41 protein-coding genes, 5 tRNA genes, 6 rRNA genes and 1 riboswitch (2 of these 53 cut by a window edge) are annotated in these 57671 nt (G+C 50.6%); of the genes, 14 read left to right on the top strand and 38 right to left on the bottom strand.

Annotated elements, in window-relative coordinates:
• On the bottom strand, positions 1-1416 hold the beginning of the coding sequence (metH, locus tag OH773_RS20210; protein ID WP_270141365.1) for a methionine synthase. It extends 2268 nt beyond the left edge of the window; only the first 1416 of its 3684 coding nucleotides appear in the window; its start codon is at positions 1414-1416; the stop codon falls past the left edge of the window.
• A gap of 185 nt (positions 1417-1601) precedes the next feature.
• On the opposite strand from metH, the gene iclR reads away from it, so the two are divergent.
• Positions 1602-2435, top strand: a complete 834-nt coding sequence (gene iclR, locus OH773_RS20215; protein ID WP_151994243.1) for a glyoxylate bypass operon transcriptional repressor IclR — start codon at positions 1602-1604, stop codon at positions 2433-2435.
• Here the strand turns inward: iclR and aceK are convergent.
• From aceK to OH773_RS20250, 7 genes are all read right to left on the bottom strand, one after another.
• Entirely contained in the window at positions 2432-4174 is a 1743-nt protein-coding gene (gene aceK / locus OH773_RS20220; protein ID WP_270141369.1) for a bifunctional isocitrate dehydrogenase kinase/phosphatase, read from the bottom strand. The genes iclR and aceK overlap by 4 nt on opposite strands.
• Positions 4175-4283: 109 nt before the next feature.
• Entirely contained in the window at positions 4284-5594 is a 1311-nt protein-coding gene (aceA, locus tag OH773_RS20225; RefSeq protein WP_270141371.1) for an isocitrate lyase, read from the bottom strand.
• 35 nt (positions 5595-5629) lie between these two features.
• Entirely contained in the window at positions 5630-7228 is a 1599-nt protein-coding gene (gene aceB / locus OH773_RS20230) for a malate synthase A (protein WP_270141372.1), read from the bottom strand.
• A 258-nt stretch (positions 7229-7486) separates the two neighbouring features.
• The gene (gene metA, locus OH773_RS20235; protein WP_270141373.1) at positions 7487-8416 is read right to left on the bottom strand and encodes a homoserine O-acetyltransferase MetA; all 930 of its coding nucleotides are present in this window, start codon (positions 8414-8416) and stop codon (positions 7487-7489) included.
• 257 nt (positions 8417-8673) lie between these two features.
• A 5S ribosomal RNA gene (gene rrf / locus OH773_RS20240) occupies positions 8674-8789 on the bottom strand.
• A 110-nt stretch (positions 8790-8899) separates the two neighbouring features.
• Positions 8900-11807 (bottom strand): 23S ribosomal RNA (locus tag OH773_RS20245).
• A gap of 246 nt (positions 11808-12053) precedes the next feature.
• Positions 12054-13593 (bottom strand): 16S ribosomal RNA (locus tag OH773_RS20250).
• Together the 16S, 23S and 5S rRNA genes form the textbook arrangement of a ribosomal RNA operon.
• A 610-nt stretch (positions 13594-14203) precedes the next feature.
• Here OH773_RS20250 and purH point away from each other — a divergent pair.
• Both purH and purD read left to right on the top strand, forming a co-directional pair.
• Positions 14204-15793, top strand: coding sequence for a bifunctional phosphoribosylaminoimidazolecarboxamide formyltransferase/IMP cyclohydrolase (gene purH / locus OH773_RS20255; RefSeq protein WP_270141375.1), 1590 nt, complete (start codon positions 14204-14206; stop codon positions 15791-15793).
• A gap of 17 nt (positions 15794-15810) precedes the next feature.
• Positions 15811-17103 (top strand): phosphoribosylamine--glycine ligase, encoded by a 1293-nt coding sequence (purD, locus tag OH773_RS20260; protein ID WP_270141376.1) that lies wholly within the window; start codon positions 15811-15813, stop codon positions 17101-17103.
• Positions 17104-17148: 45 nt separating this feature from the next.
• Here the strand turns inward: purD and OH773_RS20265 are convergent, their stop codons facing one another.
• From OH773_RS20265 to nudC, 6 genes are all read right to left on the bottom strand, one after another.
• Positions 17149-17847, bottom strand: a complete 699-nt coding sequence (locus OH773_RS20265) for a DUF1481 domain-containing protein (RefSeq protein ID WP_270141377.1) — start codon at positions 17845-17847, stop codon at positions 17149-17151.
• Between the two features lie 14 nt (positions 17848-17861).
• Positions 17862-18134 (bottom strand): nucleoid-associated protein HU-alpha, encoded by a 273-nt coding sequence (hupA, locus tag OH773_RS20270; protein WP_032615913.1) that lies wholly within the window; start codon positions 18132-18134, stop codon positions 17862-17864.
• Between the two features lie 186 nt (positions 18135-18320).
• The gene (locus OH773_RS20275; RefSeq protein ID WP_270141381.1) at positions 18321-18911 is read right to left on the bottom strand and encodes a YjaG family protein; all 591 of its coding nucleotides are present in this window, start codon (positions 18909-18911) and stop codon (positions 18321-18323) included.
• Between the two features lie 43 nt (positions 18912-18954).
• Complete coding sequence (gene nfi / locus OH773_RS20280) at positions 18955-19626, bottom strand: deoxyribonuclease V (RefSeq protein WP_270141386.1); 672 nt, start codon at positions 19624-19626, stop codon at positions 18955-18957.
• A 15-nt stretch (positions 19627-19641) separates the two neighbouring features.
• Entirely contained in the window at positions 19642-20706 is a 1065-nt protein-coding gene (gene hemE, locus OH773_RS20285; protein ID WP_270141388.1) for a uroporphyrinogen decarboxylase, read from the bottom strand.
• A 34-nt stretch (positions 20707-20740) separates the two neighbouring features.
• On the bottom strand, positions 20741-21514 hold the full coding sequence (gene nudC / locus OH773_RS20290; protein WP_270141390.1) for an NAD(+) diphosphatase: 774 nt from the start codon (positions 21512-21514) through the stop codon (positions 20741-20743).
• A gap of 221 nt (positions 21515-21735) precedes the next feature.
• Here nudC and rsd point away from each other — a divergent pair, with 221 nt between their 5' ends.
• From rsd to thiH, 7 genes are all read left to right on the top strand, one after another.
• On the top strand, positions 21736-22239 hold the full coding sequence (gene rsd, locus OH773_RS20295) for a sigma D regulator (protein ID WP_270141392.1): 504 nt from the start codon (positions 21736-21738) through the stop codon (positions 22237-22239).
• A 51-nt stretch (positions 22240-22290) separates the two neighbouring features.
• A riboswitch (TPP riboswitch) is annotated at positions 22291-22412 on the top strand.
• Positions 22413-22500: 88 nt separating this feature from the next.
• Complete coding sequence (thiC, locus tag OH773_RS20300) at positions 22501-24402, top strand: phosphomethylpyrimidine synthase ThiC (RefSeq protein ID WP_270141394.1); 1902 nt, start codon at positions 22501-22503, stop codon at positions 24400-24402.
• A complete protein-coding gene (thiE, locus tag OH773_RS20305) occupies positions 24402-25037 on the top strand; it encodes a thiamine phosphate synthase (protein WP_270145986.1) in 636 nt (211 codons plus the stop codon). The genes thiC and thiE overlap by 1 nt, the downstream gene beginning before the upstream one ends.
• Positions 25030-25785: a HesA/MoeB/ThiF family protein gene (locus tag OH773_RS20310; RefSeq protein ID WP_270141397.1), complete on the top strand. Its 756-nt coding sequence runs from the start codon at positions 25030-25032 to the stop codon at positions 25783-25785. Before thiE ends, OH773_RS20310 begins: the two co-directional genes overlap by 8 nt.
• Complete coding sequence (gene thiS / locus OH773_RS20315; RefSeq protein ID WP_270141399.1) at positions 25769-25969, top strand: sulfur carrier protein ThiS; 201 nt, start codon at positions 25769-25771, stop codon at positions 25967-25969. Before OH773_RS20310 ends, thiS begins: the two co-directional genes overlap by 17 nt.
• Before the next feature lies 1 nt (position 25970).
• A complete protein-coding gene (thiG, locus tag OH773_RS20320; RefSeq protein WP_270141401.1) occupies positions 25971-26750 on the top strand; it encodes a thiazole synthase in 780 nt (259 codons plus the stop codon).
• Positions 26750-27871 carry a 2-iminoacetate synthase ThiH gene (gene thiH, locus OH773_RS20325; RefSeq protein ID WP_270141403.1) on the top strand — a complete coding sequence of 374 codons (1122 nt, stop codon included), beginning with the start codon at positions 26750-26752 and terminating at the stop codon, positions 27869-27871. The genes thiG and thiH overlap by 1 nt, the downstream gene beginning before the upstream one ends.
• Positions 27872-27947: 76 nt before the next feature.
• Here the strand turns inward: thiH and OH773_RS20330 are convergent, their stop codons facing one another.
• Positions 27948-29096 carry an SIS domain-containing protein gene (locus OH773_RS20330; RefSeq protein WP_270141405.1) on the bottom strand — a complete coding sequence of 383 codons (1149 nt, stop codon included), beginning with the start codon at positions 29094-29096 and terminating at the stop codon, positions 27948-27950.
• Between the two features lie 103 nt (positions 29097-29199).
• On the opposite strand from OH773_RS20330, the gene OH773_RS20335 reads away from it, so the two are divergent.
• Positions 29200-29931, top strand: coding sequence for a GntR family transcriptional regulator (locus OH773_RS20335; RefSeq protein ID WP_270141407.1), 732 nt, complete (start codon positions 29200-29202; stop codon positions 29929-29931).
• Here the strand turns inward: OH773_RS20335 and OH773_RS20340 are convergent.
• Together OH773_RS20340 and OH773_RS20345 are read right to left on the bottom strand one after the other, a co-directional pair.
• A complete protein-coding gene (locus OH773_RS20340; RefSeq protein ID WP_270141409.1) occupies positions 29921-31234 on the bottom strand; it encodes a 6-phospho-beta-glucosidase in 1314 nt (437 codons plus the stop codon). The genes OH773_RS20335 and OH773_RS20340 overlap by 11 nt on opposite strands.
• Complete coding sequence (locus OH773_RS20345; protein ID WP_270141412.1) at positions 31224-32579, bottom strand: PTS sugar transporter subunit IIC; 1356 nt, start codon at positions 32577-32579, stop codon at positions 31224-31226. The genes OH773_RS20340 and OH773_RS20345 overlap by 11 nt, the downstream gene beginning before the upstream one ends.
• 311 nt (positions 32580-32890) lie before the next feature.
• Between OH773_RS20345 and OH773_RS20350 the strand changes: the two genes are divergently transcribed.
• The gene (locus OH773_RS20350; RefSeq protein WP_034492306.1) at positions 32891-33199 is read left to right on the top strand and encodes a PTS sugar transporter subunit IIB; all 309 of its coding nucleotides are present in this window, start codon (positions 32891-32893) and stop codon (positions 33197-33199) included.
• Positions 33200-33202: 3 nt separating this feature from the next.
• Positions 33203-33520: a PTS lactose/cellobiose transporter subunit IIA gene (locus OH773_RS20355; RefSeq protein ID WP_270141415.1), complete on the top strand. Its 318-nt coding sequence runs from the start codon at positions 33203-33205 to the stop codon at positions 33518-33520.
• A 72-nt stretch (positions 33521-33592) separates the two neighbouring features.
• On the opposite strand, the gene rpoC is transcribed toward OH773_RS20355, so the two are convergent.
• From rpoC to OH773_RS20420, 13 genes are all read right to left on the bottom strand, one after another.
• Positions 33593-37816 (bottom strand): DNA-directed RNA polymerase subunit beta', encoded by a 4224-nt coding sequence (gene rpoC, locus OH773_RS20360; protein WP_270141417.1) that lies wholly within the window; start codon positions 37814-37816, stop codon positions 33593-33595.
• 85 nt (positions 37817-37901) lie between these two features.
• The gene (gene rpoB, locus OH773_RS20365) at positions 37902-41930 is read right to left on the bottom strand and encodes a DNA-directed RNA polymerase subunit beta (protein ID WP_270141419.1); all 4029 of its coding nucleotides are present in this window, start codon (positions 41928-41930) and stop codon (positions 37902-37904) included.
• A 324-nt stretch (positions 41931-42254) separates the two neighbouring features.
• On the bottom strand, positions 42255-42620 hold the full coding sequence (rplL, locus tag OH773_RS20370; protein WP_183273243.1) for a 50S ribosomal protein L7/L12: 366 nt from the start codon (positions 42618-42620) through the stop codon (positions 42255-42257).
• A gap of 66 nt (positions 42621-42686) precedes the next feature.
• The gene (gene rplJ, locus OH773_RS20375) at positions 42687-43184 is read right to left on the bottom strand and encodes a 50S ribosomal protein L10 (RefSeq protein WP_270141422.1); all 498 of its coding nucleotides are present in this window, start codon (positions 43182-43184) and stop codon (positions 42687-42689) included.
• 297 nt (positions 43185-43481) lie between these two features.
• Positions 43482-44186, bottom strand: coding sequence for a 50S ribosomal protein L1 (gene rplA / locus OH773_RS20380; protein WP_064541398.1), 705 nt, complete (start codon positions 44184-44186; stop codon positions 43482-43484).
• Positions 44187-44189: 3 nt separating this feature from the next.
• Positions 44190-44618, bottom strand: coding sequence for a 50S ribosomal protein L11 (gene rplK, locus OH773_RS20385; protein WP_064541401.1), 429 nt, complete (start codon positions 44616-44618; stop codon positions 44190-44192).
• Between the two features lie 159 nt (positions 44619-44777).
• Entirely contained in the window at positions 44778-45323 is a 546-nt protein-coding gene (gene nusG / locus OH773_RS20390) for a transcription termination/antitermination protein NusG (RefSeq protein WP_034461806.1), read from the bottom strand.
• A 1-nt stretch (position 45324) separates the two neighbouring features.
• The gene (gene secE / locus OH773_RS20395) at positions 45325-45708 is read right to left on the bottom strand and encodes a preprotein translocase subunit SecE (RefSeq protein WP_034461807.1); all 384 of its coding nucleotides are present in this window, start codon (positions 45706-45708) and stop codon (positions 45325-45327) included.
• 235 nt (positions 45709-45943) lie between these two features.
• Positions 45944-47128: an elongation factor Tu gene (tuf, locus tag OH773_RS20400; RefSeq protein ID WP_270141429.1), complete on the bottom strand. Its 1185-nt coding sequence runs from the start codon at positions 47126-47128 to the stop codon at positions 45944-45946.
• 111 nt (positions 47129-47239) lie between these two features.
• A tRNA-Thr gene (locus OH773_RS20405) sits at positions 47240-47315 on the bottom strand.
• Positions 47316-47320: 5 nt separating this feature from the next.
• Positions 47321-47395 (bottom strand) — tRNA-Gly (locus tag OH773_RS20410).
• 116 nt (positions 47396-47511) lie between these two features.
• Positions 47512-47596, bottom strand: a tRNA-Tyr gene (locus OH773_RS20415).
• Positions 47597-47606: 10 nt separating this feature from the next.
• Positions 47607-47682, bottom strand: a tRNA-Thr gene (locus OH773_RS20420).
• Between the two features lie 612 nt (positions 47683-48294).
• On the opposite strand from OH773_RS20420, the gene coaA reads away from it, so the two are divergent.
• Complete coding sequence (gene coaA, locus OH773_RS20425; RefSeq protein ID WP_221200580.1) at positions 48295-49245, top strand: type I pantothenate kinase; 951 nt, start codon at positions 48295-48297, stop codon at positions 49243-49245.
• Between the two features lie 29 nt (positions 49246-49274).
• Here the strand turns inward: coaA and birA are convergent, their stop codons facing one another.
• From birA to trkH, 8 genes are all read right to left on the bottom strand, one after another.
• Entirely contained in the window at positions 49275-50237 is a 963-nt protein-coding gene (gene birA / locus OH773_RS20430) for a bifunctional biotin--[acetyl-CoA-carboxylase] ligase/biotin operon repressor BirA (protein ID WP_270141432.1), read from the bottom strand.
• Entirely contained in the window at positions 50234-51262 is a 1029-nt protein-coding gene (gene murB, locus OH773_RS20435) for a UDP-N-acetylmuramate dehydrogenase (RefSeq protein ID WP_270141434.1), read from the bottom strand. Before murB ends, birA begins: the two co-directional genes overlap by 4 nt.
• 263 nt (positions 51263-51525) lie before the next feature.
• Positions 51526-51641, bottom strand: a 5S ribosomal RNA gene (rrf, locus tag OH773_RS20440).
• 110 nt (positions 51642-51751) lie between these two features.
• Positions 51752-54660: ribosomal RNA gene (locus OH773_RS20445) — 23S ribosomal RNA — on the bottom strand.
• 219 nt (positions 54661-54879) lie between these two features.
• A tRNA-Glu gene (locus OH773_RS20450) sits at positions 54880-54955 on the bottom strand.
• 86 nt (positions 54956-55041) lie between these two features.
• Positions 55042-56581 (bottom strand): 16S ribosomal RNA (locus OH773_RS20455).
• A gap of 409 nt (positions 56582-56990) precedes the next feature.
• Positions 56991-57524 carry a menaquinone-dependent protoporphyrinogen IX dehydrogenase gene (gene hemG / locus OH773_RS20460; RefSeq protein ID WP_270141436.1) on the bottom strand — a complete coding sequence of 178 codons (534 nt, stop codon included), beginning with the start codon at positions 57522-57524 and terminating at the stop codon, positions 56991-56993.
• Between the two features lie 12 nt (positions 57525-57536).
• Positions 57537-57671 carry the 3' end of a Trk system potassium transporter TrkH gene (trkH, locus tag OH773_RS20465; protein WP_183273147.1) on the bottom strand. The gene runs 1317 nt beyond the window's last position, so the window shows 135 of its 1452 coding nt (coding positions 1318-1452); the start codon falls outside the window, past its right edge; the stop codon is at positions 57537-57539.

The following is a 57671-nucleotide window of genomic DNA, read 5'->3' on the forward strand; positions in this document are numbered from 1 at the left end:
TAATTTGGCGTGGTGGATAAACGGCTCGATCCCCTCTTTCATGGAAATCGAGTTAACGATGCCTTTACCCTGAATACACTTCAGGCCTTTTTCGATGACGTCCCATTTCGAGGAGTCAATCATGATCGGCACGCGGGCGATATCCGGTTCACCGGCAATCAGATTCAGGAAACGTACCATCGCCGCTTCGGCGTCGAGCATCCCTTCATCCATGTTGATATCGATGATTTGCGCACCGCTTTCAACCTGTTGAAGTGCCACTTCCAGCGCTTCGTTGTATTTTTCTTCTTTGATCAGGCGCTTAAATTTGGCGGAACCGGTGACGTTAGTACGTTCACCGACGTTAACAAACAGGCTATCCGCACCAATGTTCAGCGGCTCAAGGCCCGCTAAACGACAGGCAACCGGCAGATCTGGCAGTTTACGCGGCGCAACGCCTTCAACCGCTTTGCTCATTGCAGCTATGTGGGCTGGAGTTGTGCCACAACAGCCGCCGATGATGTTCAGGAAACCGGCCTGCGCCCATTCGCCAATCTGACGCGCCATTTCATCCGCGTCGAGATCGTATTCCCCAAACGCATTGGGCAGCCCGGCGTTCGGGTGCGCGGTGACATAGCATTCTGCAATACGCGAAAGTTCTGCGACGTACTGGCGCAGCTCGTCTGGCCCCAGCGCGCAGTTCAGGCCAAAGGTCAGCGCATCCGCATGGCGTAGTGAGTTGTAGAAGGCTTCGGTGGTTTGTCCGGACAGCGTGCGGCCTGATGCGTCGGTAATGGTGCCAGAGATCATGATCGGCAGATCCACACCCAACGCTTCAAATTCAGTTTTAACGGCAAAAATAGCCGCTTTGGCGTTCAACGTATCGAACACCGTTTCAATCATTATCAGGTCTGCCCCGCCTTCCACCAGCGCACGAGTGGATTCACGGTAAGCATCCACCAGCTGATCAAAGGTGACGTTACGAAACGCGGGATCGTTGACGTCCGGAGAAATAGACGCTGTACGGTTGGTTGGGCCGAGAACACCGGCCACATAGCGTGGTTTTTCAGGCGTGCGAGCTGTCCATTCGTCGGCGCAGGCGCGGGCAAGTTTGGCAGCTTCGTAGTTAATTTCTGCCGACAGGGATTCCATTTGGTAATCCGCCATCGCGATGGTCGTTGAGTTGAAGGTGTTGGTTTCGACGATGTCGGCACCCGCTTCAAAATAGGCATAGTGAATAGCGGCAATGATTTCCGGTTTGCTTAGCACCAGCAAGTCATTGTTCCCTTTCAGGTCACACGGCCAGTCCGCAAAGCGTTCACCTCGGAAATCACTCTCCTCAAGACGATAGCTCTGGATCATGGTTCCCATACCACCATCCAGTACCAAAATGCGTTGTTGCAACTGCTGATGCAGTTTTTCTAAATTATTGTTCACTCTAACTCCCACCTGTTTACCCAAGCCTGTCAGCCTAACAAGTCATACTGTCATAAGTTGTAATAGTCGCAAAGGAATGGAACATGAGACATGTTCACCTGACTGCTCCGATGAGTCCGATGCAGGTTGCATTATCATCAAATAAAACGAAAATGATTTCCACAATACGAAAATAGGAGTCAGTCATGGTCGCTGCCGTTCCCGCCAAACGTGGAAAAAAACCGCGCGCTGCTACAGTGGCCGCACCACAGCCCACCGGGCAGGTTCAGTCGCTTACTCGCGGCCTGAAACTACTTGAATGGATTGCAGAATCGCATGGTAGCGTTGCGCTCACGGAGCTTGCACAGCAGGCTGGCTTACCTAACTCCACAACGCATCGTCTGTTGACCACCATGCAGCAGCTTGGCTTTGTTCGCCAGATTGGTGATTTAGGGCACTGGACGATTGGGGCGCACGCGTTCGTCGTTGGCAGTAGCTTCCTGCAAAGCCGTAATCTACTGGCGATTGTGCATCCGATGCTGCGCAAGCTGATGGAAGATTCCGGCGAAACGGTGAATCTGGCGGTGCTGGATCATAGCGATCACCAGGCGATTATTATCGACCAGGTACAGTGTGCCCAACTGATGCGTATGTCCGCCCCGATTGGTGGCAAACTGCCCATGCATGCGTCGGGCGCAGGAAAGGTATTTCTCGCCAATCTGAGTGACGATCAAGTTGCGACTTTGCTGCATCGCAAAGGGCTGCACAGTTACACCCCAGCGACACTCACTTCTCCGCTGCATCTGAAAGAAGATTTAGCGCAAACCCGCAAACGTGGTTATTCATTTGATGATGAAGAACATGCGCTGGGCCTGCGTTGTGTGGCGGCGTGTATTTACGACGAGCATCATGAAGCCTTTGCCGCGATTTCGATTTCCGGGCCGATCTCGCGCGTGACCGATGACCGCGTCACCGAGCTGGGCGCGTTAGTGATTAAAGCGGCGAAAGAGATAACTCAGGCGTACGGTGGCGGGCGTTAACCCGCCTGCTTTGCATCGCCGAAGCGAACAATGAATCGTTGCCGCTTACGGTAGGCAAACACATCTTCTACGTGTCCGTTACGGATACGCTCCTGCAACGCACGCCAGTAATCTGCGCGAAACAGATCGCTGTGCATCTCATCAAAAAGCTGACGAATTCGTGGGTCGGCGCATAAATAGTGACGAAACTCTTCAGGGAAAACATCGCCCGTCGCCACGCTATACCACGGCTCGGCGGAGAGTTCGTCTTCCGGGTAACGCGGTGGCGGTACGTTACGGAAGTTCACCTCAGTCATGTAGCAAATTTCATCATAATCATAGAACACGACTCGCCCATGCCGTGTGACGCCAAAGTTTTTAAACAGCATGTCGCCGGGGAATATGTTCGCCGCCGCAAGCTGGCGAATGGCATTGCCATATTCTTCCACGGCATCGCGCAGTTGCTGGCCCTCGACCTGTTCCAGCCACAAATTCAAAGGCACCATTCTGCGCTCGATATACAGATGGCTGATGGCAATACGGTCGCCCAGGTCGGTGAGTTTTTCCGGGACTTCCTGGTACAACAGTTCCATTAGCGGTTGGCTAATTTGATGTTTTGACAGCACAAAATTTTCAAACTCTTGTGTATCGGCCATGCGACCCACACGATCGTGCTCCTTAACCAGTTGGTAGCATTCTCGCACGCGTTCGGCCGTCACCTCTTTTTGTGGCGCAAACTTGTCTTTAATGACCTTAAAGACTCGATCAAAACCCGGCAGAGTAAATACCAGCATGACCATTCCACGGATGCCCGGCGCTTCAATAAACTGTTCGTCAGTGGCCGAAATATAGGTCAGATATTCACGATAGCTTTCGGTCTTACCGTGTTTCTGGCAGCCAATCGCCATGTACAGTTCGGCGGTCGTTTTTCCTGGCAATAACTCTCGTAGCCATTCAACCAAAGCGGCGGGCTGCGGGGCATAAACCATGAAATACGAACGCGCAAAGCCGAAGACAATACTCGCCTCGGAGGTGCTGGTCAGGCAGGTATCAATCACCAAAAGCCCATCATCTGTGCGATGAATCGGAAGCAAGAACGGCACTTTACCAGTCGGTAAGACCAGCTTGCCTACCATCCAGGCAGCTTTATTGCGATAAAAGAGTTCGTTGGCGATGTCGAGGGAAGCATGCTGTAAAACATCCTTGCCAAAGGTTTCTGTCAGATGGGCAATGATGTAACCCGCATCCCGCGCTAAATCTTGCCATGGCAGGCGTAAGGGCAAGTCTCTGAGCAACGTGCGTAAAAGAGGTTGCCACCCTAAAGCTGGGGTAAATGTTTTTGACAGTGGACGAGGGATCTCACGAAAGCGTTTTTCATCCTGGGAACTGAAGATAAAAAGCCGCTCGGGAGATAACGAGCGGTGATCGAAGAGGCGACAATAAACGGAATTGAAAAAGCTTTCTGCGATTTCAAAACGGGGGTAGTCGGGCAACAACTGCGTGTACTGGGCTTTGACGCGCAATAAAAACTCGTCGTCAGTATTCTGGCCGCCCGTGATACAGCGCAATTGCTCAACCACCAAACCAACGTGGTGATCATAAAGATGGATGCGGCTTTTCATCGCTCGCTGAACCGCATGCCAGTCTGCTTGCTCAAAGCGCTGCTGCGCCCCAGCAGTTATCTCCAGAAAGCGGCCGTACTGCGCATCAAAGCCTTGCAATATGGTGTGTGCAATTAACCACTCAAGCCTGGGTGTCATGGGCTTCTCCGTCATGATTTCCCCTCACCCTAACCCTCTCCCTGAGGGAGAGGGAACTGGACTGGTTTTCTCCTTCTCCCTCAGGAAGAAGGTCGTGATGAGGGTGGTTTTAAAACTGCTCTTCTTCCGTTGAGCCGGTCAGTGCGGTAACGGAAGAAGCTCCGCCCTGAATAATCGTCGTCACACGGTCGAAATAGCCAGTCCCCACTTCCTGCTGATGGGAAACGAAGGTGTAACCTTCTGGTGCGGCAGCAAATTCAGGCTGTTGCACTTTCTCAACGTAATGCCTCATTCCCTCACCTTGTGCGTAGGCATGAGCCAAGTCGAACATGTTGAACCACATGCTATGGATGCCCGCCAGCGTAATAAACTGGTACTTGTAGCCCATCGCTGACAGCTCCTCCTGGAACGAAGCAATGGTTTTATCATCCAGGTTTTTCTTCCAGTTAAACGATGGCGAACAGTTGTAAGCCAGCAGTTTTCCAGGGAAGCGAGCGTGAATGGCATCAGCAAAGCGACGAGCCTGCTCAAGGTCAGGTTTCGACGTCTCACACCACACCAAATCGGCGTATGGTGCGTAAGCAAGACCACGACTGATAGCTTGTTCAATACCTGCACGAGTGCGGTAGAACCCTTCTTGCGTGCGCTCACCAGTAACAAACTCACGGTCGTATTCATCGCAATCAGAAGTAATTAAATCTGCAGCGTCTGCATCAGTACGGGCAATCACCAATGTTGGCACGCCCATAACATCAGCGGCAAGACGAGCAGCGACTAATTTCTGAATGGCTTCCTGAGTCGGCACCAGTACTTTGCCACCCATGTGCCCACACTTTTTCACCGAGGCCAGTTGGTCTTCAAAGTGAACGGCAGCCGCTCCAGCCTGAATCATCGATTTCATCAGCTCGAATGCGTTCAGTACGCCACCAAAACCCGCTTCAGCATCGGCAACGATCGGCAGGTAATAATCGACATAACGCGGATCGCCTTGCTCGATGTTTGATGCCCACTGGATCTGATCGGCGCGGCGGAAGGTGTTGTTGATCCGATCAACCACAGCAGGAACCGAGTTAGCGGGATACAGCGATTGATCCGGGTACATGCTGGAGGCCAGGTTGGCATCTGCCGCAACCTGCCATCCTGAAAGATAAATGGCTTCGATGCCCGCTTTCGCCTGCTGTAGTGCCTGCCCGCCGGTTAACGCGCCAAGGCTATTGATGTAGCCTTTTTTCGATTCACCGTGCAGCAAACGCCACATTCTGGCCGCGCCGTTTTGCGCCAGGGTACATTCTGGATTTACCGATCCGCGCAGCTTGATGACTTCTTCTGCGGTGTACGGGCGTTTGATACCTTCCCAACGTGGTTGCGTCCAGTCTTGTTGTAATTGTTGGATCTGTTGGGTGCGAGTCGTTTTGGTCATGGCAGATGCTCCGTTTATTTTTATTTAGGTAAGGTTCAGGCAAGCAGGCGGTAGCCAGGCAGCGTCAGGAAGTCGATTAACGTATCGGAAGTGGTGATTTGCTCCATCAGCCGAGCCGCTTCATCAAAGCGTCCCTGGCTGAAACGCTTGTCCCCTAACTCCTCTTGAATAACAAACATCTCTTCGGCCAGCATTTGGCGGAACAGCGCCTTAGTGACCGTCTCGCCGTTACTCAACGTTTTTTCATGGTGGATCCACTGCCAGATTGAGGTGCGCGAGATTTCTGCGGTGGCGGCATCTTCCATCAAGCCATAAATCGGCACGCAACCATTGCCAGAAATCCAGGCTTCGATGTATTGCACCGCAACGCGGATATTGGCGCGCATCCCTGTTTCTGTACGCTCGCCAGGACAAGGTTCCAGCAGTTGTGCTGCGGTGATCGGCGCATCTTCTTCTCGCAAAATCTGCAATTGGTTTTTATCGTCACCCAACACTTTGCTAAAGACCTCCATCACTGTGTCGGCGAGACCTGGGTGCGCAATCCATGTGCCATCGTGGCCATTAGTAGCTTCCATTTGCTTATCGGCTTTCACTTTATTGAGTACCCAGTCGTTACGCTGGCTATCTTTGCTAGGAATGAACGCCGCCATGCCTCCCATCGCGAAAGCACCACGGCGATGACAGGTTTTAATCAGCAAACGCGAATAGGCGTTCAGGAATGGTTTGTCCATGGTGACAGATTGACGATCTGGCAGGACGCGATCCGGATGATTTTTCAGAGTCTTGATGTAGCTAAAGATGTAATCCCAGCGCCCGCAATTCAGGCCGACAATGTGATCGCGCAGCGCATGCAGGATCTCATCCATCTGGAATACCGCAGGGAGCGTTTCAATCAGCAGCGTCGCTTTAATGGTGCCACGTGGTAAGGAGAAATGATCTTCGGTAAAGCTGAACACTTCGCTCCACCAGGCTGCTTCCTGCCAGGATTGTGTTTTTGGCAGGTAGAAATACGGGCCACTCCCTTTTGCCAGCAGAGCATCCACATTGTGGAAAAAGTAGAGCGCGAAATCGAACAGGCTGCCAGGAATAGGTTCATCACGCCAGATGACGTGCTTTTCCGGTAAATGCAGCCCGCGCACGCGGCAGACTAATACAGCCGGATCAGGCTTCAACTGGTAGATTTTCCCAGCTTCGTTGGTCCAGCTGATCGTCCCACGTATAGCATCGCGCAGGTTGATTTGCCCGTCGATAACCTTGTTCCAGCTCGGCGCCAGGGAATCTTCAAAGTCTGCCATGAACACTTTGACGTTAGCATTCAGCGCGTTAATCACCATTTTTCGCTCGACTGGCCCGGTAATCTCAACACGGCGGTCGAGTAGATCGGCAGGAATTCCGCGAATTGACCATTCAGATTCACGAATGGAACTTGTTTCCGAAATGAAATCTGGAAGCTTACCTGCATCAATCTCAGCCTGCTGAACGGTGCGTGCCGCCAGCAGCTTATTACGCTGCGGTGCAAAGCGGGTGACGAGCTCACTGAGAAACGCTACTGCATCAGGCGTCAGGATCTGCCGCTCTGCTTCACCAAACGGCTGGCTAAAGGCCAGCTCTTCGCTAACTGTCTGTTGTGTCATTGGATATTCCCCTCGTCTTATCCCGTCGGTAATGCCAAATATAACTGGTCCGTCCAGCGTCCTGTTTTCACTCAACAGGATTAAGACTACTTCATGATTTTTTAAAATCAAAAACAATTTCCATTTTTGAAATGAAAATCATTTATCACATTGATATGTATGAGATTAAAATTTATTCAGGTAGGGAATGCGTTTTTAGAAAATAAAAAAGGCACCCGTAGGTGCCTTGATCTTAGAGGTGGCGGGATGCTGAAACGCTTAATCGAGCGTTGGATTCATATGGCGCAGATCGAACGGTGTGATCTGATAGACGTAGTAGTTCAGCCAATTGGTAAAGAGTAAATTTCCGTGGCTGCGCCATGTCGCATGGGGTTTTTTCTGCGGATCGTTGTTAGGGAAATAGTTATACGGTACATCAGGGTTCAGCCCCGCTTCAACGTCACGGAAATACTCGCCTGAAAGAGTATGCGCATCATATTCCGGATGGCCCGTAACAAAGGCAATACGTTTGTCTTTGCTGCCAAATAAGTACGCGTCCCCTTCCTCTGATTCAGCCAGAATTTCGAGATCGGTGTAATCCCGAATCAATGAGGCAGGGAAATCGGCATAGCGTGAGTGCGGTGCCAGGAAGGTGTCATCGAAACCACGAGTTAACAGGGCGTGCGGGTAAGTGAGGTTATGCGCATAAACACCAGACAGCTTCTCTTTACGCGTTTGTTTAGGGATACCATAGAGAATATTGAGCGCAGCCTGCACAGCCCAACAGACAAAGAGTGTTGAGGTAACGTGATCTTTTGCCCAGTGAAGCACTTGTTCGATCTGCGGCCAGTACGCGACATCGTTAAATTCAACCAGCCCAAGTGGAGCACCGGTGACGATCAGCCCATCGAAATTTTCATCCTGAATATCTTCGAAATTACAGTAGAAATTATTGAGGTGCTCTGTCGGTGTATTACGGGATTCACGGGAATCGATGCGCAATAGCTGGACGTCAACTTGCAGAGGAGAGTTAGATAGCAGACGCAAAAACTGGTTTTCGGTCTCAATCTTTTTCGGCATCAGATTAAGTATGAGCACCTTTAGCGGACGGATCTCCTGGTTGCTGGCACGTGACGAAGTCATGACAAAGACATTCTCATCACGCAGGAAATTGACGGCTGGTAACTCATCCTGTACCCGAATTGGCATAAGCTTACTTCCTCACAGCATACGTTTAAACGTTTAGACATCCAGATAGCTGAAGATAACGCGACCTTTGTCAAATGTCGAGTATTCATAAGATAGTTGAAAATGTTTCACTTAAGAACGAATTTTTGATTCAGTGAATTACGCTGGGTAATAGCATAATTTATAGAGGATTATCATGAGGATGCAGAGTTGAATATCTTAAATCGCAGACAGCAAAAAGCCCTGTACGTCAGTACAGGGCTTTCCACTTATTTTGAGCCTGGCAGTTCCCTACTCTCGCATGGGGAGACCCCACACTACCATCGGCGCTACGGCGTTTCACTTCTGAGTTCGGCATGGGGTCAGGTGGGACCACCGCGCTACTGCCGCCAGGCATATTCTGTTTTCATCAACCGTCACAGTTTCACCTGTAACCATTAACTTAAAATCTTGGAATTAAGCTGAAAATTGTCTGTCTCTCAACCAAAACACCTTCGGTGTTGTAAGGTTAAGCCTCACGGATCATTAGTACTGGTTAGCTCAACGTATCGCTACGCTTACACACCCAGCCTATCAACGTCGTAGTCTTCAACGTTCCTTCAGGAGACTCAAGGTCTCAGGGAGAATTCATCTCGGGGCAAGTTTCGCGCTTAGATGCTTTCAGCGCTTATCTTTTCCGCATTTAGCTACCGGGCAATGCCATTGGCATGACAACCCGAACACCAGTGATGCGTCCACTCCGGTCCTCTCGTACTAGGAGCAGCCCCCCTCAATTCTCCAGCGCCCACGGCAGATAGGGACCGAACTGTCTCACGACGTTCTAAACCCAGCTCGCGTACCACTTTAAATGGCGAACAGCCATACCCTTGGGACCTACTTCAGCCCCAGGATGTGATGAGCCGACATCGAGGTGCCAAACACCGCCGTCGATATGAACTCTTGGGCGGTATCAGCCTGTTATCCCCGGAGTACCTTTTATCCGTTGAGCGATGGCCCTTCCATTCAGAACCACCGGATCACTAAGACCTGCTTTCGCACCTGCTCGAGCCGTCACTCTCGCAGTCAAGCTAGCTTATGCCTTTGCACTAACCTCACGATGTCCGACCGTGATTAGCTAACCTTCGTGCTCCTCCGTTACGCTTTAGGAGGAGACCGCCCCAGTCAAACTACCCACCAGACACTGTCCGCAACCCGGATCACGGGTCTACGTTAGAACATCAAACATTAAAGGGTGGTATTTCAAGGTTGGCTCCACGCAGACTGGCGTCCACGCTTCAAAGCCTCCCACCTATCCTACACATCAAGGCTCAATGTTCAGTGTCAAGCTATAGTAAAGGTTCACGGGGTCTTTCCGTCTTGCCGCGGGTACACTGCATCTTCACAGCGATTTCAATTTCACTGAGTCTCGGGTGGAGACAGCCTGGCCATCATTACGCCATTCGTGCAGGTCGGAACTTACCCGACAAGGAATTTCGCTACCTTAGGACCGTTATAGTTACGGCCGCCGTTTACCGGGGCTTCGATCAAGAGCTTCTCCTTACGGATAACCCCATCAATTAACCTTCCGGCACCGGGCAGGCGTCACACCGTATACGTCCACTTTCGTGTTTGCACAGTGCTGTGTTTTTAATAAACAGTTGCAGCCAGCTGGTATCTTCGACTGCCTTCAGCTCCATCCGCAAGGGACTTCACCTACCGACAGCGTGCCTTCTCCCGAAGTTACGGCACCATTTTGCCTAGTTCCTTCACCCGAGTTCTCTCAAGCGCCTTGGTATTCTCTACCTGACCACCTGTGTCGGTTTGGGGTACGATTTGATGTTACCTGATGCTTAGAGGCTTTTCCTGGAAGCAGGGCATTTGTTACTTCAGCACCGTAGTGCCTCGTCATCACACCTCAGCGTTAACAGAAGTCCGGATTTACCTAAACTTCCCGCCTACATGCTTAAACCGGGACAACCGTCGCCCGGCTAACATAGCCTTCTCCGTCCCCCCTTCGCAGTAACACCGAGTACAGGAATATTAACCTGTTTCCCATCGACTACGCCTTTCGGCCTCGCCTTAGGGGTCGACTCACCCTGCCCCGATTAACGTTGGACAGGAACCCTTGGTCTTCCGGCGAGCGGGCTTTTCACCCGCTTTATCGTTACTTATGTCAGCATTCGCACTTCTGATACCTCCACCAGACCTCACAGTCCAGCTTCAACGGCTTACAGAACGCTCCCCTACCCAACAACGCATAAGCGTCGCTGCCGCAGCTTCGGTGCATGGTTTAGCCCCGTTACATCTTCCGCGCAGGCCGACTCGACCAGTGAGCTATTACGCTTTCTTTAAATGATGGCTGCTTCTAAGCCAACATCCTGGCTGTCTGTGCCTTCCCACATCGTTTCCCACTTAACCATGACTTTGGGACCTTAGCTGGCGGTCTGGGTTGTTTCCCTCTTCACGACGGACGTTAGCACCCGCCGTGTGTCTCCCGTGATAACATTCTTCGGTATTCGTAGTTTGCATCGGGTTGGTAAGCCGGGATGGCCCCCTAGCCGAAACAGTGCTCTACCCCCGAAGATGAGTTCACGAGGCGCTACCTAAATAGCTTTCGGGGAGAACCAGCTATCTCCCGGTTTGATTGGCCTTTCACCCCCAGCCACAAGTCATCCGCTAATTTTTCAACATTAGTCGGTTCGGTCCTCCAGTTAGTGTTACCCAACCTTCAACCTGCCCATGGCTAGATCACCGGGTTTCGGGTCTATACCCTGCAACTTAACGCCCAGTTAAGACTCGGTTTCCCTGCGGCTCCCCTATACGGTTAACCTTGCTACAGAATATAAGTCGCTGACCCATTATACAAAAGGTACGCAGTCACCCCATAAAAGAGGCTCCCACTGCTTGTACGTACACGGTTTCAGGTTCTGTTTCACTCCCCTCGCCGGGGTTCTTTTCGCCTTTCCCTCACGGTACTGGTTCACTATCGGTCAGTCAGGAGTATTTAGCCTTGGAGGATGGTCCCCCCATATTCAGACAGGATACCACGTGTCCCGCCCTACTCTTCGAGTTCACAGCAAGTGCATTTTTGTGTACGGGAGTATCACCCTGTACCCTGCGACTTTCCAGACGCTTCCACTAATGCACAAACTGATTCAGACTCTGGGCTGCTCCCCGTTCGCTCGCCGCTACTGGGGGAATCTCGGTTGATTTCTTTTCCTCGGGGTACTTAGATGTTTCAGTTCCCCCGGTTCGCTTCGTTAAGCTATGTATTCACTTAACGATAGTGCAACGAATTGCACTGGGTTTCCCCATTCGGAAATCGTCGGTTATAACGGTTCATATCACCTTACCGACGCTTATCGCAGATTAGCACGTCCTTCATCGCCTCTGACTGCCAGGGCATCCACCGTGTACGCTTAGTCGCTTAACCTCACAACCCGAAGATGTCTCGTGAGACACAATCGAGGTTGCGAAAATTTGAGAGACTCGAACACACCGATACATCCTTTCTTATTACGGAGAAAGGAAACAGTGTGTCGTTTCAATTTTCAGCTTGTTCCAGATTTTTAAAGAGCAAATACTTCTCAGCACACTGTTAAACAGTACACTTAGAAGTATTTCATTTACTTTCATCAGACAATCTGTGTGAGCACTACGCAAGTTCGTATCTATTAGGTAAGGAGGTGATCCAACCGCAGGTTCCCCTACGGTTACCTTGTTACGACTTCACCCCAGTCATGAATCACAAAGTGGTAAGCGCCCTCCCGAAGGTTAAGCTACCTACTTCTTTTGCAACCCACTCCCATGGTGTGACGGGCGGTGTGTACAAGGCCCGGGAACGTATTCACCGTAGCATTCTGATCTACGATTACTAGCGATTCCGACTTCACGGAGTCGAGTTGCAGACTCCGATCCGGACTACGACGCACTTTATGAGGTCCGCTTGCTCTCGCGAGGTCGCTTCTCTTTGTATGCGCCATTGTAGCACGTGTGTAGCCCTACTCGTAAGGGCCATGATGACTTGACGTCATCCCCACCTTCCTCCAGTTTATCACTGGCAGTCTCCTTTGAGTTCCCGGCCGAACCGCTGGCAACAAAGGATAAGGGTTGCGCTCGTTGCGGGACTTAACCCAACATTTCACAACACGAGCTGACGACAGCCATGCAGCACCTGTCTCACGGTTCCCGAAGGCACTAAGGCATCTCTGCCGAATTCCGTGGATGTCAAGAGTAGGTAAGGTTCTTCGCGTTGCATCGAATTAAACCACATGCTCCACCGCTTGTGCGGGCCCCCGTCAATTCATTTGAGTTTTAACCTTGCGGCCGTACTCCCCAGGCGGTCGACTTAACGCGTTAGCTCCGGAAGCCACTCCTCAAGGGAACAACCTCCAAGTCGACATCGTTTACGGCGTGGACTACCAGGGTATCTAATCCTGTTTGCTCCCCACGCTTTCGCACCTGAGCGTCAGTCTTTGTCCAGGGGGCCGCCTTCGCCACCGGTATTCCTCCAGATCTCTACGCATTTCACCGCTACACCTGGAATTCTACCCCCCTCTACAAGACTCTAGCTTGCCAGTTTCGAATGCAGTTCCCAGGTTGAGCCCGGGGATTTCACATCCGACTTGACAAACCGCCTGCGTGCGCTTTACGCCCAGTAATTCCGATTAACGCTTGCACCCTCCGTATTACCGCGGCTGCTGGCACGGAGTTAGCCGGTGCTTCTTCTGCGAGTAACGTCAATCGCCAAGGTTATTAACCTTAACGCCTTCCTCCTCGCTGAAAGTACTTTACAACCCGAAGGCCTTCTTCATACACGCGGCATGGCTGCATCAGGCTTGCGCCCATTGTGCAATATTCCCCACTGCTGCCTCCCGTAGGAGTCTGGACCGTGTCTCAGTTCCAGTGTGGCTGGTCATCCTCTCAGACCAGCTAGGGATCGTCGCCTAGGTGAGCCATTACCTCACCTACTAGCTAATCCCATCTGGGCACATCTGATGGCATGAGGCCCGAAGGTCCCCCACTTTGGTCCGAAGACGTTATGCGGTATTAGCTACCGTTTCCAGTAGTTATCCCCCTCCATCAGGCAGTTTCCCAGACATTACTCACCCGTCCGCCGCTCGTCACCCAGGAGCAAGCTCCCTGTGCTACCGCTCGACTTGCATGTGTTAGGCCTGCCGCCAGCGTTCAATCTGAGCCATGATCAAACTCTTCAATTAAAAGCTTGATTTGCTTCAACTCGTGAAGCGGTGCTCAAAAATTAACTTTCGTAATAATTCAACTAAATGAATTACTGCTTGGTCACTCTTCAAGACTTGATATTTTTTTGATACCCGAAGGTATCTGAGATATCAATCCTGCGAGTGCCCACACAGATTGTCTGATAAATTGTTAAAGAGCAGTGAGTTACGCGCTTTCGCTTGCTAACTCGAGGTGGCGTATATTACGCTTTCCTCTTTCAGAGTCAACCCTTAATTTCAGGATATTTGACTCTCATCGCCGCCGTTACTCTGTGATGTTGTTCACATGTTCCGTGTCGATGGAGGCGCATTATAGGGAGTTATCCTGAGGCTGCAACCCTAAATTTGCACTAATTTTACTGACTGCTGCAATCCCCAGCAAAACCCCGCCTTATACGCAGTTGTGCACAAAGTTATCCACAATCGTGATGAAGACCCAAATTTTGCGAGCGTGACGCAAACGTTTTCGCTACAATGCACCCGCATTAAAAGGACGCCCCGTTTTGGGGCGTTAGCTGAGTTTTAGGGGAAATAACTAAAATTCAGCTAACGCTCTTCTATATGCGAACCAAAGCTAAGGGATCAAACCATGCAACAACGTCGTCCTGTACGCCGCGCTCTGCTCAGTGTTTCTGACAAAGCCGGTATCGTCGAATTCGCCCAGGCACTTTCCCAACGTGGTGTAGTGCTGCTCTCTACAGGCGGAACCGCTCGTCTGCTGGCTGATGCTGGCCTACCGGTAACCGAAGTCTCTGACTACACCGGTTTCCCGGAGATGATGGATGGACGCGTCAAAACCCTGCATCCAAAAGTCCACGGTGGCATTCTGGGTCGTCGTGGCCAGGATGATGCCATCATGGAACAACACGCAATCTCCCCAATTGATATGGTTGTCGTCAACCTGTACCCGTTTGCACAGACAGTCGCCCGCGAAGGCTGCTCTCTGGAAGATGCGGTAGAGAATATTGATATCGGCGGTCCAACCATGGTGCGCTCCGCGGCGAAGAACCATAAAGATGTCGCGATCGTGGTTAAGAGCAGCGACTACCAGGCAATTATTAATGAGCTGGATGCTAACGAAGGTTCTCTTACTCACGAGACGCGTTTCGATTTGGCGATTAAGGCATTCGAACACACAGCCGCTTACGACAGCATGATCGCCAACTACTTCGGTAGTCTGGTTCCTGCCTATCATGGTGAGAGCAACGAACCTTCCGGTCGTTTCCCTCGTACGCTCAACCTGAACTTCATTAAGAAGCAGGATATGCGTTACGGTGAAAACAGCCACCAGCAAGCAGCCTTCTATATAGAAGAAGAAATTAAAGAAGCATCCGTCGCGACTGCAACGCAAGTTCAGGGCAAAGCGCTTTCTTATAACAACATTGCCGATACCGATGCGGCACTGGAATGCGTAAAAGAGTTTAGCGAACCTGCCTGCGTTATCGTGAAGCATGCCAACCCTTGTGGCGTGGCTGTCAGCGACTCCTTATTAGATGCTTATGATCGCGCTTACAAAACCGATCCGACTTCAGCATTCGGCGGCATCATCGCGTTTAACCGTGAACTGGATGCCAAGACTGCGCAGGCCATTATCTCCCGCCAGTTTGTCGAAGTGATTATTGCCCCATCGGCAAGCGAAGAAGCATTGATGATCACGGCGGCTAAGCAAAATGTTCGTGTACTGACGTGTGGACAATGGCAGCAACGCGCTGCGGGCCTGGATTTCAAGCGCGTCAACGGTGGCCTGTTAGTGCAAGACCGTGATTTAGGAATGGTGACTGCCGCCGACCTGCGTGTGGTCAGCAAGCGTCAGCCTTCCGAGCAAGAACTGCGTGATGCTTTGTTCTGCTGGAAAGTCGCGAAGTTCGTGAAGTCCAATGCGATTGTGTATGCCCGCGAAAATATGACTATCGGCATAGGCGCAGGTCAAATGAGCCGTGTTTACTCTGCCAAGATTGCCGGTATTAAAGCCGCCGATGAAGGTCTGGAAGTGAAAGGCTCTGCAATGGCATCCGATGCGTTCTTCCCGTTCCGCGATGGTATTGATGCAGCAGCAGCAGTCGGCGTAAGTTGTGTTATCCAGCCTGGCGGTTCGATCCGTGATGACGAAGTGATCGCCGCCGCTGACGAACATGGGATCGCAATGATCTTTACTGACATGCGCCACTTCCGCCATTAATCCTGGAGCCTCTATAGATGAAAGTATTAGTGATTGGTAATGGCGGGCGCGAACACGCGCTGGCCTGGAAAGCGTCGCAGTCACCATTAGTACGCACTGTATTTGTCGCGCCAGGCAATGCCGGCACAGCTCTGGAACCGGCTTTGCAGAACGTGGCGATTAGCCCGACCGATATCCCAGCACTGTTAAGCTTTGCGCAAAATGAGAAGATCGACCTGACGATTGTTGGGCCAGAAGCTCCGCTGGTGATTGGCGTCGTGGATGCCTTCCGTGCGGCTGGTCTGAAAATATTTGGCCCAACTCAGGGTGCAGCGCAATTAGAAGGCTCCAAAGCCTTCACCAAGGATTTCCTGGCTCGCCATAAAATCCCAACCGCCGAATACCAAAACTTCACCGAGGTAGAACCAGCGCTGGCGTACGTCCGTGAAAAAGGTGCGCCGATTGTGATTAAGGCCGATGGCCTGGCCGCCGGTAAAGGCGTCATTGTTGCGATGACACTCGAAGAAGCGGAAGCCGCAGTGAATGATATGCTGGCGGGTAACGCATTCGGCGACGCGGGTCATCGCATCGTGGTGGAAGAGTTCCTTGATGGCGAAGAAGCCAGCTTCATCGTCATGGTCGACGGAGAGAATGTGCTGCCAATGGCCACCAGCCAGGATCATAAACGTGTTGGGGATGGCGATAGCGGCCCGAACACGGGTGGAATGGGCGCTTATTCTCCGGCTCCTGTTGTCACTGATGAAGTACATCAGCGCGCGATGGATTTGGTTATCTGGCCAACCGTACGTGGCATGGCTGCGGAAGGGAATACCTACACAGGGTTCCTGTATGCGGGGCTGATGATTGATAAACTTGGAAACCCCAAGGTTATCGAGTTTAACTGCCGCTTCGGTGATCCGGAAACTCAGCCTATTATGTTACGTCTGCAGTCTGACCTGGTCGAACTGTGTCTCGCCGCGTGTGACGGTAAGCTGAATGAGACCACCTCAAAGTGGGACGAGCGTCCGTCACTGGGCGTCGTGATGGCAGCTGGCGGTTATCCTGCGGATTACCGTAACGGTGATGTCATTCATGGCCTGCCGTTGGAAGAAGTGGCGGATGGCAAAGTGTTCCACGCTGGAACCCGTCTGCGTGAAGACGATATGGTGGTGACTAACGGCGGGCGCGTGTTATGTGTCACCGCATTAGGCGATACCGTGGCGCTTGCACAGCAGCGTGCTTATAAACTAATGAAGGATATCCACTGGGATGGCAGTTTTAGCCGCTCAGACATTGGCTATCGCGCCATTGAGCGTGAAAACGCGAAGTAATACCTGAAGTGTTCTGAAAGACCGCCCGCGTGGCGGTTTTTTTATCTAGAAAGTCTCAGGCTTTGGTTGCCAGCTACAGAAGTCCTGGTTCGCGACCAGTAATAGTTGTGAACCTTCCGGCGCTTCCAGCCAGGCAATGCTGACATCCATCGATGAGTGGCGTTGTCGATTCGCGATATGGCTTAGCGCCACGCTGTCGAGTTTGGGTTCGAACGTCTCACCTTCGCAAGTCGTCACTGTACCGTTGCTGTGCCATCGCCCTTGCCGCAAAACAACACGACCAATGCGCAATGCTTCGCTTGTGGCTTTCGTCTGGCTCGCCTGATATTGATACAGATTGATTTGGTCATTGGAGAGTTGCTGTTTTTGACCGTCGACTTCGCGCTGCATAAAGCTCAGTTCGCCGTGATCGTCAAAACGCACTTTTATGTGCTCTGACGGTTCACTCAAAATCGTCATTTCAATAGATATGAGTTGCTCACCCTGCCAACGGTAATCACTTGTGGTCGTTGCACCCTTCTGTCTCGGGCTGAACGCCGTAAGCATGTGAATGCTGTCGTCATCGCTATTGTCTTTACGCCAAATGCGCACGACACCTTGATCGGCAATATAACCGCTCGCGGTAAATGGCGGGATAGGAGGCTTGCTGCTGCATGCCATTATCAGCAATGTGCCTGTCAGAACGGCAAGAGGACGCCAGACAGACAAAAGGGGCGAAAACGCCCCCCTGCTAAAACTGTTCACTGACACTTGTTAAATTACTTAACAGCGTCTTTCAGTGCTTTACCTGAAACAAATGCCGGCACGTTAGCTGCGGCGATTTTGATTTCATTACCGGTTTGTGGGTTGCGGCCAGTGCGCTCAGCACGGTGGTTTACCTTGAAGGTACCGAAACCAACCAGTTGTACAGCATCACCTTCTTTCAGAGACTCAGTAATTGCAGCCAGAGTGGATTCCAGAGCAGCTTTAGCCTGTACTTTAGACAGGTCAGCCTTGTCAGCAATTACATCAATCAGTTGAGTCTTGTTCATAAGTTATCCTTACAATGTGTTTATCGCTTGCTAAGCATCGAGTGCGACGGAAATGCCAAAAAAGCACTCTCCTGCATACACGCACCGATAGCCACTATTTTTCGCCCCACAAATGTAGACCAGACGGGGGGCTAATTGGAAGCCTTCAGGGGTGACAATTCGGACTGTAAGTCACGTTTTGCTGTCTTACTGCTGAAAAATTATACCAATATTGCTACTACCCGCCTCGCGCAAGTCCGCACGGAGACCTTTGATCAGATCAATGTCGCGTTCTTCGCAGTCAGCTAACAGACGGAAAATCTCCCACTGAATGTCCCATTCTTCTTCAACAGCAGGGTTTTCTCTTAGCTCTTCGTCGGTCATTTCGCGACCCGCTTGGGTCATTTCTAACATGGCAACGGTCGTAATGGATGCCTTGCTGACTTCAATGGCGTGCTCCAGCGTTTCCCCTGAAAGACGGGAATGAAGTAATTCGCTTAATGCAACGCAAGCATCGATAGCCGGGTAGACACCGTAGATATCATAGTCGTCAGCAACAGGAATGCCTTCTTCGAATTTCTCAAGTTGGCTATCAAAGTTAACTTTCGCATCTTTGACCGTTAATGTTTCCCAAATCAAATCGAGAATACGGCGATACAGCTGAGGATCACCAAATTCAGTCTGCTGGCAGAACATGGCGTAATTCGGGTACATACGTTCGCATAAAGAAGCCATGAAAGTGACATGCTGCCAGCTTTCCAGTTTCTCAAGGCGCAGATGGATTGGGTTTTGTAACATAGCGATGTCTCAAAGACGGAATATTAGCGGCAGTTTACCTTAATCACCCCTGAATTGCTTGCCACCGCGTGAAAGCCGGACGACCCGAAGCCACAGCGTCTGCCATGCGAGTCGGCTCCGGTAAACGGTAGCCACGCAGACAACGATTTACCCAGAGTAATGCGCTCTCCATGCTCACACGGTGGCCTGTAGAGACAAATAGCGGGTTGCAGCGCCGCTTGCTACGCAGCACCGACGCAAGGGGTTCACCTTTATCAATCAGCAACTGGCATGCGCCGGGTTCTTCAGACAAAGGATCAAATCGCCCACACAATCGTTTTTTGGCAACGCCAATCGTTGGCACGTCCACCAGCAAGCCAAAATGGCTGGCAACCCCCAAACGTCGCGGATGTGAAATACCGTGACCATCCACAAACAACAAATCGGGTTTTTGCGACAGCAATTTCCATGCAGCTAACAGCGCGGGATATTCACGGAAGGAGAGGAATCCGGGGATGTAAGGCATGGTGGTGGCGACACGCGCCACCTGATATTCAACCATTTCGAGGGAAGGATACGTCAGCAATACGATGGCGGCCCGCGTAACGTCACCGCCCTGCTCAAAACCAACGTCAGCCCCAGCGATTAACCGGGGAAGGTTGTGATCAAAGCGATCCTCACGACAGACCTGCGAAGCCAATTCGATCTGCTGTTCACGTAGGTTTGCGAGATCCATTCCCTCTCCTGAATCTTATATGTGGTACGGTTTTGACAAACGATGCACCGCTTCCACAAACGCACCGGCATGCTCTGGCGGAACATCCTGGTGAATACCATGGCCAAGGTTAAATACGTGGCCTTCGCCTTTACCAAATCCTGCCAGAATCGTTGCTACTTCCTCTTCGATACGTGCAGGTTGCGCATACAACATAGAAGGATCCATGTTGCCTTGTAGCGCAACTTTATGACCGACACGACGGCGAGCATCAGCAATATCGGTTGTCCAGTCTAATCCCAGCGCGTCACAGCCTGTTTCAGCCATCGCCTCCAGCCACTGACCGCCACCTTTGGTAAACATCGTCACCGGCACTCGGCGACCTTCGTTTTCACGCAGTAAGCCATCAATGATTTTATGCATGTAGTAGAGCGAGAATTGCTGATAATCGCGCCCGGTCAGCACGCCACCCCAAGTATCGAAAATCATCACCGATTGCGCACCCGCTTTGATTTGCGCATTCAGGTACAACGTGACGCTTTGCGCCAGCTTATCGAGCAGAAGATGCAGCGCTTGAGGATCGGCATACATCATCTTTTTGATAACGGTGAAGGCTTTGCTGCTGCCACCTTCAACCATGTACGTCGCCAACGTCCACGGGCTGCCAGTAAAACCAATCAAAGGCACTTCGCCTTTTAGCTCACGGCGAATGGTACGCACCGCATTCATCACGTAACCCAGTTCATCTTCTGGATCAGGAACAGGCAGTTTTTCGACATCGGCACGGCAGGTTACAGGTGAGCGAAAACGTGGGCCCTCGCCGGTTTCAAAATAAAGGCCAAGCCCCATCGCATCTGGAACCGTAAGAATATCGGAAAAGAGGATTGCCGCATCCAGCGCGTAACGACGCAGCGGTTGCAGAGTCACTTCGCAAGCCAGTTCCGCATTTTTGCACAGCGACATAAAATCGCCGGCCTGCGCACGTGTCGCTTTATATTCTGGCAAGTAACGACCTGCCTGCCTCATCATCCATACTGGCGTGGTATCTACAGGCTGGCGTTGAAGCGCCCGCAAGTAACGATCGTTCTTGAGTTCAGTCATTTTTAATTTCCTTTGGCTGTATCGCTCGAGTTTATCACTCATAGTCCGCGCGACACAGGGCGACGGTGTCTTCAATCAGGCGTCGTGCAACCGTACCCGGTGGTGGCAATAACGGCAATTGATCGTAGCGATACCAGCCTGCATCCAGTAACTCTTTCGGGTCGATTTCAATCTCACCGCTATGATATTCCGCCATAAATGCGGTCATCAAGGACTGCGGGAACGGCCATGGCTGGGAAGTGACGTAGCGTAAGTTCTTCACGCGAATACTGCTTTCTTCCATGACTTCCCTCGCCACGGCTTGTTCGAGGGTTTCCCCGACTTCGACAAACCCCGCCAGCACGGTGTAAATCCCATTGCGATGACGCGTATGTTGGGCAAGCAGGATATGGTCGTCACGGCGAATGGCCACAATGATGCACGGCGAGATTTGCGGATAGTAACGTTCACGGCAGTGGCTACATAACATGGCCCATTCCGTTTTGCTGACGTGCATTTCATGCCCACAGTAGCCACAGAATTTATGCGAGCGGTAGAATTCCGCTAATTGCACACCGCGACCCGCCAGCTGGAATAATCCCACATCCTGATCGATAACCTGACGCACCGATCCCATATCCGTCCGGCGATTTTGTCGCACAAGCCATACAGGTTCATTTTCCCACTCACCGATGGGCATCCCAACAGCGCCATCGAGCTGAAAATTTTGTGCCACTCCGTGAGGGAGCTCACCTTTTGGCAACCACAATTTTTGTTCATGACTGACGATAAACCAGCCCTGATCTAACTTTTGAATTACACGTTCCATAACCTGGTGCACATCCCCGAGTTCGCTGGTATAAACAAATGGTCGTAACAATTTTGGGTACGTTTGCGTTACATCTTTCACTCTAAATAGTTCGAGTTGCAGGTAGGCGGCAAATGAACGCATCCCGATGAGCTTACTTGAGTAAGTGATTCGGGTAAGTGAGTGCAGCCAACACCCCTGCAACTTGAAATATGACGAGTAAATAACTCACGGAGTCAATCATGCTTAACCAGTTAGAGAATCTGACTGAGCGCGTTGGTGGTAGTAATGAGTTAATCGACCAATGGCTTCATGCCCGCAAACATTTATTGGTGGCTTATTACAATATGGTTGGGATCAAGCCTAACAAGGATTCCCATACCGCGCTCAATGAAAAGGCTCTGGATAATTTTTGCCACAACTTGGTGGATTATCTGTCTGCCGGCCATTTTAATATTTATGAACGTATTATCAGCGAAATGGAAGGCAACAGCCCACTTTTTGCTGCCACCCATCTTTACCCACAGCTTGAAGCCAATACCCAGCAAATCATGGATTTCTACGATACGCATCTTGAAAGCGCTATCGATGACGATAACTACATTGAGTTCCAGAAAGCCTTGTCCGGCATCGGCGAAGCACTGGAATCACGTTTTTCGCTGGAAGATAAACTCATTCAATTGGCGTACGACCACGATTTAGATGACAGTGCTAACAATACCCGCGGTCTTGCACGCCCGGCTTGAGTTCTGCCCTGTTAACGAGTAGTTTACAACCCGACCCGTAGCAATACGGGTTTCTTCTTGTCGGAGTGCCGAGTGCTTACTGTTATGGTAAAGCACCGGCTGAGACCGTTAATTCGGGATCCGCGGAACCTGATCAGGCTAATACCTGCGAAGGGAACAAGAGTAATTCTGCTTTTGGGTTCACCCGTGCGCGGGCGGTCCACATTCATTACTCCTCCGTTGTTCTGACAAGCCACTTCCTGATAATTACTGGAATGAGCTATGTCTACCACTGAAAAAAAACTCAACCGCCGCGAGCAGCGCGCCGCAGCCCAACATTTTATCAATACCCTGGAAGGCACGGCTTTCCCCAACTCTCAGCGTATTTATCTCACTGGCTCTCGCGATGATATCCGCGTGCCCATGCGCGAAATTCAATTAAGCCCGACCGCAACCGGCGGCAGTAAAGAAAACCCACAATTTACGCCTAACGACGCCATCCCCGTTTATGACACATCTGGCGCATATGGCGATCCGGCTATCATCATTGACGTACTGCGCGGGCTTGATCCTCTTCGAGCCAACTGGATTACTGAGCGTGATGATTGCGAAATCCTGACTGACCGTAGCTCTGCCTATACCAAAGAGCGTCTGGCCGATGACGGTCTGGACGAATTGCGATTTGAAACGCAACTCACGCCTAAGCGCGCAAAAACTGGGAAAACAGTCACGCAACTGCACTATGCGCGCAAGGGGATAGTGACGCCGGAAATGGAGTTCATCGCAATTCGTGAAAATATGGGCCGTGAACGAATCCGCGACCAGGTTTTACGCCACCAGCATCCGGGCCAGGGGTTTGGCGCTCGTCTTCCTGAAAATATCACACCAGAATTTGTGCGCGACGAAGTTACGGCGGGACGCGCAATTATCCCCGCCAACATTAATCACCCGGAATCCGAACCGATGATTATCGGGCGTAATTTCCTGGTCAAAGTGAACGCCAATATCGGTAATTCGGCGGTCACCTCTTCCATCGAAGAAGAAGTAGAAAAACTGGTGTGGTCCACGCGTTGGGGTGCAGATACCGTAATGGACTTGTCCACTGGACGCTATATCCACGAAACCCGCGAATGGATTCTGCGTAACAGCCCGGTGCCGATTGGCACAGTACCTATTTACCAGGCACTGGAAAAAGTCAGCGGTATCGCCGAAAACCTCACCTGGGAAATGTTCCGCGACACATTGCTGGAACAAGCCGAGCAAGGTGTCGATTACTTCACTATTCACGCTGGCGTGCTGCTGCGCTATGTGCCGATGACAGCCAAACGCCTCACCGGGATTGTCTCACGCGGCGGCTCGATTATGGCGAAATGGTGTTTGTCACATCATCAGGAAAACTTCCTGTACGAACATTTCCGTGAGATCTGCGAAATCTGCGCCGCTTATGACGTTTCGCTCTCTTTAGGCGATGGCCTGCGCCCGGGTTCCATTCAAGATGCCAACGATGAAGCCCAATTCTCGGAGCTACACACTCTCGGCGAACTGACCAAAATTGCCTGGGAATATGACGTCCAGGTGATGATTGAAGGCCCCGGGCATGTGCCGATGCAGATGATTCGCCGCAACATGACCGAAGAACTGGAACATTGCCACGAAGCGCCGTTCTATACGCTCGGCCCGCTGACGACCGATATCGCACCGGGTTACGACCACTTCACATCAGGTATTGGCGCAGCGATGATCGGCTGGTTTGGCTGCGCGATGCTGTGTTACGTCACGCCAAAAGAGCATCTCGGCCTGCCAAACAAAGAAGATGTTAAACAGGGGCTAATAACCTACAAAATTGCGGCACACGCCGCAGACCTGGCAAAAGGCCACCCTGGCGCGCAAATCCGCGATAACGCCATGTCAAAAGCACGCTTCGAATTCCGTTGGGAAGACCAGTTTAATCTGGCGCTCGACCCGTTTACCGCGCGAGCCTATCACGATGAAACGCTGCCGCAGGAATCCGGAAAAGTCGCGCATTTCTGTTCGATGTGCGGGCCAAAATTCTGCTCAATGAAAATCTCCCAGGAAGTCCGCGATTTCGCAGCCAAACAAGCCATTGAAGTCGGACTGGAGGATATGTCGCAAACCTTCCGGGCAAAAGGTGGCGAAATTTACCTGCGTCAGGAGGAAGTGTGATGAAACACCCTGCATTTCCCCTCGTTCCCCGGCGTCTGGGTCTGTATCCGGTGGTGGATAGCGTGGAATGGATTGCCCGTTTACTGGAAGCTGGCGTGCGTACTATTCAACTGCGCATCAAAGATAAGCATGACGAAGACGTAGAGGCCGACATTGTTGCCGCCATCAAGCTGGGCCAACAATACGAAGCTCGTCTGTTTATCAATGATTACTGGAAGTTGGCGATAAAACACCGCGCTTACGGCGTGCATCTGGGCCAGGAAGATATGGATGTCGCAAATCTTGATGCTATTCGCGATGCGGGTTTGCGCCTCGGAATCTCCACTCATGACAACATGGAAATGGACCGAGCCCTCGAGGCGCGCCCTTCTTACATCGCGCTGGGTCATGTTTTCCCCACCAATACCAAGCAGATGCCTTCATCTCCGCAAGGGATTACGCAACTTGCAAAACACATCAAAACGCTGGGTGATTACCCTACCGTAGCCATTGGCGGGATTAGCATTGAACGCGTTCCTTCAGTGCTCGCAACGGGCGTAGGAAGTGTTGCCGTGGTGAGCGCGATTACTCAGGCTCCAGACTGGCAAGCCGCCACCGCACAATTACTGTCACTGGTGGGGGCTGGCGATGAATGATGCGGATTTCATGCGTTACAGCCGTCAGCTTTTACTTGAGGACGTGGCTGTTGAAGGGCAGCAAAAGCTGCTCGCCAGCAAAGTTCTTATTGTTGGGCTCGGTGGGCTGGGCTCCCCTGCCGCTTTATACCTGGCGGCGGCGGGCGTTGGCACACTGATTCTTGCCGACGATGACACGGTGCATATCAGTAACTTACAACGCCAGATTTTGTTTACTTCAAACGATCTCGATCAGCCTAAATCTCGAGTCGCCCAGCGCCATCTTCAGCAACTCAATCCTGATATCGATCTGCACATTATCAGTGAACGTCTTGAAGGAAATTTGCTGATTCAGGCAGTGCGCGGCGTCGATTTGGTTCTCGATTGTAGCGACAATATGGCGACGCGCCACGCAGTCAACGCCGCCTGCGTCGAACAGAGCAAACCGCTGATTTCCGCCAGCGCGGTAGGATTTGGCGGGCAGCTTATGGTTCTCACACCCCCATGGGAAAATGGGTGTTATCGCTGTGTCTGGCCGGATGAACATGAACCAGAACGTAACTGCCGAACCGCAGGGATTATCGGTCCCGTGGTCGGCGTGATGGGAACATTGCAGGCACTTGAGGCGATTAAATTGCTCACGGGTATCGTTCCAGCCACGGGGTCTTTACGTCTGTTTGATGCTCGCCAACACAGTTGGCGCAAGCTCACCATGCAGAAAGCTAAAGAATGCCCGGTATGCGGAGGGCACGATGCGCATTCATTTTAATGATGAACCGATGCAGTGCGCGGGCAACCTGACACTGGAAAAGCTTCTGGAACAATTGCGTGTACTAAAACCTGGAATAGCTCTGGCTATCAATCAGACGATTGTCCCACGCGAGCAATGGGAGACTCATTTATTGAATGATGGCGACCAAATCTTGCTTTTTCAGGCCATTGCCGGGGGTTAACATGCTCAAGATTGCAGATAAAACTTTCTCTTCGCGCCTGTTCACTGGCACCGGTAAGTTCTCCTCACCGCAGGCCATGGTCGAAGCCATCCGCGCCTCGGGTTCGCAATTAGTGACCATGGCGATGAAACGCGTCGATTTGCGTAATCATAACGATGCGATTCTCACTCCTCTGCTCGAGGCTGGCGTGCAACTGCTACCAAACACTTCTGGAGCGAAAAATGCTGAGGAGGCGATTTTTGCTGCACAACTCGCACGTGAAGCGCTAGGCACTCACTGGGTAAAACTGGAAATTCACCCAGATGCTCGCTATCTCTTACCTGATCCGATTGAAACACTGAAAGCGGCCGAGAAACTCGTCAAATTAGGCTTTGTTGTTTTGCCTTATTGCGGTGCCGATCCGGTTTTGTGCAAGCGGCTTGAGGAAACAGGATGCGCGGCAGTCATGCCACTTGGCGCACCGATTGGGTCTAATCAGGGCTTACAAACCCGCGCATTTTTGGAAATTATTATTGAGCAGGCTCAGGTGCCGGTGGTGGTTGATGCGGGTATCGGTGCGCCTAGCCACGCCGCCGATGCGCTGGAAATGGGGGCATCGGCTGTACTGGTGAATACCGCGATTGCTGTAGCGCGAGATCCCGTGCAGATGGCGCATGCTTTCCGACTTGCCGTTGAAGCAGGTTCGATAGCCGCACAGTCCGGATTGGGAACTCGCCACCAGCAGGCGCAGGCTTCTAGCCCATTGACGCAGTTCCTGCAATTCAGCCAGGAGGGGACGTAATGGGCGGAACCTTTACTGATCGCTGGCGTGAACTCGACTGGGATGACATCACTTTACGCATCAACAGCAAAACAGCCCTTGATGTAGAGCGTGCATTGAGCGCCCGCAAAATCACCCGCGACCATCTTATGGCGCTGCTTTCTCCGGCTGCCAGCCAGTATCTTGAACCTCTCGCACAGCAGGCGCAGCAATTAACTCGCCAGCGTTTTGGCAACACAGTGAGTTTTTACGTGCCGTTGTATCTCTCCAACCTCTGCGCTAATGATTGTACATACTGTGGTTTTTCGATGAGTAACAAGCTCAAACGTAAAACACTGGATGAACAAGAAATTGAACGAGAGTGCGAGGCAATTCGCAAACTCGGTTTTGAGCATTTGCTGTTGGTGACCGGCGAACACCAGACCAAAGTGGGCATGGATTATTTCCGTCAACACCTCCCCGCCATTCGCCGCCAGTTCAGCTCGCTGCAAATGGAAGTGCAGCCGCTGAATGAACAGGAATATGCCGAGCTCAAAACGCTGGGGCTGGATGGCGTGATGGTTTATCAGGAAACCTATCATCAGGCGGTTTACGCGCAGCATCATTTGCGCGGTAACAAGCAAGATTTCTTCTGGCGTCTGGAAACACCAGACAGACTAGGCCGCGCGGGGATAGACAAAATCGGCCTTGGCGCGTTGATTGGTTTATCGGATAGCTGGCGTACTGACTGTTTTATGGTGGCGGAGCATTTGCTGTGGCTGCAACAGAACTATTGGCAAAGCCGTTATTCGATTTCGTTTCCGCGTTTACGTCCCTGTACGGGCGGTGTAGAACCGGCATCAATCATGACGGAAAGCCAACTGGTGCAGGTGATATGTGCCTTTCGTCTACTGTCGCCAGACGTAGAACTTTCGCTTTCTACGCGCGAATCCCCCTGGTTCCGGGATCATATGATTCCGCTCGCGATTAATAACGTCAGCGCCTTTTCCAAAACTCAGCCGGGAGGCTATGCCGATAATCATCCAGAGCTTGAGCAGTTTGCACCGCACGACGGGCGTACACCGACTGAGGTCGCCGCTGCTCTAACACGTTCAGGTTTGCAGCCGGTCTGGAAGGATTGGGACAGTTTTTTGGGGCGGTAACACCGCCCCATCCTCTTTTATACCCAAAATAATTCGAGTGACAGGCAGGCTGCCAACGCACATGTAACTTGAAGTATTAAGGGTATACGGTCACTTTGGCGACCTTAGCCACTTTGCCATCACTAGAAGGCGTGTCCGGTGTCACGCCTAATTCAATCGCGCTATAAAGCCCGGCCAGTTGCGCGAACACCACATAAATTAACGCAGCCCAGGATTCGTGGTAATCCACCAGTTCAGGAGCAGCAAAATGGAAATAGCGATCCCCCGGTTTGCTTCCGGCTGGCAACACATCATGACCGATAGCGATAACCTGTGCCGCTGGGCTGCGCTCACGCGTCAGCTCCGTCATCATATCGCTGTCATAACGGTGGATTTCCGGGCGAGCAGCGAGATAGCCAATGTTGGTCGCATCACGATTGATGATCAGTTTCGGGCCGTGGCGGAACTCCAGCATGGAATGCCAGGCCGTCATCACATTGCCGTTGCCCATCTCCAGCAATTTGAGGCTGGTTTCACAGGCAATGGCTTTTAGCGATAACGAGCCGACAGCGACAACGTTATTACGTAATTGCGCCGCCCACTGTTCAATATCCGCCGCATAGTGAGTCAAAAAGTGGTGCATGCCACGCTGTAAAATCGGCAACACTTTTTCGGCTTCTGCCCAACCCGCAGGAGCCACCAGCAACATCAGATACCACAGCGGAACAGTAAATTCGGATGTGGCGGCAAAACTGCCATTTGAAGTGCCTTCTGGCACCGGGATAAACAACCCTTCGGCATGCTGTTGGGCGAGTTGTACAAGACGGCTGTTGGCGTTGTTAGTTACCGCCAGATGGCGCATCTTCGGGTAAGCCGCAAGAGCACGCTCCACGACTTTTACGGTTTCCGGTGTATTACCTGAACTACTAACAGAAACCAGTACACAGTTTTCTGGAATGTTATCAGGTGCAAGGACCAGGTCCGTTGCCGGTATAACGTCAATCGAGTTTGGCACCACGCTGCGTAACCAGTTAACGCTCGCTTGCGCGGCTAACAAAGAGGAACCCGCGCCAGTGATGACAATGCGCGTGTGGGAATCGCTTTTGCTCCAGAACGCGTCAATCTCAGGCTGGCGCGCTTTTATGCTTTCAAAGCCTTCTTGCCACAGGCGTGGTTGAGCCACAATCGCTTCAACGGTTAAACGGGCTCCCTTTTGCTGCCAGTACGCTTGATTATGATTTAACATGTTTATTTTCCACCTGTTATGGAACTTGCGCCGCGCCGGAAAAGTGCTTTAGCATGCCGACTCGCGCATTTTTAAATTCATTAACAACCCGATCGAGGGAACCATGAAACCGGTATACATCCTTATTCGCGATACATTGAAGCGCGAAATTCAGAACCAAAAATACCCGGTTGGCTCCCTGATCCCATCTGAGCGTGAGCTGGCAGAAACCTATCAGGTCACGCGTGCTACGGTGCAAAAAGCCATCGCTCAAATGGAGCAAGAAGGCTTGGTTAAAAAAGTGATCGGCAAAGGCACCTATGTAAACCGCACCTTTGCGCCACCGGTTTATCTTCTCAACCCTGATGGCGAGAGCAGCGCGCTGGGTGTCACCAAAGAACTGAGCAACAAAGTGACGATTACCAGCCGCCTGATTTACCATGTTCAGCAACCTGCCGGTGATTACCTGGCAAACCAGTTTGGCGTTCTCGCCAGCGAACCTGTTCATGCCATCCGCCGCGTTCGCCTGTTTAACGGTACGCCGGTATTAGTTGAAGACAGTTACATTCCCTTAGCGATTGTCGATTCCATTGACGACGACGTGCTGCAAAACCATTCCCTGTATGCGTTTATCGAAGAGAAGTGCCAGCAAAAAATCGGCGGTACAGACTCCGTTGTGGGTGCCAGCCTGTTTGATGATGAGATGGCGGCACTGCTCGACATTCCGGTAAATTCACCCATGCTGCATATCAAAGAAAGCACCTGGCTTGAGGACGGCACGGTCTTTAACTACTCGTGGAGCTACAACCGTGGCGACCTGTTTAGAATGCGCAGCCGAAAAATCCTTATTCCTTAAAGAATTGCGGTAAATATTCGCGATGGGCTTCGAGTAACTCGTCGAGCACCAGTTTTGCCACTTTGCCCGAAGGCACCAGCGGGTTCAGCGTTAACGCCTGCAAAGCCGCGCCGTAATCCCCCGTCACTGCGGCTTCCACAGCCATTTCTTCCCACGACTTCATCAGTGAAACCAGGCCGGAAACCGTGGCCGGTAACGGATCGTTATTCAGAGGGATCGCACCGTATCGCCCAATCACGCAGGTGGTTTCGATAGCCACATTATCCGGCAATGAGCGAATCGCGCCGTTGTTACGCACATTCACCGTCATCAGCAAGTTCTTGTCGTTATAAATGGCGCTAATCAGCTCACAAGCCGCTTCGGAGTAATACGCGCCGCCTCGCTGTTCAAGTTGCTTCGGTTTTTCATGCAATTGCGGGTTTTTGTAGAGCTCAAATAGCTCATGCTCAACCGCCTGCACCACTTCCCCACGCGTTCCATGCTCCTCGAACTCATGAAGCTGTTTTTCCAGAACATCGCTTGTGGCGTAGTAATACTGATGATACGGGCAAGGGATGACGCCGAGATGCTGGACTTGTTCCTGGAGCCACGGAATATCCGGGATATTTTTGGGTTTATGGGCGCTGTCATATTTAAGATTGCGCAGCACATCTGGCATCACGTCTTTACCGTCCATGTAAACATGGGTGCCATAAAGGAAATGGTTCAGCCCGACAAGTTGGAGCAGGAAACGGGATTTATCCACGCCGAGGATTTCAGCCACCATGCGCTGCATTGACTGGGAAAGGTTACACAACCCAACGCATTTTATTGTGCTGTGTTTTAGAACCGCTTCAGTAACGATACCGCTTGGATTGGTGAAGTTAATCAGCCACGCATCCGGGCATAACTCTTCCATGTCGCGGCATATATCCAGAATGACCGGGATGGTGCGCAGTGCTTTCGCGAGGCCGCCTGCACCATTGGTTTCCTGGCCGATTAAGCCATGAGAAAGAGGGATTCGTTCGTCTTTGATACGCGCATCCAATTGCCCGACACGCAATTGAGTCGTCACAAAATCAGCATCTTTCAACGCTTCACGCCGGTCGAGGGTCAGGTGAACCTGGCAATCAATGCCTGCCGCCTCAACCATGCGCTTGGCCAGACTACCGACGATTTCGAGCTTTTCGCGCCCTGCTTCAACATCCACCAGCCAGATTTCGCTAATCGGCATTTCAGCATAACGCTGAATAAAACCTTCGATAATCTCCGGCGTATAAGAGCTGCCGCCGCCAATGGTGACTATTTTTAATTTACGATTCATTGCGTAATCCTTCTTTATATTCCAGGACAACCTCATCCTGATTAACGATATTTTCTTCCTGCTCGTTTTCATCACGCAGATATTGTTTATCCAGCGTCATCACGAACGGATAATAAATGGTCATGGCAACGGCGAGGTTAATGGCCTGGAAAAGCATGCCTTTCCAACCACAGATTAAAAAACCGCTAATAAATATTGGCGTCGTCCACGGAATTTCTAGACCAGATGTCAAGGGCAGCCAACCAAAAGCCATCGCGCTATAAGTTATTACGCACAGCACCACCGGAACGATGATAAAAGGAATAAATAACAGTGGATTCAGAGCAATAGGAACGCCGAATATAATTGGCTCGTTAATATTAAAAATAGCGGCTGGCGAGGCGAGTTTAGCAATTTCCCGCATGCGCTTGCTTTTGGCGCGGAACAACATGACCAGCAGCATGGCGAGGGTGAACCCGGTGCCACCGCAAATCAAAAATACATCGCGGAATTGCTGAGTAATAATGTTGACTGGTGGCAATCCCTGCTTCATTGCCTGCATGTTCTCAAGCGTCAATGAACGCCATATTGGCCCCATAATGGCCGTGACAATCGAGTCGCCGTGCAAACCAAAAAACCAGAAGAAGCTGACAAAGAACTCCGCCACCATTTGCGATGGCAAGGTGTTCCCCAGCTGCATCATCGGGGCTTGCAGCACTTTAAAGATCATCTCCTGCGCCGTGCCAAACGGGGTGACCTCAAACAACATACGAGCCAGCCAGAATAGCAGCACGATCAGAAACGACGGGATCAGCGAGCTAAAACTGTTCGCCACCGCAGGTGGAACACTGTCAGGCATCGAAATCGTCAAGCGTGGGTGATTAAACAAACGATACAGGCGCACAGAAGTAACCGTAATAATCAGTGCCAGAAATAACCCCTGCGCACCCAATGCAAAGGTCGGGATAACATCACTGATTACGGCACCGTTTTCCTGGGGTAATTTGTAAGGTGTCACGATCAAAAAACTTACCAGAGAAATTAACGCACAAGATATTTCATTAAGCTTCCAGCGTTTTGCCAGGCTAATACTCGTGCTAATCACCACCAGCAATGCCATTACGGAATAAGTTGCATCCAGCACATAATTCAGCTGGCTAATAAACTTCTCACCAAAATGTCGAATAATAAATTCGCTATAGCCCGGAATAGGTAAATTGGCGACCAGCAAAAAGAAAGAGCCGATAATCAGAAACGGCATAATCCGAATGAAGCCATCTTTGATGGCTGAGAGATAATCATTCCCTTCGATCTTCATTGCCAGAGGCAATATTTTTCTTTCCATAAATGCAGTGAAATTATTCATGTTGTGGCTCACTGTGCTGGTTTTTAGTTTTAGTGGTATATACCACTCGTTAGAGCCTATGTACTTCTGTATTTTCTGTCAATGGACGGTAAAGCGGTTTGAGGGGATTAAGTGTTTTATGTGACCATCGACACAAACAGCAGTGACTAACGTTTGTGACAATCGCCATCCTGGAAACGGAAAATGTAACCGGTTTCAGCTTATCTGAGTTTCTTTTGTGATAGCTCACGCACATTCATCGCAAAGCGGTTGTTGTACTGAGGCGTCACGGATAATTATCTGTATATCGAACGGACACTGAGAGCAGATCTATGAAGAATATCGTTTTGTGTTGTGCAGCGGGTATGTCGACTAGCATTTTGGTCCAACGCATGAAGGACGCCGCTCAGAAGAAAGGTATTGAAGTCTCTATCAAGGCAGTGCCGGTTGCCGAATTCAAAGACAATATCGACACCGCCGATATTGTGCTGTTAGGCCCACAAGTTAAATATGAACACGCCAAACTTCAGGCTATCGCAGAGCCGATGGGTAAAACCGTTGCCGTCATCGATATGATGGATTACGGCATGATGAAAGGTGATGTCGTTCTGGATAAAGCTTTGAAAATGATGGAGTCGTAAAACGTGGAAGATTTAGAAACGATTATCATGGAATTGTTGGTCAATGCGGGTAGCGCACGTAGCCAGGCACTGACAGCACTGCAAATGGCGCGTAAAGGTGATTTCGCAGCGGCTGAACAAGCGATGGAAGAATCTCGTGAGTTTGTGAAACATGCGCACAAAATTCAGACCCAGCTTATCGGGTTAGATGAAGGCACCGGTAAACTTCCAGTCAACTTGATTACCGTGCATTCGCAGGATCACCTGATGAATGCGATGGTGATTCAGGATTTAGCCGAAGATATGATTGAATTGTATCGCCGTATCCCCTTGGTTAACTAACGTCTTTCATTAAGGTTCAGGCGAAAAAAAACCGCTCTTTCGAGCGGTTTTTGTTTTTAGCGACTCTAACGATTAATCGTCGTTGCCACCGAGGTTTCCTGCGTTCAGCAATTCTGCGAGGCTCGCAGTTGCATCAGCTGCAGTCACCTGAGGTACAACTGGCGCTTCGCCCGCTGCACGACGGCGCATACGATCCTGGTGATACGCATAACCGGTACCAGCGGGGATCAAGCGACCCACGATTACGTTCTCTTTCAGGCCGCGCAGTTCGTCACGTTTACCCGCAACAGCTGCTTCGGTAAGCACACGAGTTGTCTCCTGGAACGATGCCGCGGAGATGAAGGACTCGGTTGCCAGAGAGGCTTTGGTGATACCCAGCAGATCACGTGTGAAGGACACGTTAATCTTGCCGTTCGCTTCCAGTTCGCGGTTAGCGATCTTGACGCGAGAGTATTCAGCCTGCTCACCTTCCAGGAAGTCAGAACCACCAGCGCTAACGATAGTTGCTTTACGCAACATCTGACGCACGATGACTTCGATGTGTTTATCGTTAATCTTAACGCCTTGCAGACGGTAAACGTCCTGCACTTCGTTGGTGATGTAACGAGTCACAGCATACACGCCACGCAGACGCAGAATGTCATGCGGAGATTCTGGACCATCGGAAACAACGTCACCGCGTTCTACCACTTCGCCTTCGAACACGTTCAGCTGACGCCACTTAGGAATCATCTCTTCGTAAGCATCGCTGCCATCAAGTGGAGAGATTACCAGACGGCGCTTGCCTTTGGTTTCTTTACCGAAGGAGATGATCCCGCTGATTTCAGCAAGGATAGCTGGCTCTTTCGGACGACGTGCTTCGAACAAGTCCGCAACGCGTGGCAGACCACCGGTAATATCCTTGGTACCGCTGGATTCCTGAGGAATACGCGCCAGGGCATCACCCGCACTGATCTGAATGCCATCTTCCAACTGAACAATTGCTTTACCCGGCAGGAAGTACTGCGCTGGCATATCGGTACCAGGGATCAGTACGTCATTGCCTTGAGCATCAACAATTTTCAGAGCAGGACGCAAGTCTTTACCACCTGCGGTACGTTCTGCAGAATCCAGAACAACCAGAGATGACAGACCTGTCAGTTCGTCGGTCTGACGAGTAATGGACTGGCCGTCGATCATGTCAGTAAAGCGGATGAAACCACTTACTTCAGATATGACTGGCATGGTGTGCGGATCCCAGTTTGCTACGGTTTCGCCCGCTGCAACCTGCTCGCCATCACCTTTACCCATTACCGCACCGTAAGGAACTTTATAGCTCTCTTTAGTACGACCGAATTCGTCAATCAGTTTCAGTTCAGTGTTACGAGAAGTCACTACCAGTTTACCGGCAGAGTTCACAACAGACTTCGCGTTGCTGAGCTTGATGCTACCTTTGTTCTTAACCTGAATGCTGGATTCAGCAGCAGAACGAGATGCCGCACCACCGATGTGGAACGTACGCATCGTCAGCTGAGTACCTGGTTCACCGATGGACTGTGCCGCGATAACCCCGATAGCTTCACCTTTGTTGATGATGTGGCCACGAGCCAGGTCACGACCATAGCAGTGAGCACATACGCCGAAGTCAGTTTCGCAACCAACAACGGAACGTACTTTCACGCTATCAACAGAGTTAGCTTCTAACAGGTCACACCATTGCTCGTTCAGCAGGGTGTTACGTGTTACCAGAATATCAGCAGTACCAGGTTTCAGTACGTCTTCCGCCGTTACACGACCCAATACGCGATCGCGCAGTGGCTCTTTAACGTCGCCGCCTTCGATAACCGGAGTCATCGTGATACCTTCGAGGGTGCCACAATCGTCTTCGGTAACAACCAGATCTTGCGCAACGTCAACCAGACGACGCGTCAGATAACCGGAGTTCGCAGTTTTCAGTGCGGTATCCGCCAGACCTTTACGAGCACCGTGCGTGGAGATGAAGTACTGGAGTACGTTCAGACCTTCACGGAAGTTCGCGGTGATTGGCGTTTCGATGATGGAGCCATCTGGCTTAGCCATCAGACCACGCATACCTGCCAACTGACGAATCTGTGCCGCAGAACCACGAGCACCGGAGTCGGCCATCATGTAAATGCTGTTGAAGGAAACTTGCTGCTCTTCGACGCCGTCACGGTTAATAACGGATTCAGTTTGCAGGTTGTCCATCATCGCTTTGGATACACGATCGTTCGCCGCAGCCCAGATATCGATAACTTTGTTATAGCGTTCGCCCGCTGTAACCAGACCGGACTGGAACTGCTCCTGAATCTCAGCAACTTCAGCTTCCGCTTCAGAGATGATTTCAGTTTTCTTCGCCGGGATGACCATATCATCAATACCAACAGAAACACCTGAACGCGCTGCATATGCAAAGCCGGTGTACATGGTTTGGTCAGCAAAGATTACTGTCGGTTTCAGACCCAGAATGCGGTAACAGGTGTTCAGCATTTTGGAGATAGCTTTCTTACCCAACGCCTGGTTGATGATGGAGTAAGGTAGACCTTTCGGTACGATCATCCACAGAATCGCACGACCAACGGTGGTGTCGATTAAGCTGGTTTTCGCAACGAACTCTTCGTTTTCGTCTTTTTCGTACTCAGTGATACGCACTTTTACACGCGCATGCAGAGAGGCCAGACCTGCGCGATAGATACGCTCAGCTTCTTTAGGGCCAGTCAGCACCATGCCTTCGCCTTTGGCGTTAACACAGTCACGGGTCATGTAGTACAGACCCAAAACAACGTCCTGAGAAGGAACGATGATTGGCTCGCCGTTCGCAGGTGACAGGATGTTGTTGGTAGACATCATCAGCGCACGCGCTTCCAACTGAGCTTCAAGCGTCAGTGGAACGTGTACTGCCATCTGGTCACCATCGAAGTCGGCGTTATATGCCGCACAAACCAGCGGGTGCAGCTGGATAGCTTTACCTTCGATCAGTACAGGTTCAAATGCCTGGATACCCAAACGGTGCAGAGTTGGTGCACGGTTCAGCAGTACCGGGTGTTCGCGGATAACTTCGTCCAGGATATCCCAAACGACAGCTTCTTCGCGCTCAACCATTTTCTTCGCAGCTTTAATGGTGGTAGCAAGACCACGCAATTCCAGCTTGCCGTAGATGAACGGCTTGAACAGCTCCAGTGCCATTTTCTTAGGCAGACCGCACTGATGCAGACGCAGGTATGGACCTACGGTGATTACAGAACGACCGGAGTAGTCAACACGTTTACCCAACAAGTTCTGACGGAAACGACCCTGCTTACCTTTGATCATATCGGCCAAAGATTTCAGAGGACGCTTGTTAGAACCTGTGATCGCACGACCGCGACGGCCGTTATCCAGCAGGGCATCTACCGCTTCCTGCAGCATACGTTTTTCGTTACGTACGATGATGTCAGGCGCAGCCAGATCCAGCAGACGTTTCAGACGGTTGTTACGGTTAATAACGCGACGATACAGATCGTTCAGATCTGAAGTTGCGAAACGACCACCATCCAGCGGTACCAGTGGACGCAGGTCTGGCGGCAGAACCGGCAGAACTGTCAGGATCATCCACTCTGGTTTGTTACCAGATTGAACGAACGCTTCCAGCAGTTTGATACGCTTGGTCAGCTTTTTACGTTTGGTTTCGGAGTTGGTTTCGTTCAGCTCTTCACGCAGAGTTTCACACTCTTGCTCCAGATCCATGTTTTTCAACAAGGCTTGAATAGCTTCCGCACCCATCTTCGCATCGAATTCGTCACCGAACTCTTCCAGCGCATCCAGATACTGCTCTTCAGTCAGGATCTGACGACGCTCGAGGTTGGTCATGCCGCCTTCGATTACCACATATGATTCGAAGTAAAGAACACGTTCGATATCACGCAGTGGCATATCCAGCAGCAAGCCGATACGAGACGGCAGAGACTTCAGGAACCAAATGTGTGCAGTTGGGGAAGCCAGCTCGATGTGACCCATGCGCTCACGACGCACTTTAGTTTGGGTGACTTCAACGCCGCACTTCTCACAAATTACACCACGGTGTTTCAGGCGCTTGTACTTACCGCACAGGCACTCATAGTCTTTTACTGGCCCGAAAATACGAGCACAGAACAGACCGTCACGTTCTGGTTTGAACGTACGGTAGTTAATGGTTTCCGGCTTTTTAACTTCGCCGAACGACCATGAACGAATCATGTCTGGCGATGCCAGAGCAATTTTGATCGCATCAAACTCTTCGGTCTTAGTTTGCGCTTTCAGAAACTTAAGTAAGTCTTTCACGGATTAGCTCCCGTCGGAGTGAGACTTCTCAGAGACGTCCGGTGTGACCCGGACATCCTGTAACCAGTACAGCAGATACGAGTGATTACTCGTCTTCCAGCTCGATGTTGATACCCAGCGAACGGATTTCTTTCAACAATACGTTGAAGGATTCCGGCATGCCTGGTTCCATCTGATGGTTACCGTCCACGATGTTTTTATACATCTTGGTACGGCCATTAACGTCATCAGACTTAACAGTCAGCATTTCCTGCAGAGTATAAGCAGCACCGTAAGCTTCCAGCGCCCACACTTCCATCTCACCGAAGCGCTGACCACCGAACTGAGCCTTACCACCCAGCGGCTGCTGAGTAACCAGGCTGTAAGAACCGGTAGAACGCGCGTGCATTTTGTCATCAACCAGGTGGTTCAGTTTCAGCATGTACATGTAACCTACGGTTACTGGACGCTCAAACTGCTCACCGCTACGGCCATCAAACAGTGTGATCTGACCGGAAGTCGGCAGGTCACCCAGTTTCAACAGCTCTTTGATTTCCGACTCTTTTGCACCGTCGAAGACAGGAGTAGCAATCGGCATACCTTTTTTCAGGTTCTCAGCCAGACGCAGAACTTCATCGTCGGTGAAGGTGTTCAGGTCAACTTTCTGACGAACATCTGAACCCAAATCGTATGCTTTCTGGATAAATTCACGCAGCTTGGAAACTTCTTCCTGCTTCTTCAGCATAGCGTTGATTTTCTCGCCGATGCCTTTAGCAGCCATACCCAAGTGGGTTTCCAGAATCTGACCGATGTTCATACGAGATGGTACGCCCAGCGGGTTCAGTACGATGTCAACCGGCGTGCCGTTTTCATCGTAAGGCATATCTTCGATCGGGTTGATCTTGGAGATAACACCTTTGTTCCCGTGACGACCTGCCATCTTGTCACCAGGTTGGATCTGACGTTTAACGGCCAGATACACTTTAACGATTTTCAGCACGCCAGGTGCCAGGTCGTCGCCCTGAGTGATTTTGCGGCGCTTAGCTTCAAGTTTCTTCTCAAACTCGTGCTTCAGCTCGTCGTACTGCTCTGCCAGCTGTTCCAGCTGGTTTTGCTTCTCTTCGTCAGTCAGACCCAGTTCCAACCAGCGATCGCGTGGCAATTTGTCGAGCTTCTCAGCTTCAACACCGCCAGCAACCAGCACAGCATGGATACGTGCAAACAGACCAGCTTCAAAGATTTGCAGTTCTTCAGTCAGGTCTTTCTTAGCCTGCTTCAGTTGCATCTCTTCGATTTCCAGCGCGCGCTTGTCTTTTTCCACGCCATCGCGGGTAAAGACTTGCACATCGATAACGGTACCGGAAACGCCGTTTGGTACGCGCAGAGAAGAGTCTTTAACGTCAGACGCTTTCTCACCGAAGATTGCACGCAGCAGTTTCTCTTCTGGAGTCAGCTGGGTTTCGCCTTTAGGCGTTACCTTACCAACCAGAATGTCACCACCGGTCACTTCAGCACCGATATAAACGATACCGGATTCATCCAGTTTGGAGAGAGCTGCTTCACCCACGTTAGGGATATCAGCGGTGATCTCTTCTGGCCCCAGCTTGGTGTCACGAGACACACATGCCAGTTCCTGGATGTGAATAGTTGTGAAACGATCTTCCTGAACAACACGCTCGGATACGAGGATGGAGTCTTCGAAGTTGTAACCGTTCCACGGCATGAACGCTACGCGCATGTTCTGGCCAAGAGCCAGTTCACCGAGGTCAGTAGACGGACCGTCTGCCAACACGTCGCCACGTTCAACTGGCTCACCCAGAGACACACAAGGCATCTGGTTGATACAGGTGTTCTGGTTAGAACGGGTGTATTTGGTCAGGTTGTAGATGTCGATACCAGCTTCACCAGCCAGCATTTCGTCTTCGTTAACTTTGATAACGATACGAGACGCATCAACGTACTGAACTGTACCGCCACGTTTAGCAACCGCAGTAACACCGGAGTCAACGGCAACAGCACGTTCCATACCAGTACCAACCAGCGGCTTATCAGCGCGCAGAGTTGGAACGGCCTGACGTTGCATGTTCGCACCCATCAATGCACGGTTGGCGTCATCGTGTTCCAGGAACGGGATCAGGGATGCACCGACGGAAACCACCTGTTGGGTGGAAACGTCCATGTAGTCAACCTGGTCGTTGCTGAACAAGCTTGATTCGCCTTTGCTACGGCAAGTTACGAGGTCGTCTACGAAACGGCCTTCTTCGTCCAGGTTGGTGTTCGCCTGAGCTATAACGTAGTTACCTTCTTCAATAGCAGAAAGGTAATGAATCTCGTCAGTCACAACACCGTCAACAACGCGACGATACGGAGTTTCTAAGAAACCGTATTCGTTAGTCTGTGCATAAACAGACAGGGAGTTGATCAGACCGATGTTCGGACCTTCAGGGGTTTCGATTGGACATACACGACCGTAGTGGGTTGGGTGTACGTCACGTACTTCGAAGCCTGCACGCTCACGGGTCAAACCACCCGGGCCGAGTGCGGAGATACGACGTTTGTGCGTAATCTCAGACAACGGGTTGTTCTGGTCCATGAACTGAGACAGCTGGCTGGAACCGAAGAACTCTTTAACCGCAGCAGAGATAGGCTTGGCGTTGATCATATCCTGAGGCATCAGGGTATCGAGATCGCCCAGAGACAGACGCTCTTTAACCGCACGCTCAACACGTACCAGGCCAACGCGGAATTGGTTTTCCGCCATTTCGCCTACGGAACGGATACGACGGTTGCCGAGGTGGTCGATATCATCCACTTCGCCCTGGCCGTTACGAATACCGATCAGCTTACGCATTACCTGGATGATGTCGTCTTTGCTCAGGATACCTGAACCTTCGATCTCATCACGCAGCAGGGAACGGTTGAACTTCATACGACCAACCGCTGACAAGTCATAACGGTCTTCGGAGAAGAACAGGTTCTCGAACAGATTTTCAGCCGCTTCGCGAGTTGGTGGCTCGCCAGGACGCATCATGCGATAGATTTCAACCAGCGCGCTCAGGCGATCGTTGGTTGGGTCGACACGGATGGTTTCAGAAATGTATGCGCCGTGATCCAGGTCGTTGGTAAACAGCGTTTCGATACGCTTATGACCACACTGGCTCAGCTTAGCCAACAGATCCAAAGACAGTTCCATGTTCGCCGGGCAAATCAGTTCGCCAGTCGATGCATCAACGTAGTCTTTAGCCGCGACTTTACCAGCAATATATTCAACCGGAACTTCGATAAGCTTAATATCGTCTTTTTCCAGCTGACGAATATGGCGCGCAGTAATACGGCGGCCTTTTTCGACATAGATTTTGCCGTCAGCTTCGATGTCAAAGGATGCAGTCTCACCACGAAGGCGTTCTGGCACCAATTCCATCTGCAGCTTGTTGTCACGGATTTCGAAATTAACTTTCTCAAAGAACAGATCAAGAATCTGCTCAGTGGTGTACTGCAATGCGCGCAGGATGATAGTCGCAGGTAGTTTACGGCGACGGTCGATACGCACGAACAGGTTGTCTTTCGGGTCGAATTCGAAATCCAGCCAGGAACCACGGTAAGGGATGATACGTGCGTTATACAGCACCTTCCCAGAAGAGTGGGTTTTACCTTTGTCACTATCGAAGAACACGCCTGGGCTACGGTGTAACTGAGAAACGATAACACGCTCAGTACCGTTGATAACGAAGGTGCCGTTATCAGTCATGAGTGGAATTTCACCCATGTAGACTTCTTGTTCTTTAATATCTTTAACGGTGCCTTCCGGCGCTTCACGCTCGTAAATCACCAGACGCAGTTTTACGCGCAGGGGAGCGGAATACGTCACGCCGCGGATCTGACATTCTTTAACGTCAAATACCGGCTCACCCAGACGATAGCTCACATATTGCAGCTCAGAGTTACCGCTGTAGCTTGCAATAGGGAACACGGAACGGAAAGCCGCTTCCAGACCGTACTGGCCTTCAGGATCTTGCTCGATGAACTTCTGGAACGAGTCAAGCTGGATAGAAAGGAGATAAGGAATGTCCAAAACTTGTGGACGTTTTCCAAAATCCTTACGAATACGTTTTTTCTCGGTATAGGAGTAAACCATAGGGTTCCTCAGCTCGCTGACAAGTCGACCCATCTGCCCGACAAGGGGACAGTTTGTGCAACACTATTTTGTGGACCGGAAAGTGGAACACTTTCCGCAATACCTGTTTCTATCACTCTTAAACCATTTCGCTACGCTTTACCCCGGAACTCCCGGCATAGAAAGTCGTAGTATATTAAGTCGTAGATAGAGACAAGCATTGAAAGGTAACCAGCAGTCAAACAGTGTGAAATGCTACTGGTACCCTACAGCGCAAAAAGGCTGGTGACTAAAAAGTCACCAGCCATCAGCCTAATTTCTCAGGCTGCAACCGGAAAGGTTGGCTTATTTAACTTCAACTTCAGCGCCAGCTTCTTCCAGAGATTTTTTCAGAGCTTCTGCGTCATCTTTGCTCACGCCTTCTTTCAGCGCAGCTGGAGCGGATTCAACCAGGTCTTTAGCTTCTTTCAAGCCCAGGCCAGTTGCGCTACGTACAGCTTTGATAACGGCAACTTTGTTAGCGCCAGCAGCTTTCAGAATAACGTCGAACTCAGTTTTTTCTTCAACAGCTTCAGCTGGGCCTGCAGCAACAGCTACAGCGGCAGCAGCAGAAACGCCGAATTTTTCTTCCATTGCAGAAATCAGTTCAACAACATCCATTACAGACATAGCTGCAACTGCTTCAATGATTTGATCTTTAGTGATAGACATAACAATTGTTCCTGAAAATCAGAATAAGTTTATACGTAAGCAAATGCGTTAGAAAGAAAAGCGCTATTAAGCAGCTTCTTTCTGATCGCGTACAGCAGCCAGAGTGCGAACCAATTTGCCTGCAGAGGCTTCTTTCATGGTTGCCATCAGGCGTGCGATTGCTTCTTCGTAGGTTGGCAGAGTTGCCAGGCGATCGATTTGCGATGCAGGGATCAGTTCACCTTCAAAGGCTGCAGCTTTAACCTCAAATTTTGCATTCGCTTTAGCGAATTCTTTGAACAGACGAGCAGCAGCGCCCGGGTGTTCCATAGAATATGCAATCAAGGTTGGACCAACAAACGTGTCTTTCAGGCACTCAAACTGAGTACCTTCAACAACGCGGCGCAGCAGGGTGTTACGAACAACACGCATGTAAACGCCAGCTTCACGACCTGCTTTACGCAGTTCAGTCATTTTACCTACGGTAACGCCACGGGAATCCGCAACAACCGCAGACAGCGCACCTTTGGCTACTTCGCTGACTTCAGCAACAATCGCTTGTTTGTCTTGAAGATTTAAAGCCATTAGCTTTGCTCCTGGATATTAGCCGGGGTTTCCCCCGGAACTCACTTCATTCATTACCAAAACGATAATGAACGTCGACATACGGTGAGCAGAAACAAGCCAAAGACTATCAAAAATATTCTTCAGGTTCTGTCACCGTCTACGCAGGGTATTAAGTTTCTCGCGAAACTCCTGCGGTCTTGGACGGAGGCCTGGATAAGGCCAGGCTCCAACCGAAAATTCTGTGTGCCTTACATATAGTAAGGCAACGGGCGTAAGATTTTAGACTAATCGAACGCCCGCGTAAAGCAGTGAATCTTAGTTCACTACTGCGCTCAGACCAGACTGGTCGATCGCAACACCTGCACCCATAGTGGTAGACAGGCTAACTTTCTTAATGAAAACGCCTTTAGCTTGAGATGGTTTAGCTTTTTTCAGCGCAACCAGCAGAGCTTCCAGGTTTTCTTTCAGTTTGTCAGTGTCAAAATCCACTTTACCGATGGTGGTGTGAATGATGCCGTTTTTGTCGTTACGGTAACGAACCTGACCAGCTTTAGCGTTCTTAACCGCTTCAGCAACGTTAGGGGTTACAGTACCAACTTTCGGGTTAGGCATCAGGCCACGTGGACCCAGAACCTGGCCCAGTTGGCCAACAACGCGCATTGCATCTGGAGATGCGATAACAACGTCAAAGTTCATTTCGCCTTTTTTGATCTGGTCAGCCAGATCTTCCATACCTACCAGCTCTGCGCCAGCAGCTTTAGCTGCTTCTGCGTTGGGGCCTTGGGCAAATACGGCTACGCGAACTGAACGGCCAGTACCGTGCGGCAGTACAGTTGCACCACGTACGTTCTGGTCAGATTTACGAGCGTCGATGCCGAGGTTTACAGCAACGTCAACGCTTTCTACGAATTTAGCAGTGGCCAGCTCTTTCAGCAGAGCAACGGCTTCGTTGATGTCATACTGTTTAGTTGCATCAACTTTGTCACGGATCACGCGCATGCGCTTGGTCAGTTTAGCCATTTCTTAATCCTCCACTACCAGGCCCATGGAACGAGCAGTACCTTCGATGGAGCGAGTCATCGCTTCAACGTCAGAACCAGTCATGTCCGCAGCTTTGGTTTCTGCGATTTCACGCACCTGAGCACGGGTCACTTTACCCACTTTGTCTTTGTTCGGCTTACCGGAACCAGACTTGATACCTGCAGCTTTCTTCAACAGAACAGCAGCCGGTGGAGTTTTAGTAACGAAAGTGAAAGAACGGTCAGCATAAACGGTAATAACAACCGGAATTGGCAGACCTTTCTCCATGGAATCAGTTTTGGCGTTGAACGCTTTACAGAATTCCATGATGTTAACACCTTGCTGACCCAGAGCTGGACCAACTGGTGGACTTGGGTTCGCCATACCAGCTGCAACTTGCAACTTGACGTAGGCTTGTACTTTCTTAGCCATCTTAATTTCCTCTAGTGGGTTATAACGCCTTACACAATGAAGGCTCCCCGTGAATAAATCGTTTTATACGTACAGGACGTATAAAAACAAAAGGCGCGAAATTGTAGTTCAATCTCGCGCCTTGTGCAACGAATAATCGCTGCTTTTACAAGCTAACTTTTAAGCTTTCTCTACCTGAGCAAAATCCAGCTCAACCGGCGTAGCACGACCAAAGATAGATACAGAAACCTTCAAGCGGCTCTTTTCGTAATCTACTTCTTCAACCACACCATTAAAGTCGGCAAACGGACCATCACTGACGCGTACCATCTCGCCTGGCTCAAACAGCGTTTTAGGACGCGGCTTATCACCAACCTGCTGCAGGCGGTTCATAATCGCATCAACTTCTTTATCGCTGATTGGCGCAGGGCGGTCAGAAGTACCGCCGATGAAACCCATCACTCGCGGTACGCTGCGCACCAAGTGCCAGCTCGCGTCGTTCATTACCATCTGGACCAGAACATAGCCCGGGAAGAATTTACGTTCGCTTTTGCGACGTTGGCCACCACGGATTTCGACCACTTCTTCAGTCGGAACCATGACTTCACCAAACAACTCTTCCATGTTGTGCAATTTGATATGCTCACGCAGCGATGTTGCTACGCGGCCTTCAAAACCGGAAAACGCCTGAACGACGTACCAGCGCATTTTAGGGGCTTCAGACATCTCAGAACCTCAGGCCAGTAATAAAAGAAACCAGGCGGACAAGTATACCGTCCAGCCCCCACAAAATCAGTGACATTACAGCGGTAACTGCAGCCACGATTAAGGTGGTGTGTAAAGTCTCCTGGCGAGTTGGCCAAATTACTTTACGAACTTCGGTTCTCGCTTCGCGGGCGAAAGCAACAGTAGCTTTGCCTTTCGTCGTTAACAGCGCGACACCACCCGCTGCAGCAATCAGCACAACCACGGCCAGGGCACGCAGAGGTAAACTCACATCTCTATAAATGTAGTTGCCCACGATCGCCACAATAAGCAGAGCAGCAACTGCCAGCCATTTCATCGCTTCCAGGCCGCGCCCGCTTCCTTGAGCTTCGGTATTCGCACTCATAAACCAACCCGTCACAGTAATTCAGACAAACATTTTTGCCCCGCATGTGCGAGGCAAAACCAAACCGAATGGCTCTTTCTCAGGTACTATTCGGTATAACGCCATCTTCAGAGCCTGTCTCAGCAATGATTATGAGTAAAAAATCACTGATGAGCCAGGTTCTGGGCAGAGAGCGTACAAAAAGGGCATCAAATGATGCCCTTTTCTTGCGCGTTGCGTCAAATGTTATCAGCGATTAAGCGATAACTTTAGCAACAACACCCGCGCCTACAGTACGGCCGCCTTCACGGATTGCGAAACGCAGACCGTCGTCCATCGCGATTGGGTGGATCAGGGTAACAACCATTTTGATGTTGTCGCCCGGCATGACCATCTCAACGCCTTCTGGCAGTTCGATGGTGCCAGTCACGTCAGTTGTACGGAAGTAGAACTGTGGACGGTAGCCTTTGAAGAACGGAGTATGACGGCCGCCTTCGTCTTTGGACAGAATATAAACTTCAGATTCGAACTGAGTGTGCGGCTTGATAGAGCCTGGCTTAGCCAGAACCTGACCACGTTCGATTTCTTCACGTTTGATACCACGCAGCAGAACACCAACGTTCTCACCAGCACGGCCTTCGTCCAGCAGTTTGCGGAACATTTCAACGCCAGTACAGGTAGACTTAGCAGTCTCTTTGATACCAACGATTTCAACTTCTTCGCCAACTTTAACGATACCGCGCTCTACACGACCGGTAACAACTGTACCACGACCGGAGATAGAGAATACGTCTTCGATTGGCAACAGGAATGGCTTGTCGATAGCACGTTCTGGTTCTGGGATGTAAGAATCCAGGAAACCAGCCAGCTCAACGATTTTAGCTTCCCACTCTGCTTCGCCTTCCAGCGCTTTCAGAGCAGAACCACGGATGATTGGAGTATCATCACCTGGGAAATCGTACTGAGACAGAAGTTCACGAACTTCCATTTCTACCAGTTCCAGCAGCTCTTCGTCATCAACCATGTCACATTTGTTCAGGAACACGATGATGTAAGGAACGCCAACCTGACGACCCAGCAGGATGTGTTCACGAGTCTGTGGCATCGGGCCATCAGTCGCAGCAACAACCAGGATAGCGCCGTCCATCTGAGCAGCACCGGTGATCATGTTTTTAACGTAGTCGGCGTGCCCTGGGCAGTCAACGTGCGCATAGTGGCGAGTCGGGGTGTCATATTCAACGTGGGAAGTGTTGATGGTGATACCACGAGCTTTTTCTTCTGGTGCGTTATCGATCTGGTCGAATGCACGAGCAGAACCACCGTAGGTTTTCGCCAGAACGGTAGTGATTGCTGCAGTCAGAGTGGTTTTACCATGGTCAACGTGGCCGATAGTACCGACGTTGACGTGCGGTTTTGTACGTTCAAATTTTTCTTTAGACATCGATTGTCCCTCTAAGACACGGATAAATCGGTGATATCACCACATCAACCAGGCGAAAGCCTGAATTTGTTGAATTCATTAACAGAAGAGAAACAGGAAGGATAAAGGAGGTGGTGCTGATAGGCAGATTCGAACTGCCGACCTCACCCTTACCAAGGGTGCGCTCTACCAACTGAGCTATATCAGCACATCTGGAGCGGGCAGTGGGAATCGAACCCACATCATCAGCTTGGAAGGCTGAGGTAATAGCCATTATACGATGCCCGCATCCTGGAACTCGGCTACCTGCTTGAATTCTGTATTAACTAAGGAATGGCTCCTTAGTATTCGAGTCGACTCGTTGAATCTCGTCGCCTCGGGCGACGCATAGCGTTGCCTGAAAATGGTGGTGGGGGAAGGATTCGAACCTTCGAAGTCGATGACGGCAGATTTACAGTCTGCTCCCTTTGGCCGCTCGGGAACCCCACCAAGCACTTGATGGTGCCGACTACCGGAATCGAACTGGTGACCTACTGATTACAAGTCAGTTGCTCTACCTACTGAGCTAAGTCGGCATCAAGTAGCGCGCATTCTAGGAACACTGGCCTCACGATGCAACAAAAAAATTAAAGAAAATGCACTACCGCTTATATTTTGCGCGACAAGTCGTAAAACTGATGAATTAACCACCTTTTCAGGGTGATTTTCGTACGACTGGGTACAACGAAAATCTACTCACACGACTTTTGCACTCTCTTTTCCACCAACTTTATGCAATCCGTTTTCTTCTGGTGTGCTTTTACTAAGCAAAATGCCTGACCCATTAGCGAAAAAGGCAATTCACCCTTATGAAGCGTTTCTTGTTTCATGTGCAAATAGCGAGAGACTGTTCGTCAAAACCATACAGGGCGGTCCGCAGCCATCTATCTACTTATGCTTATTCGTTGTTAAACAATTTGCTTGTGCAGCGCATAGCAAGTCAGGGGCAAACGACAACGTGATGCTTTCCCCGGAAAACATCATCACTTTCTTTTTTTCTTATTATTCTCACTCATCTGGTGTTACCCTCCTGCCCATTGTGAAAAGTAATATACGTTGCACGCCTTTGATTACCTGAGATGAGTCTCCTTTTCTCAGCCCGCGTACTACGTTCATTTTTGTCCTGAATTACAGGCAGAAGCATGCTTATGAGTAATAAAGAGCAAATGTTGACGACTCCTTATATGCAGTTCAACCGCAACCAATGGGCAGCCTTGCGCGACTCAGTACCTATGACTTTAACTGAAGGTGAAATTGCTCGGTTGAAGGGTATCAATGAGGATCTGTCTTTAGAGGAAGTGGCCGAAATTTACCTGCCGCTTTCACGTCTATTGAATTTCTATATCAGTTCAAATCTTCGCCGACAGGCCGTGCTAGAACAGTTTCTAGGTACGAATGGGCAACGGATCCCCTATGTCATTAGTATTGCAGGAAGCGTTGCGGTAGGTAAAAGTACAACCGCTCGCGTCTTACAAGCCCTGCTTAGCCGCTGGCCTGAGCATCGTCGCGTAGAATTGATTACAACTGATGGCTTTCTGCATCCGAATAAAGTGCTGAAAGAACGCAATCTGATGAAGAAAAAGGGATTCCCGCAATCCTACGATATGCATCGTTTGGTGAAGTTCGTTTCTGACATTAAATCAGGTGCACCAAATGTCACAGCACCAGTTTACTCGCATCTGATTTATGATGTTATTCCTGATGGTGATAAAACGGTTGCTCAACCTGATATTCTAATCCTTGAGGGATTAAATGTTTTGCAAAGCGGTATGGATTATCCACACGATCCGCATCATGTATTTGTATCGGACTTCGTAGATTTTTCGATTTATGTCGATGCGCCAGAGGAGTTGCTACAGGATTGGTATATCACACGATTCCTGAAGTTCCGTGAAGGTGCATTTACCGACCCGGACTCTTATTTCCATAGCTATGCGAAACTTTCTGAGGATGAAGCCGTTAATGTCGCATTGCAGCTCTGGAAAGAGATTAACTGGCGGAACTTAAAAGAAAATATCCTACCAACTCGTGAACGAGCCAGCTTGATCATGACGAAAAGCGCAAATCATGAAGTTGAGTGCGTACGACTGAGAAAATAAAAAATGGGGGATGTTATCCCCCATTCAAATTAATTAACTCCGCGCAATGATATTTCACCACCGACCCAAGGCTTAATTACGCCGTCTTGCTCTAATAACAGCCCACCTTGTTCGTTAATCCCTCTGGAAATACCATGAATTTCTCTATTACCAATAATTAACTTCACCTGGCGGTTAATAAAGTTATCCAGAGATTCCCAGCGCGGCAGGAAAGGCACTAAACCTTCCTCTTCAAATAGCTGTAATGCCTTTCGTAATTCTTTTATGATTCTAATTGCTAACGCATTACGATCTATATTAATTCCGGCTTCCTGAAGATTAATCCAGCTTTGATTAATCACATCCGTCGCCACATTTCGCATTGCAAGGTTGATACCTGCACCGATAACAATCTGCGCAGCATCGCCGGTTTTTCCGGTAAGTTCAACCAGAATACCAGCAAGCTTCCGATCATTCAGATACAGGTCATTTGGCCACTTAACTCTGACATCCTCAGCGCCTAATTCCCGTAGCACTTCGGCGATCACAACCCCAATAACAAGGCTTAGACCAACAGTCGCCGCAGGGCCTTGCTCGAGTCGCCAGAACATAGACAGGTAAAGATTGGCACCGAAGGGTGAAAACCATTGGCGTCCTCGGCGTCCTCGGCCAGTTTGCTGATACTCAGCAATGCAGGCATCCCCGGACTGAAGTGTTTCAAGACGATCGAGTAAATACTGATTAGTGGAGTCAATGACGGGTAGAACGGCAACTAAGCCCGTATCAATCTGCGATTTTATAAGTTCTTCATTAAGCAGTTGAATGGGATCTGGCAAACTGTAGCCTTTTCCTGGTACGGTAAAAACATCGACTCCCCAATCTCTTAGAGTTTGGATATGCTTATTGATAGCCGCTCGGCTCATACCAAGCTGCTCACCTAACTGTTCACCAGAATGAAACTCGCCGTCAGCAAGAATACCAATCAGCGTTAGAGGAATTTTGTTATCTTTCATGCGATGGTCTCCACAGCGCTAACTTCGCCACATGCTCCGATGAAGCGAACTTCGGGTTCCAACCATATTTTAAATTTCGCCCCGACACATTGGCGAACATGATGAGCCAGAGAAACTACATCCTTGCTTGAAGCATTCTTTTCATTGACCAGTACCAGCGCCTGCTGTTTATGAACTGCTGCGCCACCTACGCGATATCCCTTTAGTTGGCACTGGTCAATTAGCCATCCTGCAGCTAATTTAATTGAGCCGTCCGGCTGAGGATAATGTGGGATCGTTGCGAAGGCTGACAGTAACTCTGTAGCTTGCTCAGCAGTAACAACCGGATTCTTAAAGAAACTACCAGCATTGCCATTAACACGTGGGTCAGGAAGTTTTGTCATTCGCATGTGGCAAACGGTATTAAAAACTTCATGTGGAGTGATATTCTCAGCGTCAAGACGGGCCAAATCACCATACGATAGAACTGGCTGCCACAATTTTGGTAAGCATAATCCTACAGCAACGATCGCATAGTAATTCTGATATTCATGCTTAAAAATACTGTCACGATAACCAAATTGGCACTGTGAATTATCCAGGCGATGCATTTCACCACTACGTAAATCGACACAATCAACGTATTCACAGACGCTTTTGAGCTCGACACCATATGCACCAATATTCTGAATTGGTGAAGACCCAGCACATCCTGGGATTAAAGCTAAGTTCTCAAGCCCTGGCATACCTTGTTGTAAGGTATATTCAACCAGATGGTGCCAATTTTCCCCTGCGCCAACATGCAAGTGCCAGGCATCCTGCTTTTCTGTAACTTGTATGCCAGAAATTCGGTTTACGATTACGGTACCGGAGTAATCTTCCAGAAAGAGAACGTTACTTCCCTCACCCAGGATCAAAACGGGCATATCCCTCGCCACTGTCTCACTCCAGGCATCTTTTAACTGCTGTACTGTTTCAGCAATGACAATACGTGAAGCGTTAGCCTGAATACCAAATGTATTGAAAGGTTTAAGAGAAGTGCTCATGTTGGGTATCTTTCCTGAGTTTAAACCCGGTTAGTTTACCTTATATGCAAGGGGTTGGCTTGCCTGAGAGCGGATATGCAGGGGCGGTTCGTGTAAATTGCATACAGCAAAAAGCCCTGTACGTCAGTACAGGGCTTTTACCCGTATCATCCTGATACCCGCCCCTCCGGGGCTGCCGTGACCGGCGGGCAAAAGGGTTCCCGACCCTTTTGTCACAAACACAAAAAGGCCACCCGTTAAGGTGGCCTTCATGTTTATTTGGAGCCTGGCAGTTCCCTACTCTCGCATGGGGAGACCCCACACTACCATCGGCGCTACGGCGTTTCACTTCTGAGTTCGGCATGGGGTCAGGTGGGACCACCGCGCTACTGCCGCCAGGCATATTCTGTTTTCATCAACCGTCACAGTTTCACCTGTAACCATTAACTTAAAATCTTGGAATTAAGCTGAAAATTGTCTGTCTCTCAACCAAAACACCTTCGGTGTTGTAAGGTTAAGCCTCACGGATCATTAGTACTGGTTAGCTCAACGTATCGCTACGCTTACACACCCAGCCTATCAACGTCGTAGTCTTCAACGTTCCTTCAGGAGACTCAAGGTCTCAGGGAGAATTCATCTCGGGGCAAGTTTCGCGCTTAGATGCTTTCAGCGCTTATCTTTTCCGCATTTAGCTACCGGGCAATGCCATTGGCATGACAACCCGAACACCAGTGATGCGTCCACTCCGGTCCTCTCGTACTAGGAGCAGCCCCCCTCAATTCTCCAGCGCCCACGGCAGATAGGGACCGAACTGTCTCACGACGTTCTAAACCCAGCTCGCGTACCACTTTAAATGGCGAACAGCCATACCCTTGGGACCTACTTCAGCCCCAGGATGTGATGAGCCGACATCGAGGTGCCAAACACCGCCGTCGATATGAACTCTTGGGCGGTATCAGCCTGTTATCCCCGGAGTACCTTTTATCCGTTGAGCGATGGCCCTTCCATTCAGAACCACCGGATCACTAAGACCTGCTTTCGCACCTGCTCGAGCCGTCACTCTCGCAGTCAAGCTAGCTTATGCCTTTGCACTAACCTCACGATGTCCGACCGTGATTAGCTAACCTTCGTGCTCCTCCGTTACGCTTTAGGAGGAGACCGCCCCAGTCAAACTACCCACCAGACACTGTCCGCAACCCGGATCACGGGTCTACGTTAGAACATCAAACATTAAAGGGTGGTATTTCAAGGTTGGCTCCACGCAGACTGGCGTCCACGCTTCAAAGCCTCCCACCTATCCTACACATCAAGGCTCAATGTTCAGTGTCAAGCTATAGTAAAGGTTCACGGGGTCTTTCCGTCTTGCCGCGGGTACACTGCATCTTCACAGCGATTTCAATTTCACTGAGTCTCGGGTGGAGACAGCCTGGCCATCATTACGCCATTCGTGCAGGTCGGAACTTACCCGACAAGGAATTTCGCTACCTTAGGACCGTTATAGTTACGGCCGCCGTTTACCGGGGCTTCGATCAAGAGCTTCTCCTTACGGATAACCCCATCAATTAACCTTCCGGCACCGGGCAGGCGTCACACCGTATACGTCCACTTTCGTGTTTGCACAGTGCTGTGTTTTTAATAAACAGTTGCAGCCAGCTGGTATCTTCGACTGCCTTCAGCTCCATCCGCAAGGGACTTCACCTACCGACAGCGTGCCTTCTCCCGAAGTTACGGCACCATTTTGCCTAGTTCCTTCACCCGAGTTCTCTCAAGCGCCTTGGTATTCTCTACCTGACCACCTGTGTCGGTTTGGGGTACGATTTGATATTACCTGATGCTTAGAGGCTTTTCCTGGAAGCAGGGCATTTGTTACTTCAGCACCGTAGTGCCTCGTCATCACACCTCAGCGTTAACAGAAGTCCGGATTTACCTAAACTTCCCGCCTACATGCTTAAACCGGGACAACCGTCGCCCGGCTAACATAGCCTTCTCCGTCCCCCCTTCGCAGTAACACCGAGTACAGGAATATTAACCTGTTTCCCATCGACTACGCCTTTCGGCCTCGCCTTAGGGGTCGACTCACCCTGCCCCGATTAACGTTGGACAGGAACCCTTGGTCTTCCGGCGAGCGGGCTTTTCACCCGCTTTATCGTTACTTATGTCAGCATTCGCACTTCTGATACCTCCACCAGACCTCACAGTCCAGCTTCAACGGCTTACAGAAACGCTCCCCTACCCAACAACGCATAAGCGTCGCTGCCGCAGCTTCGGTGCATGGTTTAGCCCCGTTACATCTTCCGCGCAGGCCGACTCGACCAGTGAGCTATTACGCTTTCTTTAAATGATGGCTGCTTCTAAGCCAACATCCTGGCTGTCTGTGCCTTCCCACATCGTTTCCCACTTAACCATGACTTTGGGACCTTAGCTGGCGGTCTGGGTTGTTTCCCTCTTCACGACGGACGTTAGCACCCGCCGTGTGTCTCCCGTGATAACATTCTTCGGTATTCGTAGTTTGCATCGGGTTGGTAAGCCGGGATGGCCCCCTAGCCGAAACAGTGCTCTACCCCCGAAGATGAGTTCACGAGGCGCTACCTAAATAGCTTTCGGGGAGAACCAGCTATCTCCCGGTTTGATTGGCCTTTCACCCCCAGCCACAAGTCATCCGCTAATTTTTCAACATTAGTCGGTTCGGTCCTCCAGTTAGTGTTACCCAACCTTCAACCTGCCCATGGCTAGATCACCGGGTTTCGGGTCTATACCCTGCAACTTAACGCCCAGTTAAGACTCGGTTTCCCTGCGGCTCCCCTATACGGTTAACCTTGCTACAGAATATAAGTCGCTGACCCATTATACAAAAGGTACGCAGTCACCCCATAAAAGAGGCTCCCACTGCTTGTACGTACACGGTTTCAGGTTCTGTTTCACTCCCCTCGCCGGGGTTCTTTTCGCCTTTCCCTCACGGTACTGGTTCACTATCGGTCAGTCAGGAGTATTTAGCCTTGGAGGATGGTCCCCCCATATTCAGACAGGATACCACGTGTCCCGCCCTACTCTTCGAGTTCACAGCAAGTGCATTTTTGTGTACGGGAGTATCACCCTGTACCCTGCGACTTTCCAGACGCTTCCACTAATGCACAAACTGATTCAGACTCTGGGCTGCTCCCCGTTCGCTCGCCGCTACTGGGGGAATCTCGGTTGATTTCTTTTCCTCGGGGTACTTAGATGTTTCAGTTCCCCCGGTTCGCTTCGTTAAGCTATGTATTCACTTAACGATAGTGCAACGAATTGCACTGGGTTTCCCCATTCGGAAATCGTCGGTTATAACGGTTCATATCACCTTACCGACGCTTATCGCAGATTAGCACGTCCTTCATCGCCTCTGACTGCCAGGGCATCCACCGTGTACGCTTAGTCGCTTAACCTCACAACCCGAAGATGTCTCGTGAGACACAATCGAGGTTGCGAAAATTTGAGAGACTCGAACACACCGATACATCCTTTCTTATTACGGAGAAAGGAAACAGTGTGTCGTTTCAATTTTCAGCTTGTTCCAGATTTTTAAAGAGCAAATATCTCAAACGTGACTGTTAAGTCAGTTTTGAGATATTGAGGTCGGTGACTTTCACTCACAAACCAGCAAGTGGCGTCCCCTAGGGGATTCGAACCCCTGTTACCGCCGTGAAAGGGCGGTGTCCTGGGCCTCTAGACGAAGGGGACACTGAAGTCTCACTCGCAAGACGCCTTGCTTCTTTACTTTCATCAGACAATCTGTGTGAGCACTACGCAAGTTCGTATCTATTAGGTAAGGAGGTGATCCAACCGCAGGTTCCCCTACGGTTACCTTGTTACGACTTCACCCCAGTCATGAATCACAAAGTGGTAAGCGCCCTCCCGAAGGTTAAGCTACCTACTTCTTTTGCAACCCACTCCCATGGTGTGACGGGCGGTGTGTACAAGGCCCGGGAACGTATTCACCGTAGCATTCTGATCTACGATTACTAGCGATTCCGACTTCACGGAGTCGAGTTGCAGACTCCGATCCGGACTACGACGCACTTTATGAGGTCCGCTTGCTCTCGCGAGGTCGCTTCTCTTTGTATGCGCCATTGTAGCACGTGTGTAGCCCTACTCGTAAGGGCCATGATGACTTGACGTCATCCCCACCTTCCTCCAGTTTATCACTGGCAGTCTCCTTTGAGTTCCCGGCCGAACCGCTGGCAACAAAGGATAAGGGTTGCGCTCGTTGCGGGACTTAACCCAACATTTCACAACACGAGCTGACGACAGCCATGCAGCACCTGTCTCACGGTTCCCGAAGGCACTAAGGCATCTCTGCCGAATTCCGTGGATGTCAAGAGTAGGTAAGGTTCTTCGCGTTGCATCGAATTAAACCACATGCTCCACCGCTTGTGCGGGCCCCCGTCAATTCATTTGAGTTTTAACCTTGCGGCCGTACTCCCCAGGCGGTCGACTTAACGCGTTAGCTCCGGAAGCCACTCCTCAAGGGAACAACCTCCAAGTCGACATCGTTTACGGCGTGGACTACCAGGGTATCTAATCCTGTTTGCTCCCCACGCTTTCGCACCTGAGCGTCAGTCTTTGTCCAGGGGGCCGCCTTCGCCACCGGTATTCCTCCAGATCTCTACGCATTTCACCGCTACACCTGGAATTCTACCCCCCTCTACAAGACTCTAGCTTGCCAGTTTCGAATGCAGTTCCCAGGTTGAGCCCGGGGATTTCACATCCGACTTGACAAACCGCCTGCGTGCGCTTTACGCCCAGTAATTCCGATTAACGCTTGCACCCTCCGTATTACCGCGGCTGCTGGCACGGAGTTAGCCGGTGCTTCTTCTGCGAGTAACGTCAATCGCCAAGGTTATTAACCTTAACGCCTTCCTCCTCGCTGAAAGTACTTTACAACCCGAAGGCCTTCTTCATACACGCGGCATGGCTGCATCAGGCTTGCGCCCATTGTGCAATATTCCCCACTGCTGCCTCCCGTAGGAGTCTGGACCGTGTCTCAGTTCCAGTGTGGCTGGTCATCCTCTCAGACCAGCTAGGGATCGTCGCCTAGGTGAGCCATTACCTCACCTACTAGCTAATCCCATCTGGGCACATCTGATGGCATGAGGCCCGAAGGTCCCCCACTTTGGTCCGAAGACGTTATGCGGTATTAGCTACCGTTTCCAGTAGTTATCCCCCTCCATCAGGCAGTTTCCCAGACATTACTCACCCGTCCGCCGCTCGTCACCCAGGAGCAAGCTCCCTGTGCTACCGCTCGACTTGCATGTGTTAGGCCTGCCGCCAGCGTTCAATCTGAGCCATGATCAAACTCTTCAATTAAAAGCTTGATTTGCTTCAACTCGTGAAGCGGTGCTCAAAAATTAACTTTCGTAATAATTCAACTAAATGAATTACTGCTTGGTCACTCTTCAAGACTTGATATTTTTTTGATACCCGAAGGTATCTGAGATATCAATCCTGCGAGTGCCCACACAGATTGTCTGATAAATTGTTAAAGAGCAGTGAGTTAGGCGCTTTCGCTTGCTAACTCGAGGTGGCGTATATTACGCTTTCCTCTTTCAGAGTCAAGCGTTTATTTTCGCTTTTCATCTGACTGACGGGCCGGTTTGTAAGCCGTTGTGCCGTGTCAGTGGAGGCGCAGTATAGGGATTTTCTGGAAGCTGACAAGTGTTTATTGCAAAAATATGACTGGTCGTGGTTTTTTTCATCAAAATGGTTGTTTTGGACACTATTTGCTGTTTAAGTGCACTAACTCCTGGGCAAAACGTGCCACCTGAGGCCAATCGGTGTAGACGACTTCTTTACTAATATCTGTTTCACCGCCCGTCATCTTCATAATCAAGCGAATCATCACGCGGTCGTACCACTGATAGCGTGGATAACGAAGCGCACCCGCAAACACCGCACAGTGATTTGGCTGCCATGGTGAGGTCAGCAAGAACTTGCGCGTATAAGAGTTAGTTTGTGGAGATCGCTTCTCAGGTTTACGTGCAACCAGATTTACTGAAAAGAAAGCGCTGGGGATGTTATTCAGCGCTTGTTGATGCTTTTTCACAAACGCAGCCACTGAAGAATGGAAATGCCCATAACGAATAGACGCGCCGATAACGACGCGATCATAGTTTCCCCAGGCTATATCGCCACTACGGTGCAGGTTAACGACATCACTCTCGACACCCAACTCTTTCAACTCAGATGCTATATAAGAAGCAATCTCGCGAGTTTGACCATCACGGGTCGAAAACAGAATCAAAGTTCTCACAACAGGCTCCGGTTACTCTCGCCAGAAAGTTGGCGTAAACAGTACGAGTAAAGTAAACACTTCAAGACGGCCAAACAGCATATTGGCTATCAATATCCATTTTGCCACAGGATTCATACTCGCGAAGTTGTCAGCCACGACACCCAA

It is taken from the genome of Buttiauxella sp. WJP83 (assembly GCF_027594725.1).
GTDB classification, from domain to species: Bacteria; Pseudomonadota; Gammaproteobacteria; order Enterobacterales; family Enterobacteriaceae; genus Buttiauxella; species Buttiauxella selenatireducens.

Bases quoted from the DNA above. Each gene is read 5' to 3' on its own strand.
- iclR (WP_151994243.1), top strand. From the start codon at position 1,602: ATGGTCGCTGCCGTTCCCGCCAAACGTGGAAAAAAACCGCGCGCTGCT.
- aceK (WP_270141369.1), bottom strand. From the start codon at position 4,174: ATGACACCCAGGCTTGAGTGGTTAATTGCACACACCATATTGCAAGGC.
- aceA (WP_270141371.1), bottom strand. From the start codon at position 5,594: ATGACCAAAACGACTCGCACCCAACAGATCCAACAATTACAACAAGAC.
- aceB (WP_270141372.1), bottom strand. From the start codon at position 7,228: ATGACACAACAGACAGTTAGCGAAGAGCTGGCCTTTAGCCAGCCGTTT.
- metA (WP_270141373.1), bottom strand. From the start codon at position 8,416: ATGCCAATTCGGGTACAGGATGAGTTACCAGCCGTCAATTTCCTGCGT.
- purH (WP_270141375.1), top strand. From the start codon at position 14,204: ATGCAACAACGTCGTCCTGTACGCCGCGCTCTGCTCAGTGTTTCTGAC.
- purD (WP_270141376.1), top strand. From the start codon at position 15,811: ATGAAAGTATTAGTGATTGGTAATGGCGGGCGCGAACACGCGCTGGCC.
- hupA (WP_032615913.1), bottom strand. From the start codon at position 18,134: ATGAACAAGACTCAACTGATTGATGTAATTGCTGACAAGGCTGACCTG.
- OH773_RS20275 (WP_270141381.1), bottom strand. From the start codon at position 18,911: ATGTTACAAAACCCAATCCATCTGCGCCTTGAGAAACTGGAAAGCTGG.
- nfi (WP_270141386.1), bottom strand. From the start codon at position 19,626: ATGGATCTCGCAAACCTACGTGAACAGCAGATCGAATTGGCTTCGCAG.
- hemE (WP_270141388.1), bottom strand. From the start codon at position 20,706: ATGACTGAACTCAAGAACGATCGTTACTTGCGGGCGCTTCAACGCCAG.
- nudC (WP_270141390.1), bottom strand. From the start codon at position 21,514: ATGGAACGTGTAATTCAAAAGTTAGATCAGGGCTGGTTTATCGTCAGT.
- rsd (WP_270141392.1), top strand. From the start codon at position 21,736: ATGCTTAACCAGTTAGAGAATCTGACTGAGCGCGTTGGTGGTAGTAAT.
- thiC (WP_270141394.1), top strand. From the start codon at position 22,501: ATGTCTACCACTGAAAAAAAACTCAACCGCCGCGAGCAGCGCGCCGCA.
- thiE (WP_270145986.1), top strand. From the start codon at position 24,402: ATGAAACACCCTGCATTTCCCCTCGTTCCCCGGCGTCTGGGTCTGTAT.
- OH773_RS20310 (WP_270141397.1), top strand. From the start codon at position 25,030: ATGAATGATGCGGATTTCATGCGTTACAGCCGTCAGCTTTTACTTGAG.
- thiS (WP_270141399.1), top strand. From the start codon at position 25,769: ATGCGCATTCATTTTAATGATGAACCGATGCAGTGCGCGGGCAACCTG.
- thiG (WP_270141401.1), top strand. From the start codon at position 25,971: ATGCTCAAGATTGCAGATAAAACTTTCTCTTCGCGCCTGTTCACTGGC.
- thiH (WP_270141403.1), top strand. From the start codon at position 26,750: ATGGGCGGAACCTTTACTGATCGCTGGCGTGAACTCGACTGGGATGAC.
- OH773_RS20330 (WP_270141405.1), bottom strand. From the start codon at position 29,096: ATGTTAAATCATAATCAAGCGTACTGGCAGCAAAAGGGAGCCCGTTTA.
- OH773_RS20335 (WP_270141407.1), top strand. From the start codon at position 29,200: ATGAAACCGGTATACATCCTTATTCGCGATACATTGAAGCGCGAAATT.
- OH773_RS20340 (WP_270141409.1), bottom strand. From the start codon at position 31,234: ATGAATCGTAAATTAAAAATAGTCACCATTGGCGGCGGCAGCTCTTAT.
- OH773_RS20345 (WP_270141412.1), bottom strand. From the start codon at position 32,579: ATGAATAATTTCACTGCATTTATGGAAAGAAAAATATTGCCTCTGGCA.
- OH773_RS20350 (WP_034492306.1), top strand. From the start codon at position 32,891: ATGAAGAATATCGTTTTGTGTTGTGCAGCGGGTATGTCGACTAGCATT.
- rpoB (WP_270141419.1), bottom strand. From the start codon at position 41,930: ATGGTTTACTCCTATACCGAGAAAAAACGTATTCGTAAGGATTTTGGA.
- rplL (WP_183273243.1), bottom strand. From the start codon at position 42,620: ATGTCTATCACTAAAGATCAAATCATTGAAGCAGTTGCAGCTATGTCT.
- rplJ (WP_270141422.1), bottom strand. From the start codon at position 43,184: ATGGCTTTAAATCTTCAAGACAAACAAGCGATTGTTGCTGAAGTCAGC.
- rplA (WP_064541398.1), bottom strand. From the start codon at position 44,186: ATGGCTAAACTGACCAAGCGCATGCGCGTGATCCGTGACAAAGTTGAT.
- rplK (WP_064541401.1), bottom strand. From the start codon at position 44,618: ATGGCTAAGAAAGTACAAGCCTACGTCAAGTTGCAAGTTGCAGCTGGT.
- nusG (WP_034461806.1), bottom strand. From the start codon at position 45,323: ATGTCTGAAGCCCCTAAAATGCGCTGGTACGTCGTTCAGGCGTTTTCC.
- secE (WP_034461807.1), bottom strand. From the start codon at position 45,708: ATGAGTGCGAATACCGAAGCTCAAGGAAGCGGGCGCGGCCTGGAAGCG.
- tuf (WP_270141429.1), bottom strand. From the start codon at position 47,128: ATGTCTAAAGAAAAATTTGAACGTACAAAACCGCACGTCAACGTCGGT.
- coaA (WP_221200580.1), top strand. From the start codon at position 48,295: ATGAGTAATAAAGAGCAAATGTTGACGACTCCTTATATGCAGTTCAAC.
- birA (WP_270141432.1), bottom strand. From the start codon at position 50,237: ATGAAAGATAACAAAATTCCTCTAACGCTGATTGGTATTCTTGCTGAC.
- murB (WP_270141434.1), bottom strand. From the start codon at position 51,262: ATGAGCACTTCTCTTAAACCTTTCAATACATTTGGTATTCAGGCTAAC.